42 protein-coding genes (1 of these 42 cut by a window edge) are annotated in these 43,407 nt (G+C 72.2%); 14 read left to right on the top strand and 28 right to left on the bottom strand.

The genetic code is table 11. The features are described 5' to 3' along the window. The first annotated feature begins 586 nt into the window (after positions 1-586). Complete coding sequence (trpS, locus tag ACZ6B1_RS20120) at positions 587-1,612, top strand: tryptophan--tRNA ligase (RefSeq protein ID WP_468780123.1); 1,026 nt, start codon at positions 587-589, stop codon at positions 1,610-1,612. Between the two features lie 97 nt (positions 1,613-1,709). Here trpS and proC read toward each other — a convergent pair whose 3' ends face one another. From proC to ACZ6B1_RS20090, 6 genes are all read right to left on the bottom strand, one after another. Continuing rightward, positions 1,710-2,522, bottom strand: coding sequence for a pyrroline-5-carboxylate reductase (proC, locus tag ACZ6B1_RS20115; protein ID WP_199211462.1), 813 nt, complete (start codon positions 2,520-2,522; stop codon positions 1,710-1,712). Positions 2,523-2,603: 81 nt separating this feature from the next. Continuing rightward, on the bottom strand, positions 2,604-3,383 hold the full coding sequence (locus ACZ6B1_RS20110; RefSeq protein WP_468780121.1) for an ABC transporter permease: 780 nt from the start codon (positions 3,381-3,383) through the stop codon (positions 2,604-2,606). Continuing rightward, complete coding sequence (locus ACZ6B1_RS20105; RefSeq protein ID WP_468780119.1) at positions 3,380-4,174, bottom strand: ABC transporter ATP-binding protein; 795 nt, start codon at positions 4,172-4,174, stop codon at positions 3,380-3,382. Before ACZ6B1_RS20105 ends, ACZ6B1_RS20110 begins: the two co-directional genes overlap by 4 nt. Before the next feature lie 122 nt (positions 4,175-4,296). Further along, a complete protein-coding gene (locus ACZ6B1_RS20100) occupies positions 4,297-5,079 on the bottom strand; it encodes a class I SAM-dependent methyltransferase (RefSeq protein WP_468780117.1) in 783 nt (260 codons plus the stop codon). Between the two features lie 80 nt (positions 5,080-5,159). Beyond that, positions 5,160-5,684, bottom strand: coding sequence for an EamA/RhaT family transporter (locus ACZ6B1_RS20095; RefSeq protein WP_468780115.1), 525 nt, complete (start codon positions 5,682-5,684; stop codon positions 5,160-5,162). Positions 5,685-5,726: 42 nt separating this feature from the next. Then, on the bottom strand, positions 5,727-6,044 hold the full coding sequence (locus tag ACZ6B1_RS20090) for an SH3 domain-containing protein (protein WP_468780113.1): 318 nt from the start codon (positions 6,042-6,044) through the stop codon (positions 5,727-5,729). Positions 6,045-6,226: 182 nt separating this feature from the next. Here ACZ6B1_RS20090 and ACZ6B1_RS20085 point away from each other — a divergent pair, with 182 nt between their 5' ends. Continuing rightward, positions 6,227-8,350, top strand: a complete 2,124-nt coding sequence (locus ACZ6B1_RS20085) for a serine/threonine-protein kinase (protein ID WP_468780111.1) — start codon at positions 6,227-6,229, stop codon at positions 8,348-8,350. Positions 8,351-8,405: 55 nt separating this feature from the next. Here the strand turns inward: ACZ6B1_RS20085 and ilvD are convergent, their stop codons facing one another. The 4 genes from ilvD to ACZ6B1_RS20065 all read right to left on the bottom strand — a co-directional run bounded on the left by ilvD (position 8,406) and on the right by ACZ6B1_RS20065 (position 12,901). Next, positions 8,406-10,259, bottom strand: a complete 1,854-nt coding sequence (ilvD, locus tag ACZ6B1_RS20080) for a dihydroxy-acid dehydratase (protein WP_468780109.1) — start codon at positions 10,257-10,259, stop codon at positions 8,406-8,408. A 143-nt stretch (positions 10,260-10,402) separates the two neighbouring features. Further along, entirely contained in the window at positions 10,403-11,008 is a 606-nt protein-coding gene (locus ACZ6B1_RS20075) for a TetR/AcrR family transcriptional regulator (RefSeq protein ID WP_468780107.1), read from the bottom strand. Next, entirely contained in the window at positions 11,005-11,817 is an 813-nt protein-coding gene (locus ACZ6B1_RS20070; RefSeq protein ID WP_468780105.1) for a sugar phosphate isomerase/epimerase family protein, read from the bottom strand. Before ACZ6B1_RS20070 ends, ACZ6B1_RS20075 begins: the two co-directional genes overlap by 4 nt. Before the next feature lie 151 nt (positions 11,818-11,968). After that, positions 11,969-12,901: a Ppx/GppA family phosphatase gene (locus ACZ6B1_RS20065; protein WP_468780103.1), complete on the bottom strand. Its 933-nt coding sequence runs from the start codon at positions 12,899-12,901 to the stop codon at positions 11,969-11,971. 71 nt (positions 12,902-12,972) lie between these two features. Here ACZ6B1_RS20065 and ACZ6B1_RS20060 point away from each other — a divergent pair, with 71 nt between their 5' ends. After that, on the top strand, positions 12,973-13,800 hold the full coding sequence (locus ACZ6B1_RS20060; protein WP_468780101.1) for a DUF3109 family protein: 828 nt from the start codon (positions 12,973-12,975) through the stop codon (positions 13,798-13,800). A gap of 18 nt (positions 13,801-13,818) precedes the next feature. Here the strand turns inward: ACZ6B1_RS20060 and ACZ6B1_RS20055 are convergent, their stop codons facing one another. Then, a complete protein-coding gene (locus ACZ6B1_RS20055) occupies positions 13,819-15,498 on the bottom strand; it encodes a BACON domain-containing protein (protein WP_468780099.1) in 1,680 nt (559 codons plus the stop codon). Positions 15,499-15,694: 196 nt separating this feature from the next. Here ACZ6B1_RS20055 and radA point away from each other — a divergent pair, with 196 nt between their 5' ends. Together radA and disA are read left to right on the top strand one after the other, a co-directional pair. Beyond that, positions 15,695-17,104, top strand: coding sequence for a DNA repair protein RadA (gene radA / locus ACZ6B1_RS20050; RefSeq protein ID WP_366910278.1), 1,410 nt, complete (start codon positions 15,695-15,697; stop codon positions 17,102-17,104). Between the two features lie 81 nt (positions 17,105-17,185). Continuing rightward, positions 17,186-18,310: a DNA integrity scanning diadenylate cyclase DisA gene (gene disA, locus ACZ6B1_RS20045; protein ID WP_351667234.1), complete on the top strand. Its 1,125-nt coding sequence runs from the start codon at positions 17,186-17,188 to the stop codon at positions 18,308-18,310. Positions 18,311-18,468: 158 nt separating this feature from the next. Here disA and ACZ6B1_RS20040 read toward each other — a convergent pair whose 3' ends face one another. Continuing rightward, entirely contained in the window at positions 18,469-19,293 is an 825-nt protein-coding gene (locus tag ACZ6B1_RS20040; protein ID WP_468780096.1) for a hypothetical protein, read from the bottom strand. A gap of 191 nt (positions 19,294-19,484) precedes the next feature. On the opposite strand from ACZ6B1_RS20040, the gene ACZ6B1_RS20035 reads away from it, so the two are divergent. The 5 genes from ACZ6B1_RS20035 to cseC all read left to right on the top strand — a co-directional run bounded on the left by ACZ6B1_RS20035 (position 19,485) and on the right by cseC (position 23,921). After that, positions 19,485-20,360 carry an HhH-GPD family protein gene (locus tag ACZ6B1_RS20035; protein ID WP_468780094.1) on the top strand — a complete coding sequence of 292 codons (876 nt, stop codon included), beginning with the start codon at positions 19,485-19,487 and terminating at the stop codon, positions 20,358-20,360. Positions 20,361-20,634: 274 nt separating this feature from the next. Beyond that, positions 20,635-21,174, top strand: coding sequence for a SigE family RNA polymerase sigma factor (locus ACZ6B1_RS20030; protein WP_199211452.1), 540 nt, complete (start codon positions 20,635-20,637; stop codon positions 21,172-21,174). 35 nt (positions 21,175-21,209) lie between these two features. Next, positions 21,210-21,818, top strand: a complete 609-nt coding sequence (locus ACZ6B1_RS20025) for a hypothetical protein (protein ID WP_468780092.1) — start codon at positions 21,210-21,212, stop codon at positions 21,816-21,818. Between the two features lie 33 nt (positions 21,819-21,851). Further along, on the top strand, positions 21,852-22,556 hold the full coding sequence (gene cseB, locus ACZ6B1_RS20020) for a two-component system response regulator CseB (protein ID WP_468780090.1): 705 nt from the start codon (positions 21,852-21,854) through the stop codon (positions 22,554-22,556). 12 nt (positions 22,557-22,568) lie between these two features. Beyond that, positions 22,569-23,921 carry a two-component system sensor histidine kinase CseC gene (gene cseC, locus ACZ6B1_RS20015; protein WP_468780088.1) on the top strand — a complete coding sequence of 451 codons (1,353 nt, stop codon included), beginning with the start codon at positions 22,569-22,571 and terminating at the stop codon, positions 23,919-23,921. Between the two features lie 117 nt (positions 23,922-24,038). On the opposite strand, the gene ACZ6B1_RS20010 is transcribed toward cseC, so the two are convergent. Beyond that, positions 24,039-25,613 (bottom strand): MDR family MFS transporter, encoded by a 1,575-nt coding sequence (locus ACZ6B1_RS20010; RefSeq protein ID WP_468780086.1) that lies wholly within the window; start codon positions 25,611-25,613, stop codon positions 24,039-24,041. A gap of 122 nt (positions 25,614-25,735) precedes the next feature. On the opposite strand from ACZ6B1_RS20010, the gene ACZ6B1_RS20005 reads away from it, so the two are divergent. After that, positions 25,736-26,335 carry a TetR/AcrR family transcriptional regulator gene (locus ACZ6B1_RS20005; protein ID WP_468780084.1) on the top strand — a complete coding sequence of 200 codons (600 nt, stop codon included), beginning with the start codon at positions 25,736-25,738 and terminating at the stop codon, positions 26,333-26,335. A gap of 1 nt (position 26,336) precedes the next feature. Here the strand turns inward: ACZ6B1_RS20005 and ACZ6B1_RS20000 are convergent, their stop codons facing one another. Beyond that, complete coding sequence (locus ACZ6B1_RS20000) at positions 26,337-26,888, bottom strand: M23 family metallopeptidase (protein WP_468780082.1); 552 nt, start codon at positions 26,886-26,888, stop codon at positions 26,337-26,339. A gap of 553 nt (positions 26,889-27,441) precedes the next feature. On the opposite strand from ACZ6B1_RS20000, the gene ACZ6B1_RS19995 reads away from it, so the two are divergent. Then, positions 27,442-28,047, top strand: a complete 606-nt coding sequence (locus ACZ6B1_RS19995) for an HAD family acid phosphatase (protein WP_468780080.1) — start codon at positions 27,442-27,444, stop codon at positions 28,045-28,047. Positions 28,048-28,120: 73 nt separating this feature from the next. On the opposite strand, the gene ACZ6B1_RS19990 is transcribed toward ACZ6B1_RS19995, so the two are convergent. Continuing rightward, complete coding sequence (locus ACZ6B1_RS19990) at positions 28,121-30,646, bottom strand: ATP-dependent Clp protease ATP-binding subunit (RefSeq protein WP_468780078.1); 2,526 nt, start codon at positions 30,644-30,646, stop codon at positions 28,121-28,123. 430 nt (positions 30,647-31,076) lie between these two features. On the opposite strand from ACZ6B1_RS19990, the gene ACZ6B1_RS19985 reads away from it, so the two are divergent. Continuing rightward, positions 31,077-31,769 carry an SCO3374 family protein gene (locus ACZ6B1_RS19985; RefSeq protein ID WP_468780076.1) on the top strand — a complete coding sequence of 231 codons (693 nt, stop codon included), beginning with the start codon at positions 31,077-31,079 and terminating at the stop codon, positions 31,767-31,769. Here ACZ6B1_RS19985 and ACZ6B1_RS19980 read toward each other — a convergent pair. From ACZ6B1_RS19980 to ACZ6B1_RS19935, 10 genes are all read right to left on the bottom strand, one after another. Further along, on the bottom strand, positions 31,748-32,083 hold the full coding sequence (locus ACZ6B1_RS19980) for a histone-like nucleoid-structuring protein Lsr2 (RefSeq protein ID WP_468780074.1): 336 nt from the start codon (positions 32,081-32,083) through the stop codon (positions 31,748-31,750). The two genes, ACZ6B1_RS19985 and ACZ6B1_RS19980, sit on opposite strands and share 22 nt — an antisense overlap. Before the next feature lie 204 nt (positions 32,084-32,287). Beyond that, positions 32,288-32,821 carry an amino-acid N-acetyltransferase gene (locus ACZ6B1_RS19975; RefSeq protein WP_199211445.1) on the bottom strand — a complete coding sequence of 178 codons (534 nt, stop codon included), beginning with the start codon at positions 32,819-32,821 and terminating at the stop codon, positions 32,288-32,290. Positions 32,822-32,830: 9 nt separating this feature from the next. After that, positions 32,831-33,274: a BlaI/MecI/CopY family transcriptional regulator gene (locus ACZ6B1_RS19970; protein WP_468780072.1), complete on the bottom strand. Its 444-nt coding sequence runs from the start codon at positions 33,272-33,274 to the stop codon at positions 32,831-32,833. A 183-nt stretch (positions 33,275-33,457) separates the two neighbouring features. After that, positions 33,458-33,637 (bottom strand): hypothetical protein, encoded by a 180-nt coding sequence (locus ACZ6B1_RS19965; RefSeq protein WP_468780070.1) that lies wholly within the window; start codon positions 33,635-33,637, stop codon positions 33,458-33,460. 56 nt (positions 33,638-33,693) lie between these two features. Next, positions 33,694-34,353, bottom strand: a complete 660-nt coding sequence (locus ACZ6B1_RS19960; protein WP_468780151.1) for a hypothetical protein — start codon at positions 34,351-34,353, stop codon at positions 33,694-33,696. A gap of 170 nt (positions 34,354-34,523) precedes the next feature. Further along, positions 34,524-35,321: a type III pantothenate kinase gene (locus tag ACZ6B1_RS19955; RefSeq protein ID WP_250402283.1), complete on the bottom strand. Its 798-nt coding sequence runs from the start codon at positions 35,319-35,321 to the stop codon at positions 34,524-34,526. Positions 35,322-35,326: 5 nt separating this feature from the next. Beyond that, positions 35,327-36,304 (bottom strand): carboxylating nicotinate-nucleotide diphosphorylase, encoded by a 978-nt coding sequence (nadC, locus tag ACZ6B1_RS19950; RefSeq protein ID WP_351667264.1) that lies wholly within the window; start codon positions 36,302-36,304, stop codon positions 35,327-35,329. Positions 36,305-36,309: 5 nt separating this feature from the next. Beyond that, on the bottom strand, positions 36,310-38,070 hold the full coding sequence (locus tag ACZ6B1_RS19945; protein WP_468780149.1) for an L-aspartate oxidase: 1,761 nt from the start codon (positions 38,068-38,070) through the stop codon (positions 36,310-36,312). A gap of 11 nt (positions 38,071-38,081) precedes the next feature. Further along, complete coding sequence (panC, locus tag ACZ6B1_RS19940; RefSeq protein WP_468780067.1) at positions 38,082-39,083, bottom strand: pantoate--beta-alanine ligase; 1,002 nt, start codon at positions 39,081-39,083, stop codon at positions 38,082-38,084. After that, complete coding sequence (locus ACZ6B1_RS19935; protein ID WP_468780065.1) at positions 39,083-40,033, bottom strand: Rossmann-like and DUF2520 domain-containing protein; 951 nt, start codon at positions 40,031-40,033, stop codon at positions 39,083-39,085. Before ACZ6B1_RS19935 ends, panC begins: the two co-directional genes overlap by 1 nt. Before the next feature lie 172 nt (positions 40,034-40,205). Here ACZ6B1_RS19935 and ACZ6B1_RS19930 point away from each other — a divergent pair, with 172 nt between their 5' ends. Then, positions 40,206-41,378, top strand: coding sequence for a threonine aldolase family protein (locus ACZ6B1_RS19930; RefSeq protein WP_468780063.1), 1,173 nt, complete (start codon positions 40,206-40,208; stop codon positions 41,376-41,378). A gap of 31 nt (positions 41,379-41,409) precedes the next feature. Here ACZ6B1_RS19930 and ACZ6B1_RS19925 read toward each other — a convergent pair whose 3' ends face one another. The 3 genes from ACZ6B1_RS19925 to ACZ6B1_RS19915 form a co-directional block, all read right to left on the bottom strand. Beyond that, positions 41,410-42,042: an AAA family ATPase gene (locus tag ACZ6B1_RS19925; RefSeq protein ID WP_468780061.1), complete on the bottom strand. Its 633-nt coding sequence runs from the start codon at positions 42,040-42,042 to the stop codon at positions 41,410-41,412. 58 nt (positions 42,043-42,100) lie between these two features. After that, positions 42,101-42,772 (bottom strand): response regulator, encoded by a 672-nt coding sequence (locus ACZ6B1_RS19920; RefSeq protein WP_468780059.1) that lies wholly within the window; start codon positions 42,770-42,772, stop codon positions 42,101-42,103. Between the two features lie 107 nt (positions 42,773-42,879). After that, positions 42,880-43,407: the final stretch of a sensor histidine kinase gene (locus ACZ6B1_RS19915; RefSeq protein ID WP_468780057.1), read on the bottom strand. It continues 678 nt past the right edge of the window; only the last 528 of its 1,206 coding nucleotides appear in the window; the start codon falls outside the window, past its right edge; it ends in the stop codon at positions 42,880-42,882.

The following is a 43,407-nucleotide window of genomic DNA, read 5'->3' as shown; positions in this document are numbered from 1 at the left end:
TGCGTTTCCGACTCTATCAGATCTTTTCTCGATCCGATTTCCTCGGTGCTTTCCAGGTTTCCGCTCTCGCGTTTCCCTTTCCGGCGGTTCCGACTCTATCAGATCCTTTCGGCGTCCGATTCCCTGTCGGCGGGTTTGTCTTCGCGGCTGTTGGGCCGTTCCGGCGAGTGAGACTTTAGCGGATTCCCGACTCCCGAGCTAATCGGGGGCTGCGCCCTTTCGAACGCGGATTCCTCATTTCGCGAATACGCACGCCAAAACAGTCGACGCTGAACGTCGATGAAGTGGGTTGTACTGCGGAATCGCTGTCCGGGGACCGACCGGGGTCGGCGCTCACGTCGGACAACTCGGAGAACAGTACGCACGGGGTCGGGGTGTGTCAACTCCCCCCGGGAGGCCGGACGGGAGGCGTACTCTGACGACATGACCACGCGTACGTGTACCCAGCTCTGGTGGGCCGCCTGACGGCGGCCGACGCACGTATGCACTCAACGGCCGCCGCTTCGGCGGCCGTTCTCGTATCTCCTCCAGGACTCCGGAGGCCGGCCGGCCGGAACGGCGGTCTCGATCAGGAGATGGAGCCGAGATGACACGGGTCTTCAGCGGGATCAAGCCGACCGGGCATCTGACCCTGGGGAACTACCTGGGAGCCATGCGGCGCTGGGTCGAGGTGGACCAGCACAGGTCGGACGCCCTGTTCTGCGTCGTCGACCTGCACGCGCTGACGGTGGACCACGATCCGGCACGGGTGCTCAGACTGAGCAGGCAGGCGGCGACGCTGCTGCTCGCGTCAGGGCTCGACCCGGAGCTGTGCACCGTGTTCCTGCAGAGCCACGTCGACGAGCACACGCGCCTGTCGTACCTGCTGGAGTGCGTGGCGACGGACGGCGAGATGCGCCGCATGATCCAGTACAAGGAGAAGGCGCGGCGCGAACAGGAGCGGGGCGGGAGCGTGCGGCTGTCGCTGCTGACGTACCCGGTGCTGATGGCCGCGGACATCCTGGCCTACGGGGCCGACGAGGTGCCGGTCGGAGAGGACCAGACGCAGCACGTCGAGCTGACGCGGGATCTGGCGGTGCGGTTCAACCAGCGGTACGGGCACACCTTCGTGGTGCCCAGAGCCACGCCTCCGGAGGTGGCCGCCCGGGTGATGAACCTCCAGGACCCGACGTCGAAGATGGGGAAGTCCGACGACTCCGGGCCGGGCATCGTCTATCTCCTCGACGAGCCGGACGTGGTGCGCAAGAAGGTCATGCGGGCCGTGACCGACAGCGGCCGGGACGTGGAGTACGACCGCACAGCGCGGCCGGGGGTGGCGAACCTGCTGGAGATCCTCGGCGCGTGCACGGGCGGGGACCCGGAGACGCTGGCCGGTGACTACGACTCCTACGGTGCCCTGAAGAAGGACACCGCGGAGGCCGTGGTGGAGGTGTTCGGGCCGGTGCAGGCGAGGCACCGGGAGCTGTGCGCGGATCCCTCGTATGTGGAAGGGGTGCTGCGCCGGGGCGCTGAGAAGGCCCGGGCGATGGCCCGGCCGACCGTCGACGCCGCCTATCGGGCGATCGGTCTGATGCCGGCCGCCTCCGAGCCCGCACCGGCACCGGTCCATTAGGACGAGGCGGGCTCCGGGGCGGTGGGGGGAGAGGACTTGGTGACCCGCCGCCCCGGGGGTGCCGCTCGATCCGGTGTTTCCCGTCGGTCGTTCTTTGTCAGTCCTTCTTGCCGGAGGCCAGCTCGCGGCTTCGGTCTCGGGCGGCCTCCAGGGCGGCGATGAGGGCGGCGCGGACGCCGTGGTTCTCCAGCTCGCGGATGGCGTTGATCGTCGTACCGGCCGGGGAGGTCACGTTCTCGCGCAGCTTGACCGGGTGCTCGCCGCTGTCGCGGAGCATCACCGCGGCGCCGATGGCGGACTGGACGATCAGGTCGTGGGCCTTGTCGCGGGGCAGGCCGAGCAGGATGCCGGCGTCGGTCATGGCCTCGACAAGGTAGAAGAAGTACGCCGGGCCGGAGCCGGACAGCGCGGTGCAGGCGTCCTGCTGGGTCTCGGGGACGCGCAGGGTCTTGCCGACGCCGCCGAAGATCTCCTCGGCGTGGGCGAGGTGCGCCTCCCCGGCGTGGCTGCCGGCTGAGATGACGGACATGGCCTCGTCGACCAGGGCGGGGGTGTTCGTCATGACGCGGACCACCGGGGTGCCGGCGGCGAGGCGCTCCTCGAAGAAGGAGGTCGGGATGCCGGCGGCGCCGCTGATGACCAGGCGGTCGGCGGGGAGGTGCGGGGCGAGTTCGTCCAGGAGAGCGCCCATGTCCTGCGGCTTCACCGTGAGGATCAGGGTGTCGGCGGTCTTGGCGGCCTCGGTGTTGGTGACCGGGGTGACTCCGTGGCGGGCGCGGAGTTCTTCGGCGCGTTCGGGGCGGCGGGCGGTGACCAGGAGGTCGGCGGGGGCCCACCCGGCCCGGATCATTCCGCTGAGCAGGGCTTCGCCGATCTTGCCGGTGCCGAGGACTGCGACTTTCTGGCTCATGCGGTTCAGTCTCGCACCGGGGCGGCCGGGTCCGGGCCGTTGTCCGGCTGGCGGAACGGGGGCCGCCTCCCCCGGCAGGCTCTAGGCGGTCCGCCGTCGCAGGGTCGCCGCGCCGAGGGCCAGGACCAGGACCGCGCAGCCGGCCACGATCAGTACGTCGCGTACGAACGTGGTGGTCATGTCGGTGTGGTGGAGGACCTCGTTCATGCCGTCGACGGCGTACGACATGGGCAGGACGTCGGAGATGGCCTCGAGGACGGGGTGCATGTCGGAGCGGGGCGTGAAGAGTCCGCAGAGCAGGAGCTGGGGGAAGATCACCGCGGGCATGAACTGGACCGCCTGGAACTCGGAGGCCGCGAAGGCCGAGACGAAGAGACCGAGGGCCGTGCCGAGCAGGGCGTCGAGGAGCGCGACGAGCAGGAGCAGCCAGGCCGAGCCGGTGACATCCAGGCCGAGGAGCCAGCGGGCGAGTCCGGTGGCGAGGGCGGACTGGACGATGGCGAGGGCGCCGAAGGCGAGCGCGTAGCCGGCGATGAGGTCCGCTTTGCCCAGGGGCATGGCGAGGAGGCGTTCGAGGGTGCCCGAGGTGCGTTCGCGCAGGGTGGCGATCGAGGTCACCAGGAACATCGTGATCAGCGGGAAGATGCCGAGCAGCGACGCGCCGATGTTGTCGAAGGTGCGGGGGCTGGCGTCGAAGACGAAGCGCAGCAGGACCAGCATCAGGCAGGGGACGAGGATCATCAGCGCGATGGTCCGCGGGTCGTGCCGGAGTTGGCGCAGGACACGGGCCGCGGTGGCGGTGGTGCGGGCGGCGCTGAACGCGCCGGTCGGGGCGGCGGCGGCCGGGGACGTCGTGCTCATCGGGTCGTCTCCTGGGTGCGGTCCGCGGCGGCGGCTTGGTCCACCAGTCGGAGGAAGGCGGCCTCGACGGTGTCGGTGCCGGTACGGGTGCGCAGGGCGTCGGGCGTGTCGTCGGCCAGAATGCGCCCGTCGCGCATAAGGAGCAGCCGGTGGCAGCGCTCGGCCTCGTCCATGACGTGGGAGGAGACGAGCAGGGTGACGCCCCGGTCGGCGGCGAGGGCGTGGAAGAGGTTCCACAGGTCGCGGCGCAGGACGGGGTCGAGGCCGACCGTCGGTTCGTCCAGGACGAGGAGTTCGGGGGCGCCGAGGAGGGCGACGGCGAGGGAGACGCGGCTGCGCTGGCCGCCGGAGAGGTTGCCGGCGAGGGCGTCGGCGTGGCTGGTGAGGTCGACGTCGGTGAGGACGCGGGCGACGTCGTCGCGGCGGTCGGGCTTGGCGCGGCCGGGGTCGAGGATCGAGGCGAAGTAGTCGAGGTTCTGGCGGACGGTCAGGTCGTCGTAGACGGAGGGGGCCTGGGTGACGTAGCCGATGCGGCTGCGCAGGGTGGGGTGTCCGGCGGGGCGGCCGAGGACGTCGAGGGTGCCCGAGACCTTGGCCTGGGTGGCGACGATGGAGCGCATGAGAGTGGATTTGCCGCACCCGGAGGGACCGAGCAGGCCGGTGACCTGGCCACGCGCGACGGTGAAGGCCAGGTGTCGCAGGACGGTGCGGGAGCCGCGGACGACGGTGAGGCCGTCGGCGCGGACGGCGTCCGGTGCCGCTGGACGGGGCGGGTCGGGCAAGTAATTCATCACGTGATGAATAATTGTCCCGGCGGGCCGGTGCCGTCAAGGGGCGTGTTCGTGCGCACCACGGACGGAAGCGGCGGCCGGTGTACACCGGCCGCCGCTTCCCCGCCATCGGTGATGAGGCGTCAGGACTTGGCGGCGACGAGCAGGAGCACGTCGTACGTCTCCTCGACGACGCCGTCCGGGAAGACCTTCAGCAGATGGCCGCGCTCCTCTTCGAGGAAGGCGTCCCTGCGCTCCGCCGGGGCGACCAGGAACGCCGAGTGGCTGCCGATGTTGGCGAGGTGGGTGTCCAGCGGGACGCGGCGGCTCCAGCGGATGTCACGGCGGGTGAAGCGGAGGCGCCCGCTGGGGTCGGCCTGCGCTCGGTCGCCGGCACCGCGCTTCTCGGCGGGGATGTCGACACCGAAGAAGCGGGCGGTCCGCTCCGCCGACTCGGCGATCCACTCGAGGTCGACGGCGTCGGTGTTCCACCACAGCGCCAGCGCCCCGCCCGGACGCAGCACGCGCAGCGCCTCCGGCACCGCCCGGGCGGGGTCGGTCCAGTGCCAGGCCTGGGCGTAGGTGAGGAGATCGGCGTGGGCGCCGGCGAGGGGGAGGGCGTTGCCGTTGCCCCGCACGAGAGGGACGTCCGGCAGGGCGCGGCGGAACTCGGCGGCCATGCCCTCCCCCGGTTCGACCGCGAGGACATCGGCCCCTCGGTCCCGCAGCAGGGCGGTGGCGATACCGGTGCCGGCGCCGACGTCCACGACCCGGGCGCCGGACAGGGGGCGGCCGGCCAGCTCCTCCACGGTGTCCAGGAGGGCGGCCGGGTAGGAGGGGCGGTTCGCGGCGTACTGGGCGGCCGCCGCGTTGAAGGAGCGGGCGCGCAGGCCGCGCGACGGCTCGGCGGTGTGGGACGTGGTCATACCGCCATGCTGTCCACGCCGGGGGCGGGGACACAGGCGGGTTCACGGGGGCGGCTGCGAGCCGCTCCGCCGGAGCCGTGTCAGCGGCGGCGCTTGCGCTTCGACGGGTCGCCCGTGCGCCGGGAGGACCGGCGCTCGTACTCCTCGCGGGCCTTGTCGTACTCCTCGCGGTGCAGCTTCTCGCCCGGGGCTTCGGTGAGGGCGCGGAAGAAGTAGGCCAGCAGGGAGCCGACGAAGCCGATGGCGAGCAGGCCGCGCAGCGAGGCCTGCCGCTGGGGGTCGTGGCGCCTGCCGAACCCCTCCCAGGTGTTGCGGAAGGCCAGCGCGCTGCAGATCGCGAACATGGCGATGATCAGCACGGTCACGAAGGCGCCGGTGCCGGCGATCTGGAGGCCGTCGTAGGCGAAGCGCAGCACCAGGCAGGAGACGACGGCCGCGGCGAGGGAGCCGGTCGCCACGCCGGCCCGGCGGGCCGCGTACCCGTGGTCGTGGTCCACCCAGGAGGTGCCGAAGAAGCGGAGGGGTTCGGGCCGGGGGCCGCCGGCGGTGGTCTCGCCGCGCGCGGAGCCCGCCTGGTCCTCCGGGGTGCCGGTTTCGTCGCTCACGGGACGATTATGGCTCCGGACGCCGGCGGGCTCCGGGCGGGGTCAGGAGCAGCGGGAGGCGACGTAGCCGTCGCTGCCGGTGTGTACGTAGGCGTCGGAGACGAACTCGCCGTTGTTGATGTTGTCCCAGATCTTCGAGGTGCCGTAGGGGCCCGTCACGGTGGTGCCGGGCGTCTGGCAGAAGATCGGGACGCTGGCGCCCTCGGCCAGCACCCGGACGATGCCGTAGCCGGTGCCGGGACCGCTGCGGACGTTCAGCCGGACGCCCGGGGCGACCGAGTACGTGCGTACGGCGGCCTCCGCCGTCAGCGAGTCGTTGTTCACGGCGCTCGCGGACGCGTCGGTGTGGTCGACGGACATGACAGTCCTCCCCCGTTGAGCCCCATGAATGCGATGGGGTCCCTTCATTGCCTCGCGCGCCGCGTCCCGGGACCCGGGTGCGCGACTCGCACGCGGAGGCTAGCAAGCCGCCTCGGTCTCGTACGAGTCATCGACTAGGCTCCGTGCGTCGCGCGCACGGACGAAGAGCACGGGGGTGGTCCATGGCGCCGCAGCGCAGCACCGGAGCCGGCGCGGAAGCGGAACTTCCCGAGTACGCCGGTCAGTACCGCCTGGAGTCGTGTCTGGGTTCCGGTGGCATGGGCGTGGTCCATCTGGCCCGCAGCGACTCCGGGCTGAAGCTCGCGGTGAAGGTCGTGCACGCAGAGTTCGCCAGGGACCGGGAATTCAGGGGGCGTTTCCGGCAGGAGGTGGCCGCGGCCCGCAGGGTGAGCGGGGCCTTCACGGCTCCGGTCGTGGACGCCGACACGAACGCCGAACGGCCCTGGATGGCAACCCTGTTCATCCCCGGCCCGACCCTGTCGGACCACGTCAAGCGGAACGGGCCCATGCCGCCGGCGCAGCTTCGGCGTCTGATGGCCGGACTGGCGGAGGCCCTGCGCGACATCCACCGGGTGGGCGTCGTGCACCGGGACCTCAAGCCGAGCAACGTCCTGCTCGCCGAGGACGGGCCGAAGGTCATCGACTTCGGCATCTCCCGGCCCAAGGACAGTGAACTGCGGACCGAGACCGGCAAGTTGATCGGGACACCGCCGTTCATGGCGCCCGAGCAGTTCCGGCGTCCCAGGGAGGTCGGCCCGGCGGCGGACATCTTCGCCCTCGGGTCGGTGCTGGTGCACGCGGCCACCGGGCGGGGGCCGTTCGACTCGGACAGCCCCTATGTCGTCGCGTACCAGGTGGTGCACGACGAGCCGGATCTGACCGGGGTGCCGGAGAGCCTGGCGCCGCTGCTGCTGCGCTGTCTGGCGAAGGAGCCGGAGGACCGGCCGACGCCGGACGAGCTGATGCGGGAACTGCGCTCGGTGGCCGCCTCGTACGACACCCAGGCGTTCATACCCGCGCAGCGCACCGGCGACGACACCCCGCCGCCCAGGTCCGCCGCGGCGGAGCCGGCGCCCGCGCCCGAGTCCGAGCCCGGGCCGCGGCCCCGGATCTGGTCCGGCAGGCGGGTGGCCCTGGCCGCCGGGGTGCTCGCCGTCGTGCTGGGCGGCGCGCTCACCGGGCTGCTGTGGCCGGGCGACGCCGGCGCTCCGGTCGCCCGGTCGACGGGTGTGCCGGCCGGTACCGCCACCGTCGCCTCGTGGCAGGCGAAGCCGGCGGGCAAGGGCTCCGGGATGCCGCAGTGCGTGTACGGGAGCGGGAAGTTGCTGTGTGTCCGGGCGGGCGTGGCGTTCGCGCTCGACCCGGCGAACGGTGCGCTGCTGTGGCGGCACCCGGTCGCCGGGAAATGGGCAGGCGGGGCGCCGGCCCTCGCGGACGGCCTGCTCCTGGTGCCGGTGGACGGTGGCCGCCGGATGGCGGCGCTCGACCCCGCCTCGGGTGAGCCGCGGTGGCAGCGGGACCTGCACGCGCACGGAGCGGCGCGGTTCGGCGGCGGCATGCTGCTGGTCACCGGCACCGACGGAACGGTCACGGGGTCGTCCGTGTCGTCGGGAGCCCCCAAGTGGCACCGCCGGGTCTCCGAACGGGACACCCCCGCGCTGACCCTCCCCGGCGGTGACCCCCTGGCCTACGCGGCCGGAACCTCGGCGGACGGCGCGGACACGCTGATCACCGCCCTCGACCCGGCCTCCGGCGCCGTCCGGTGGAACGCGCGGCTGAAGGGCTCGCTGCAGGTCGTCGGCAGTGAGGGCGGTGCGCTGTTCCTGCTGGCCGTCGATCCGGCCACGGGGGACGCGACCGGTGTCGTGCGCTATGCGCCCGCATCGCGTTCGGAGCGCCGGGTCGCGCTGCCGGTGCGGCGGGTGGCGCCCCAGGCCGACGTGCGCGGCGGTGTGGTGCACGTACTGGCGGCCGGTGGCTCGCTGGACGCCGTCGACCTGGGTACGGGCCGGCGGCTGTGGCACCTGGAGACGTCCGTGAGCCGTGGTTCGGCACCGGTCTCCTCCGCCGGGCACGTCTATTTCAACGCGCCCGACGGGCGGCTGATCGCCGTCGACGCGCGCGACGGGAGCCTGGTGGGGCAGACGCCGCCCCGGCTCGGCCGGAACTCGGGCACGGTCACCGCCGTGCTGCCGGCCCCGCTCCTCGTCGGCCCCCGCGTCCACGCCGGCGCCCCCGACGGCACCGTGTTCACGGTGCCCGAGAAGGATCCCTCGGCCTGGTGAGACAGCGCGCGGGGCCGCCTCCGGTGATGGAGGCGGCCCCGCACGGAACTCCGGGTCAGCCCAGCTTGCTCACATCACGCACCGCGCCCTTGTCGGCGCTGGTCGCCATGGCCGCGTAGGCGCGCAGCGCGGCGGAGACCTTGCGCTCGCGGTTCTTCGGGGCGTACGCCCCGGCCAGCGCCTGGCCGCGGCGGGCCAGCTCCGCCTCGTCGACCAGCAGCTCGATCGTGCGGTTCGGGATGTCGATGCGGATGCGGTCGCCGTCCTGGACCAGGGCGATGGTGCCGCCGGACGCCGCCTCCGGGGAGGCGTGGCCGATGGACAGGCCGGAGGTGCCGCCGGAGAAGCGGCCGTCGGTGATCAGGGCGCAGCTCTTGCCCAGGCCGCGGCCCTTCAGGTACGAGGTCGGGTAGAGCATCTCCTGCATGCCGGGGCCGCCCTTGGGGCCCTCGTAGCGGATGACGACGACGTCGCCGTCCTTGACCTCCTGGGTGAGGATCCGCTGGACGGCCTCCTCCTGCGACTCGCAGACCACCGCCGGGCCCTCGAAGGTCCAGATCGACTCGTCGACACCGGCGGTCTTCACCACGCAGCCGTCGACGGCCAGGTTGCCCCTGAGGACCGCGAGGCCGCCGTCCTTGGAGTAGGCGTGCTCGACGGAGTGGATGCAGCCGTTCTCGGCGTCGTCGTCCAGGGCCTCCCAGCGCTCGGACTGGGAGAAGGCCTCCGCGGAGCGGACGCAGCCGGGGGCCGCGTGCCACAGCTCGACGGCCTCCGGCGACGGGGAGCCGCCGCGGACGTCCCAGGTCTTCAGCCAGTCGGACAGGGAGGGGCTGTGGACGGCGTGGACGTCCTCGTTGAGCAGGCCCCCGCGGTGCAGTTCGCCGAGGAGGGCGGGGATGCCGCCGGCGCGGTGCACGTCCTCCATGTAGTACGTGCGGTTCTTCGCGACGTTGGGCGCGACCTTGGCGAGGCAGGGGACGCGGCGGGAGACGGCGTCGATCTGCTCCAGGCCGAAGGGGACGCCCGCCTCCTGGGCGGCGGCCAGCAGGTGCAGGATCGTGTTGGTGGAGCCGCCCATCGCGATGTCCAGGGCCATGGCGTTCTCGAAGGCCTGGAAGGTGGCGATGTTGAGCGGCAGGACGGTGTCGTCGTCCTGCTCGTAGTAGCGGCGGGTGAGGTCCATGACCGTGCGGGCCGCGTTCTCGTAGAGGGCGCGGCGGGCGGTGTGGGTGGCGAGGACCGAGCCGTTGCCGGGCAGGGAGAGGCCGATGGCCTCGGTCAGGCAGTTCATCGAGTTGGCGGTGAACATGCCGGAACAGCTGCCGCAGGTCGGGCAGGCGTTCTCCTCGATGCGGAGGATGTCCTCGTCGGAGATCTTGTCGTTGACGGCGTCGGAGATCGCGTCGACCAGGTCCAGGGTGCGCACCGTGCCGTCGACCAGCGTGGCGCGGCCGGACTCCATCGGGCCGCCGGAGACGAAGACCGTCGGGATGTTCAGGCGCAGGGCGGCCATCAGCATGCCCGGGGTGATCTTGTCGCAGTTGGAGATGCAGACCAGGGCGTCGGCGCAGTGGGCCTCGACCATGTACTCCACCGAGTCCGCGATCAGGTCGCGGGAGGGCAGGGAGTAGAGCATGCCGCCGTGACCCATGGCGATGCCGTCGTCCACGGCGATCGTGTTGAACTCGCGCGGGATGCCGCCCGCCTCCTTGATCGCCTCGCTGACGATCCGGCCGACCGGCTGGAGGTGGGTGTGACCCGGCACGAACTCGGTGAAGGAGTTGGCGACGGCGATGACCGGCTTCCGGCCGATGTCCGCACCGGGTACACCAGAGGCGCGCATAAGGGCGCGGGCGCCCGCCATGTTGCGGCCGTGGGTGACTGTGCGGGACCTCAGCTCGGGCATCGTCGCTCGCTCCTTCGAAGACCTTCTGCCAGAGAGTTCTGACTCCTCCGAGCGTACGCCGCCCCTCCAAGGGATGGACAAGCTTGTCCGGAATGCGGGACGAGCGTTTCACGGCCACGGGCGCCGGGGCAGGCCCACGGGCGTCAGGGCCGCGTCAGATGGCCCTGCACCACGGGCGCGACCCGCGCGATGATCTGCTCCAGGTCCGCCGACGCCAGCGGCTCCAGCTTGATCACGTAGCGCATCATCGCCGCGCCGACCAACTGCGCGGCGGCCAGCTCGGCGCGCAGCTCCGGGTCCGGCAGGTCCACCTGGGCGGCCACGCGGCGCAGGAGCTGGGTCGCGACCAGGCGGCGGAAGACGGCCGCCGCGGTCTCGTTGTTCACGGCGGAGCGGAGGATCGCGAGCAGGGGGGTACGGGTCGTGGGGTTCTCCCAGACCCCGAGGACGAAGCGGGTCAGCCGCTCGCCGATCTCGGCCAGCGGGACCTCGGCGATCGCGTCGGGCGCTTCGAGCGCGGGCGCGAAGGCGACCTCGATGGACGCCTCGAAGATCTGTTCCTTGGTGCCGAAGTAGTGGTGCACCAGCGCCGAGTCGACTCCGGCGGCCTTGGCGATGCCGCGCACGGACGTCTTCTCGTAGCCGCGCTCGGAGAACTCCTCGCGGGCGGCGGAGAGGATGCGGTCGCGGGTGCCGGCGGACTCGGTGCGCGGGGGCCGGCCCCTTCGGCGCGAGGTGGTGCCGGTCATCGCCGGGGCACCCGCACGGCGGAGGCGAGGTGCTGCCGGGTGAAGGCGAGGGCCTCGGCGAGGTCGGCCTCGCGCTCGGCGCTGGACATCGCCCGCCGGGTGTTGACCTCGATCACGACATGGCCGTCGAAGCCGGTGTGCGGGAGCCGCTCCAGCAGTTCGGCGCAGGGCTGGGTGCCGCGGCCGGGGACGAGGTGCTCGTCCTTGGCGGAGCCCCGGCCGTCGGCGAGATGGACGTGGCCGAGCCGGTCGCCCATGCGGTCGATCATGGCGAGCGCGTCGGTGCGGGCCGTCGAGGTGTGGCTGAGGTCGATCGTGAAGTGCCGGTAGTCGTCCTTGGTGACGTCCCAGTCGGGGGCGTAGGCCAGCATCTCGCGGTCGCGGTAGCGCCAGGGGTACATGTTCTCGACGGCGAACCGTACGTCCGTCTCGTTCGCCATCCGCCACACCCCGGTGACGAAGTCGCGGGCGTACTGCCGCTGCCAGCGGAAGGGCGGGTGGACGACGACGGTGTCGGCGCCCAGCCTCTCGGCGGCCGCGCGGGCCCGTTGGAGCTTGGCCCAGGGGTCGGTGGACCAGACGCGCTGGGTGATCAGCAGGCAGGGGGCGTGCACGGCGAGGATCGGGACGCCGTGGTGGTCGGACAGCCGGCGCAGCGCGTCGATGTCCTGGCTCACCGGGTCGGTCCACACCATGACCTCGACGCCGTCGTATCCGACGCGCGCGGCGATCTCGAAGGCCGTCGCCGTCGACTCCGGGTACACCGAGGCCGTCGACAGGGCGACCTTTACGTCCCTTGGTTCAGCCACGTCCGTCACCTTACGGGGTCGGGCGACCCGGACGCGGGGTGCCGGTTCGCCATTGTGAGCTTTGCCATCCGCGCAGTTGCACGGCATGCCGGGGCCGCTCGCACGCGGCGGCGGTGGCATGTGCGGATACGGTTCCGCGCCCCTTGGGCACTCAGTCCGAGCCCATGTGGTCGAGACGGCGGAGGATGACGCCCTCACGCAGCGCCCAGGGGCATATCTCCAGGCTCTCCACACCGAACAGGTCCATCGCGCCCTCGGCCACCAGGGCGCCGGCGAGGAGCTGGCCGGCCCTGCCCTCCGAGACACCGGGGAGTTCCCCGCGCTGCTCGGCGGTCATCCCGGACAGCCGGGGCACCCAGGCCTCCAGGGACTCCCGCTTGAGTTCGCGCTGGACGTAGAGGCCCTCCGCGCTGCGGGCGGCACCGGCGATACGGGCGAGCTGCTTGAAGGTCTTGGAGGTGGCGACCACGTGGTCGGGGGCGCCGAGGCGGCTGAACTCGCCGACGGTACGGGCGATCTCCGTGCGGACGTGGCGGCGCAGGGCGCGCACGTCGTCGGGGGCGGGCGGATCGCCGGGCAGCCAGCCGGCGGTGAGGCGGCCCGCGCCGAGCGGCAGGGAGACGGCGGCGTCCGGCTCCTCGTCCATGCCGTAGGCGATCTCCAGCGAGCCGCCGCCGATGTCCAGGACCAGCAGCCTGCCGGCGGACCAGCCGAACCAGCGGCGGACGGCGAGGAAGGTGAGCCGGGCCTCCTCCGCGCCGGTGAGCACCTGGAGTCGTACGCCGGTCTCGTCCTCCACGCGCGCGAGGACGTCGTCGGCGTTGGTGGCCTCCCGGACGGCGGAGGTCGCGAACGGCAGCAGGTCCTCGACGCCCTTGTCCTCGGCGGCCTGGAGCGCGTCCCGGACCACGTCGGCCAGCCGGTGGATGCCGTCGTCGCCGATGGCACCGCTGTCGTCGAGCAGTTGGGCGAGGCGCAGATCGGCCTTGTGCGAGTGCGCGGGCAACGGCCGTGCGCCGGGGTGGGCGTCCACCACCAGCAGATGCACCGTGTTCGAACCCACGTCCAGGACCCCGAGTCTCATGTACGGAACGCTACTGCCAGAACCGGCGTCCTCGGTCCCCGTCGCGGCCCCGGGCCACTTACCCTGGACGCGTGCCAAAGACGAAAAAGGCGAAGGACGACAAGCCGTCCAAGTCCGGCAAGACGCCCAGAAAGGCCCCGAACGTGAGTGACGAGAAGGGGCTCGACTTCGCGCGCGCGTGGGTGGAGTTTCCTGATCCGGCGGACGAGGAGCAGGTCTTCCGCTGCGATCTGACATGGCTGACCTCTCGCTGGAACTGCATCTTCGGCAGCGGCTGCCAGGGCATCCAGGCGGGCCGCGCGGACGACGGGTGCTGCTCGCTGGGCGCCCACTTCTCCGACGAGGACGACGAGAAGCGGGTCGCCGAGCACGTGGCGAGGCTCACGCCGGAGATCTGGCAGCACCACGACGAGGGCACCCGCAACGGCTGGACCTCCGAGGACGACGAGGGGTCCCGGCAGACCCGGCCCTTCCAGGGGTCGTGCATCTTCCAGAACCGTCCGGGCTTCGCCGGCGGTGCGGGCTGCTCGCTGCACATCCTCGCCCTGAAGGAGGGGCGGGAGCCGCTGGAGACCAAGCCGGACGTCTGCTGGCAGCTGCCGATCCGGCGGACGTACGACTGGGTCGAGCGGCCGGACGACACGCGCGTACTGCAGGTGTCGATCGGCGAGTACGACCGCCGGGGCTGGGGCCCGGGCGGCCACGACCTGCACTGGTGGTGCACCTCGGCGACATCGGCGCACGGCGCGGGCGAGCCGGTGTACGTCTCCTACCGGGCCGAGCTGACCGAGCTGATGGGCAAGGCCGGCTACGACCGGCTGGCCGAGCTGTGCGAGCAGCGGCTGGCCTCGCAGCTGCCACTGGTGGCACCGCATCCGGCGGATCCGGAGCGTTCCTAGGGACTGTCGCAACAGGCCCTAGCCGTCCGAAGGGCTCGGGTCGCCGTCGTCGGTGGGCGGCGCGGACGAGCTCGGCGGGTCGGACGGTGTCGGGTCGGCCGGGGTGGACGGCGGGTCCGAGGGCGAGGGGGGCGGGCTGGACGGCGGGTCGGTGTGGGCCGGGGTCGAGGGACTCGGGTCGGGGGCTGGCGTCGAGGGCGGGGCCGGGGGGCCGCTGGGGGCGGTGCCGTAGCCGTCGATCGTGACCACGGCGCCGGCCGGTGAGACCGCCAGCTGCGCGTGCCAGTGGCCGGACGGCTCACGCAGCCGGTCGACGTACACCTTGATCGTGAACGTCTCGCCGGGGCGGAGCGTTCCCGCCGACCGGCTGAAGTAGAGCCAGGACGCCGAGGTGGCCACGGACCAGCGGACCGGTCCCGAGCCGGACGCGGTGAGCGTGATCAGCGTGGTGTCGCCGTCGGTGCGCGCGCCGACCGCGAGCTCCCCGGCGCCCTTCCCGCCGGCTCCGCCGACGCTGACGACCTTCACGGAGACGTCCGCCGTGCCCTTCTCGGCCGGGGCGCCGGACGGCTTCACCCGGGCGTTTCCCGCGTTCTCGTAGCCGCCGCCGGTGTCACCGCCGAATGCGTCGGGGCCCTGTGCCTCGCGCGCGGGGCCCCCCGGGCGGCCGTCCTCACCGGGGGCCGGAGCACCTCTGTAGGCGGCCCACAGGGCGAGCACGGGGGCGGCGACCACGGTGGCGACGACGGTCGTGGTGACGGCACGCGCGCGGAGGCGGTCGCGGCGGGCCGCGCGGTCCTTGGGGTCCATCGGGAAGCCGCGTCGGTCGAAGCGTGGCACGGCCGTGCCACGCGCGCGGGGGTGGTGCGCGAGGGCGACGTGCAGGGCCGCGCGGGGCGCCTGCAGAACCGGCAGCTCGGCCGGGGTGACCGTGGCGCCGGGCCAGCGGCCGGGCACGGCGCGCTCGGCGGTGCGGCGGCAGCGGGGGCAGTCGTCTACGTGCCGGACCAGCTCGCGGCGCAGGGTGGCGCTGAGGACCAGCCGGCTGTCTCCGGTGAGGTGGGCCACGCTCGGGCAGCCGCCGGTCTCGACGACGGCGAGCGCGGCGCGGGTGCGCTCGACCTCGCAGGCCGCCGACGCCAGCAGCTCGCGCGCGGCGGCGGGCGCCATGCCGAGGACGGCGGCGACCTCGGGTGCGGCGAGGTGGTGGCGGACGGCGAGCTCCAGGGCCTCGCGCTGCTCGGGGGAGGTGCCCGCCGCCTCCGGCCAGGCGAGCAGGGCGAGTTCACCGCGCCGCTGCTCCAGTACCTCCGGGGCCACGGGCGGACCGGCCTCCCGCTTCGGGGCGGCCGGGCGGCCCGAAGCGTGGGTGGCCTGACGTTTCCGCCGGGCCTCGGCGAGCCCTCGCAGGCACGCCCAGCGGGCCAGTGCGTACAGCCAGGCCCGCTGGTCGACGGCCTCCGGAACGCGCTGTCCGCGCCGCTCGGCCAGCACCAGGACGTCGCCGAGGGCGGCGGTGGCCGCGTCGTGGTCGCACAGCACCGACAGGCAGTAGGTGAACAGACCGTCCAGGTACGGCTCGTAGCGCGCCGGCGGCCGCTGCGCGAGGGTGCGCGCGGCGGCTCGGTCACGCGCCTCCCGGTTTGTCCGGTGTGCGCCGGTGGTGCGGGTGGTCGTCTCCGGACTGCTGCTCATCACCCGTGCGACCGTAGGCGGCGGCGCAGCGCTCCTTCCGGCGCCTTGAGCTCTTTTAATTCGTACGGGTGAAACGATCCCTCATAAGGGGACAGGAACCTTTCGTTCCACGGCCCGGACCCGACGGGCCGTGACCGGTACCGGGCGGCCCGGGGCGGCCCGCGGGGGCGTTGTCAGTGCCGCGGGCTACGGTTTCCGCATGGCTGCCCGTACCAAGACCACCAAGGACCGACCGTCCTACCGCTGCACCGAGTGCGGCTGGCAGACCGCCAAATGGCTCGGCCGCTGCCCGGAGTGCCAGGCCTGGGGCACGGTCGAGGAGTACGGCGCGCCCGCGGTGCGTACGACGGCGCCGGGCCGCGTCACCAGCTCGGCGCTGCCCATCGGCCAGGTCGACGGCCGTCAGGCCACCGCCCGCCCGACCGGTGTGCCGGAGCTGGACCGGGTGCTCGGCGGCGGTCTGGTGCCCGGCGCGGTGGTCCTGCTCGCGGGCGAGCCCGGCGTCGGCAAGTCCACCCTGCTGCTGGACGTGGCCGCCAAGTCGGCCAGTGACGAGCACCGCACCCTCTATGTGACCGGCGAGGAGTCGGCGAGCCAGGTGCGGCTGCGCGCCGACCGCATCGGCGCCCTGGACGATCATCTGTACCTGGCGGCCGAGACCGATCTGGCGGCCGTCCTGGGCCACTTGGACGCGGTGAAGCCGTCCCTGCTGATCCTGGACTCGGTGCAGACGGTCGCCTCGCCCGAGATCGACGGCGCGCCCGGCGGCATGGCCCAGGTGCGGGAGGTGGCCGGCGCCCTGATCCGCGCCTCCAAGGAGCGCGGCATGTCCACGCTGCTGGTGGGCCACGTCACCAAGGACGGCGCGATCGCGGGTCCCCGGCTGCTGGAGCACCTGGTGGACGTCGTCCTGCACTTCGAGGGCGACCGGCACGCCCGGCTGCGCCTGGTCCGGGGCGTGAAGAACCGCTACGGCGCCACGGACGAGGTCGGCTGCTTCGAACTGCACGACGAGGGCATCACGGGCCTCGCCGACCCGAGCGGACTCTTCCTGACCCGTCGTGCCGAACCGGTCCCGGGCACCTGCCTGACGGTCACCCTCGAGGGCCGCCGCCCGCTGGTGGCGGAGGTGCAGGCGCTGACCGTGGACTCCCAGATCCCCTCTCCGCGCCGGACCACCTCGGGTCTGGAGACCTCCCGGGTGTCGATGATGCTCGCGGTGCTGGAGCAGCGCGGGAGGATCAGCGCGCTCGGCAAGCGGGACATCTACTCCGCGACGGTGGGCGGGGTGAAGCTCTCGGAGCCCGCCGCCGACCTGGCGATCGCCCTCGCGCTCGCCTCGGCCGCCAGCGACACCCCCCTGCCCAAGAACCTCGTCGCCATCGGCGAGGTGGGACTCGCGGGCGAGGTCAGACGGGTCACGGGCGTGCAGCGCAGGCTCGCCGAGGCGCACCGGCTGGGCTTCACGCACGCGCTCGTACCGGGCGATCCGGGCAAGGTCCCGGCCGGGATGAAGGTCCTGGAAGTCGCGGACATGGGGGACGCGCTCCGGGTGCTGCCGCGCTCCCGTCGCCGAGAGGCCCCACGGGAGGCGGAGGACCGCCGGTAGACTTTGCCCAGGTCTCGCCCGTCCGTACGAACCGAGTGCGCACGACGGCGGCGCCCCAGAACCTGCGACCGGAGGAGTGCAGTGGCAGCCAACGACCGGGCAGCAGCTCCCGGAAAGTCCGGTGGGAGCGCCGGCTCCGATCGCCTGATGCGCGCCTCGCTGAGTGCCGTGGCTCCCGGCACGCCCCTGCGTGACGGGCTGGAGCGGGTCCTGCGCGGCAACACCGGCGGGCTCATCGTCCTGGGCTCCGACAAGACCGTCGAGGCGATGTGCACGGGCGGCTTCGTCCTGGACGTGGAGTTCGCCGCGACGCGGCTGCGGGAGCTGTGCAAGCTGGACGGTGGCATCGTGCTCTCCTCGGACCTGTCGAAGATCCTGCGGGCCGGCGTGCAGCTCGTCCCGGACCCGACGATCCCGACGGAGGAGACCGGCACCCGGCACCGCACGGCGGACCGGGTCTCGAAGCAGGTCGGTTTCCCGGTGGTCTCCGTATCCCAGTCCATGCGGCTGATCGCGCTCTACGTCGACGGCCAGCGCCGCGTCCTGGAGGACTCCGCCGCGATCCTGTCGCGCGCCAACCAGGCCCTGGCCACCCTGGAGCGGTACAAGCTCCGCCTGGACGAGGTCGCGGGCACGCTGTCGGCGCTGGAGATCGAGGACCTGGTGACGGTCCGGGACGTGTCGGCGGTCGCCCAGCGTCTGGAGATGGTCCGGCGCATCGCCACCGAGATCGCCGAGTACGTGGTCGAACTCGGCACCGACGGCCGTCTTCTCGCGCTCCAGCTCGAGGAGTTGATCGCCGGGGTGGAGCCCGACCGCGAACTGGTCGTCCGGGACTACGTCCCCGAGCCCACGGCGAAGCGGTCCCGCACGGTGGACGAGGCGCTCGCCGAGCTGGACGCCCTGACCCACGCCGAACTCCTCGAGATGGGCACGGTGGCGCGGGCGCTGGGCTACACGGGCTCCCCCGAGACCCTCGACTCCGCGGTGTCCCCGCGCGGCTTCCGGCTCCTGGCGAAGGTGCCGAGGCTGCCGGGCGCGATCATCGACCGCCTGGTGGAGCACTTCGGCGGCCTCCAGAAGCTGCTCGCCGCGAGCGTGGACGACCTCCAGACGGTGGACGGCGTCGGCGAGGCCCGAGCGCGAAGCGTCCGCGAGGGCCTGTCCCGCCTGGCCGAGTCGTCGATCCTGGAACGGTACGTCTGACCGGAGCGGTCATGGCCGCGGGCACGCGCCCCGCGCAGCCGCGGGCCTGCCTGCCTCCCCCAGTACCTCGAGGGCCTGGGGGCACCGCAGGCGCGGGAGGGCGACACACGCCCTGCCCGGCCACGACGCGGGGCGCCTCACCAGCGGCAGCGCCCGTGCTAGTCGGCCGACAGCACGAACGAGGCCCGCGCCTTGGCGAACCCCGGCGCGTTGGCCTCCAGCAGATACGTCCCCGCCTTCGCCGCCCCCGCCGGAGGCGTAGCGCACTCCGGCGCACTCGGCTTCCGGTCCCACTTCACGGTGTACGTGATGCTCTGGCCCGCGCCCACCCGGAAGAGCAGGCTCGCCGCGCCCTTCGGGCAGTCGGCCGACGACCAGTACGCGTCGTCGCCCTCCGCCGGCGTGACGGTCAGCACCGCCTTCTTCGGCCCGAGATCGACCTTGCAGTCACCGGACGAGGAGTTCTTCGCGACCAGTTCGAACTCCGGCGTCTGGTCCGGCGAGTAGGAGTTGTGCACGCTGCGCAGGGTCAACGTCACCGCGCCGGACGTGCAGTTGGGCAGCGAGGAGGACGCGGGCAGCGCGTCGCCGGCACCGACCCCGCCGCCACCGGCGGCGGAGCCGCCGCCCGAGCCGCCGCCGGAGCCGCCGTCGGACCCTCCCGAGCCGGAGCCGCCCTTGCCGTCCGAGCCGGAGTCGCCCGAGCCGGTGCCGCTCCCGCCGGCGTCCCCGCCGCCCGACTCGTCACGCCCGCCCGGGTGTTGGCTGTAGGCAGGCCCGGACGAGGAGGGCCCCGGTGTGATGGTGGACGCGGGGTTCTTGCCGTTCGGCCCGTCGGCGCCGTTCTTGCCGCCCCCGCCGCCCGACGTCACGATCCAGGTGATCAGCAGCGCCAACAGGGCGAGAACGGACAGCATTAGGACCCTCCGTCGCCAGTAGATGGAGGAGGGAAGCGGCCCGACCGGATTGCGCAGAGATCCCACGGCGCAAACTGTACGAGAGATCACCGCTCCCGCTCGCGCCACCCGCCGCCCGGAGGACAACTTTTCCGGATCATCATCCTGGTAACTGCCGCGGACGAACGGCTTCTTCACTCACCGCCACGCGACGCGACGCTCCGCGACCGCGCCGCCACCGGCCACAACTCGCCGAGGCGTGGCAGGATCGGAAGGCCATGACTGAGAAGCTGCACGCCCCCGTGATCGCCTGGTTCGACTCCCACGCCCGCGACCTCCCCTGGCGCCGCCCGGATGCGGGCCCCTGGGGCGTGATGGTCAGCGAGTTCATGCTGCAGCAGACCCCGGTGAGCCGGGTGCTCCCCGTGTACGAGCAGTGGATCGAACGCTGGCCCCGCCCCGCCGACCTCGCCAAGGAGGCTCCCGGAGAGGCGGTGCGCGCCTGGGGCCGGCTCGGCTACCCGCGCCGCGCCCTGCGCCTGCACGGAGCGGCCGCGGCCATAACGGAACGGCACGGCGGTGACGTGCCGACGGATCACGCGCAGCTTCTGGCGCTCCCCGGCATCGGTGAGTACACCGCCGCCGCGGTCGCCTCCTTCGCGTACGGGCAGCGCCACCCGGTGCTGGACACGAACGTGCGCCGGGTCTTCGCCCGGGCGGTGACGGGTGTGCGGTACCCGCCGAACGCCACCACGGCCGCCGAGCGGCGGCTCGCCCGGGAGCTGCTGCCGGAGGAGGAGGGGACGGCCGCGCGCTGGGCCGCCGCCTCCATGGAGCTGGGCGCGCTGGTGTGCACCGCGAAGAACGAGGGCTGCCCGCGCTGCCCGATCGCCGCGCAGTGCGCGTGGCGGCTCGCGGGCAAGCCGGAGCACGAGGGGCCGCCGCGCCGCGGCCAGACGTACGCGGGCACGGACCGGCAGGTGCGCGGCAAGCTTCTCGCCGTGCTGCGGGAGGCGCACGCGCCGGTGCCGCAGGCGGCGCTGGACCGGGTCTGGCACGAGCCGGTGCAGCGGGCCCGCGCGCTCGACGGACTCGTCGCGGACGGCCTGGTGGAGCCGCTGCCGGGCGGCCTGTACCGGCTGCCGCTGAGCTGACGCACGGCCAAGTCACAGCCGGCCGATGTTCGTTACGACGCGACCCGACCGGCGAAACCGCGAATAGCGGGACATAAGCGCCACGTTCCTTACCCCGTACCTACTTCCGTTACACAACCGACGGACAGCCGATTGCCGGCCGCAGGCTGCTCCGCACAGCCTCGTGACAACCGCTCCGTAGCTTTCTTCCCGTGCCCGGCCGACCAACGGGCAGGCAGCACGGCGGGACTTCCGGCACGGGGCCGGAGTACACGGGGAACGGAGGCGGTCGATCATGGCGCAGGGTGAGGTGCTCGAGTTCGAGGAGTACGTCCGCACCCGGCAGGAGGCGCTGCTGCGCAGCGCCCGCCGGCTGGTCCCGGACCCGGTCGACGCCCAGGACCTGCTGCAGACCGCCCTGGTGCGGACGTACGGACGCTGGGACGGCATCGCCGACAAGCGGCTCGCGGACGCCTATCTGCGCCGGGTGATGATCAACACCCGTACCGAGTGGTGGCGGGCGCGCAAGCTGGAGGAGGTCCCCACCGAGCAGCTCCCCGAGTCCTCCGTGGAGGACGCCACCGAGCAGCACGCGGACCGGGCCCTGCTGATGGACATCATGAAGGTGCTCGCACCGAAGCAGCGCAGTGTCGTGGTGCTGCGACACTGGGAGCAGATGTCCACGGAGGAGACCGCCGCCGCCCTCGGCATGTCGGCGGGGACGGTCAAGAGCACGCTGCACCGGGCGCTCGCCCGGCTCCGCGAGGAGCTGGAGGCCCGCGATCTGGACGCACGCGCGCTGGAGCGTGAGGAGCGGGAGCGTTGCGCGGCCTGACCGGGGCCGGGCCCGAGCGGGCCCCAGGCAGTTCAATGGCGGTGATCGCGGCGGCGGCCTCGGTCACCGCCCTCGGCCTTTTCGCCGCAGCCTGCGGCACCGGGGGGACCGGCGCGCGGGACGAGGGACCGGCGCACGCCTCCGCGGTGGCGGGCGCCGTCGCCTCCCCGCCGCCCAGTCCGTCCGACTCCTACCGGCGGGTGGACGCGGTGGCGCTGCTGCGGCACGACCCCGCCGTGTCGGCCTCGGTCAAGCGCGACCTGAAGCCGTGCAACGGCGACGACTACCCGGTCGACGTGTCCTACGGCGACCTGACCGGCGGCGCCGGGAACGACGTCGTCGTCAACGTGCTGACCTGTGCGGACGCGGTGGGTGTCGGCTCGTACGTGTACCGGGACGAGAACGGCGCGTACAAGAATGTCTTCCGGTCGGAGGAGTCCCCGGTCTACGCGGAGATCGTCCAGGGCGTCCTGACCGTGACCAGGCAGGTCTACCGCAGGGGCGACCCGATCTCGCGCCCGTCCGGCGAGGACGTCATCCCCTACGAGTGGAGGGCGGGGCGCTTCGCCCAGGGGAAGGCCGTCCACAACGACTACAGCAAGTCCGTCGGCGGGGACTCGACGCCGCCGGCGCCGGACAACTGACCGACCACAAGCACAAGGACTGAGAGCACCGGGATGGCAGACCAGACCCACGTCCTGTTCGTCGAGGACGACGACGTCATCCGCGAGGCCACCCAGCTCGCCCTGGAGCGGGACGGCTTCGCGGTGACCGCCATGCCCGACGGGCTCTCCGGGCTGGAGTCGTTCCGGGCGAACCGGCCCGACATCGCGCTGCTCGACGTCATGGTCCCGGGCCTGGACGGCGTCAGCCTGTGCCGTCGCATCCGGGACGAGTCGACGGTGCCGGTGATCATGCTCTCGGCGCGCGCCGACTCCATCGACGTCGTCCTCGGCCTGGAGGCGGGCGCCGACGACTACGTGACCAAGCCGTTCGACGGCGCCGTGCTGGTCGCCCGGATCCGCGCGGTGCTGCGCCGCTTCGGGCACGCCGGCGGAACCACGCCCGGCTCCGGGGCCGCGGCGGACCCGAACGGCGGGCCGCTGGTCTTCGGCGAGCTGGAGATCGACACCGAGGGCATGGAGGTGCGCCGGGCCGGACGCCCGGTGGCACTCACCCCGACCGAGATGCGGCTGCTGCTGGAGTTCTCCGGGGCGCCCGGCACCGTGCTCTCCCGCGACAAGCTGCTGGAGCGGGTCTGGGAGTACGGCTGGGGCGGGGACACCCGGGTCGTCGACGTCCATGTGCAGCGGCTGCGCCAGAAGATCGGCCAGGACCGGATCGAGACGGTCCGCGGGTTCGGCTACAAGTTGAGGGCCTGAGCGGAGCGGGACATGCGGGGGATCATTCGGCGCCCGATGCGGCGCGTGGAACGCGCGGGGCTGCGGACCGGGCTGAGATGGAAGCTGAGCGCGGCGATCGCGCTGGTCGCCGGCCTGGTGGCGATCGCGCTCAGCCTCGTCGTGCACAACGCGGCCCGTGTCTCCATGCTGGACAACGCCCGTGACCTGGCCAACGCGCGGGTCCAGATCGCGCAGCGCAACTACGAGCTGGGCGGGCGGCCGAACTTCCCGAGCATCAAGATCGACGACCCGGAGCTGCCGCCCCCGCTGCGCGACAAGGTGATGGAGGGGCGCCGGGCCAGCTACGTCAGCGACCGCGGCGCCGGGCCGGACATCTGGGCGGCCGTGCCGGTCAAGGACGGGCATGTGCTCTCCCTGCACAGCAACTTCCCGGACCGCTCCACGGACGTGATGAAGGACCTCGACCAGGCGCTGGTCATCGGCTCCATCGCGGTCGTGCTCGGCGGCAGCGCGCTCGGCGTGCTGATCGGCGGGCAGCTCTCGCGGCGGCTGCGCAAGGCGGCGGCAGCGGCGGGGCAGGTCGCCAAGGGGGAGACGGACGTACGGGTGCGGGAGGCCATCGGCGGGGTCGTACGGGACGAGACCGACGACCTCGCGCGCGCGGTGGACGCCATGGCGGACGCGCTGCGGCAGCGCCTGGAGGCCGAGCGGCGGGTGACCGCCGACATCGCGCACGAGCTGCGCACCCCGGTGACGGGACTGCTGACGGCCGCCGAGCTGCTGCCGCCGGGACGCCCCACGGAGCTGGTCCTGGACCGGGCGAAGGCGATGCGCACCCTGGTCGAGGACGTGCTGGAGGTGGCCCGGCTGGACGGGGCCTCCGAGCGGGCCGAGCTGCAGGACCTCATGCTGGGCGAGTTCGTCGCCCGGCGGGTCGCGGCCAGGGATCCGGACATCACCGTACGGGTGGTGCACGAGTCGGAGGTCACGACCGACCCGCGCCGTCTGGAGCGGGTGCTGTTCAACCTCCTGGCCAACGCCGCCCGGCACGGCAGGCCGCCGGTGGAGGTCACCGTCGAGGGCCGGGTCATCCGGGTCCGCGACCACGGTCCCGGCTTCCCCGAGGGCCTGCTCGCCGAGGGGCCGAGCCGCTTCCGCACCGGCAGCAGGGACCGCGCGGGCCAGGGCCACGGCCTGGGCCTGACCATCGCGGCCGGCCAGGCCCGGGTGCTGGGCGCCCGGCTGACGTTCCGAAACGTACGCCCGGCCGGGGCGCCCGGACACATCCCCGCGGAGGGCGCGGTGGCCGTCCTGTGGCTCCCGGAGCACGCCCCCACCAACACGGGCAGCCATCCCATGCTGCCGCTGTCCGGCGGGCGTTAGGGCAGGCGCCGCCCACCGCCGCGGGCCCGGGCCGGCGGGCCCGGTCACCGGCGCCCGCCCGGCACGGCGAAGGCCCCCGGGGCGGACACCGCCGGGGGCCTTCGGACCGGGAGGGGCTCAGAGGGCCTCGGTCACCTCGGGCTTCTGGGGACCGCCCTTGAGCGGCACCTCCTTCACGAACAGCGCCGCGATCACCACGACGACCGCGATCACCGCGCCCAGCAGGAACGCCGAGTGCGTGCCGGCGGACACCGCGTGCTGGTACGCCTCCCGCGCCTGCACCGGAAGCTTCGCCAGGCTCGCCGCGTCGAGCTGCGCCGACTTCTGGGTGACCTTGGAGCCCAGGGCGCCGGCCTTCTCCGACATGACGTCCTGCACCCTGTGGTTGAACAGCGCGCCCATGACGGCCACTCCGAAGGAGGAGCCGAGCGTACGGAACAGGGTGGTGGAGGAGGACGCCACACCCATGTCCTGCATCTGCACGCTGTTCTGCGCCACCAGCATGGTGATCTGCATCAGGCAGCCCATGCCCGCGCCGAGTACGGCCATGTAGATGCCGGAGGTCAGCCGCGTGGTGTCGGTGTCCATCAGCGACAGCAGGTACAGCCCGACGATCATGAGCACGCCGCCGGCGATCGGGAAGATCTTGTAGCGGCCGCTGTTGGTGGTGACCCGTCCGGCCACCATCGAGGTCACCAGCATCGCGCCGAGCATCGGCAGGAGCAGCAGACCGGAGTTGGTCGCGGAGGCGCCCTGGACCGCCTGCTGGTACAGCGGCAGGAAGAGGGTGGCGCCGAACATCACGAAGCCGGTGATGAAGCCGATGACCGACATCAGGGTGAAGTTGCCGCTGCGGAAGATGTGCAGCGGCAGCACCGGCTCGGCGGCCCTGGTCTGCCAGAACACGAACCCGACCAGCGCGGCCACGCCGATGCCGATCAGCTCCATGATCCGCGCCGAGGTCCAGGCGTACTCGGTGCCGCCCCAGGTGGTGACGAGCACGATGGAGGTGATGCCGACGGTCAGCAGGACGACGCCGAGGTAGTCGATGCCCGCCTTGGACCGCTTCTTCGGCAGGTGGAGCACGGCGCTGACGAGCGCGAGCGCGACGGCGCCGAGCGGCAGGTTGATGTAGAAGGACCAGCGCCAGCCCCAGTTGTCGGTGATGGTGCCGCCGACCAGCGGGCCGCCGATCATCGCCAGCGCCATGACGCCGGCCATCATGCCCTGGTACTTGCCGCGCTCCCGCGGCGGGATCAGGTCGCCGATGATCGCCATGACGCCGACCATCAGACCGCCGGCGCCGAGGCCCTGCACCGCGCGGAAGCCGATCAGCTGACCCATGTCCTGGGCCATGCCGCTGAGCGCGGAGCCGATCAGGAAGATCACGATCGAGCTGAGGAAGGTGGCCTTGCGGCCGAACATGTCACCGAGCTTGCCCCAGATCGGGGTCGCCGCCGCGGTCGCCAGGGTGTAGCCGGTCACGACCCAGGAGAGGTGTTCGAGGCCGCCGAGCTCACCGACGATCGTCGGCATCGCGGTGCCCACGATCATGTTGTCCAGCATCGCGAGCATCATCGCGATCATGAGCGCGAGCAGCACCACCCGCACGCTCCTGGGCTGCTTCTCCTGCGGCTCCTCCGGTTGCCCGGGCTGTTTCCGGTCCGTCGTGACCGCTTGTGTGTCCGCCATCTCTCCCACTCCCCCCGACGGCCCCTTACTTGCCGCCCGGCTAGTTCACTACAGTGGGGGAAGGTAGACCCGCCACTAGCCGGTCGTCAAGTAAGTTTTGTGGGAGCGCGAGGAGTACGAGGATGGGCGTCACCATGGACGGCACCAAGCAGCAGCGCCGCGGCAACACCCGCCAGCGCATCCAGGACGTGGCGCTCGAACTCTTCGCCGAGCAGGGCTACGAGAAGACCTCCCTGCGCGAGATCGCCGAGCGTCTCGACGTCACGAAGGCGGCCCTGTACTACCACTTCAAGACGAAGGAAGAGATCATCGTCAGCCTCTTCGAGGATCTGACGCAGCCGATCGAGGACCTGATCGAGTGGGGTCGCAGCCGGCCGCACACGCTGGAGACCAAGCAGGAGATCGTGCGGCGCTACAGCCAGGCGCTGGCCGGCGCGGAACCGCTCTTCCGGTTCATGCAGGAGAACCAGGCGACGGTGCGGGAGTTGCGCATCGGCGAGTCCTTCAAGGACCGGATGCGCGGCCTCAGGGACATCATCATCGACCCCGAGGCCCAACTCGTCGACCAGGTCCGCTGCGTGAGCGCGCTGTTCACGCTGCACGCGGGGATGTTCGTGATGCAGGACCTGGAAGGCGACTTCGAGAAGAAGCGCGCGGCCGTCCTCGAAGTCGCCGTGGATCTCGTCACGCAGGCGCATCAAGGCGCCCACGGGGAGCGGTAGATCAGACCTTCAGGCCGTGGGCCTTCAGGAAGACAACCGGGTTGACCGCGGAACCGTAGTTCGGGGTGGTCCGGATCTCGAAGTGCAGGTGCGGGCCGGTGGAGTTGCCGGTGCTGCCCGAGAGGGCTATGTGCTGACCGGTCTTGACGACCTGGCCGACCTTGACGTCGATCCGGGACAGGTGCGCGTACTGCGAGTACGTGCCGTCGCCGTGCTTGATGACGACGGCGTTGCCGTAGGCGGGGCCGTCACCGGCGCCGTTGGGGCCGGCCTTGACGACGGTGCCGCCGTGCGCGGCGAGAACCTCGGTGCCGGTCGGGACGGCGAAGTCCTGACCGCTGTGCTTGTGCGCCCAGTGGCTGCCGTCCTGCATGAAGCTGGCGGACAGCGTGTACTTCTTCACCGGGTCGACCCAGGAGGCGGCCGACGGGGTGGCCGCGCTCGCGACGCCGGTTCCCACCACGGCCGTGGCGCCGATGCCGGCAGCCAGGACGGCGACGCGGGTGCGGAGCGAGGACGTACGCGAAGAACGGGACGTGAAGCGCTGGAACATCGAAACCTCGTGGGCTAGGGAACGGAGGAACCGTGCGACGTACTGGCGTTCGCCGCGCTGGCCATTCATTGGTAACCCACCACCTCAGTCCGCCACAAAGCCCTGCTTCTACGGCGGTACGTAGTAGAGAACACCAAAAGCGCATAGCCCTTGACAGACCCTGACTCTTCGGACATCACCACCGCTGACCTGCGGTTTCCTCGCCGCAGCGTCGAGGAAATGCCCTATTTTGCCCCGGTAGGGAATGTCACTAAGCCGGGTAGTAACGGGCATTTCCCCTGTGCGGCTTGTCACCGCGCAGGGGGGCTTGAGAGCGCCCGAGTGTGACGCGCGCTACTCGCTTGGCCGGTACGGAAGTTGGCGATCCGGGGCGGATCCGGGACCTGGCGCTCCGTCAGCCGGCCCCGGGCGCCCCGCGAAATGTGACGCAGACCCCTGTACGACTACCGTTCGGTAACCCTACGGTTCCTCTCGCGCCACCCTCAGCACTGATCATGCCCCTGACAGTCCACCGTTCTGGCCGTTCAGTACGGACGTGAGAGGACCCCCACCGATGACCAGACGCCCCTGGGCGCGCCGCACCACCGTCACCGCCGTCTCCGTGGCCGCGCTCGCCGCGCTGGCCGCACCGGCCGAGGCCGCGACCACCAGCGGTTCCTCCGCGAAGGTCGACTACACCACCTGGCAGAAGGACTGCCAGGCCGTGATGGGGCAGGCCCTGCCCTACCTGAAGGACCGGATCGCCGCCGCCAAGCCGGGCGAGAAGCAGGCGATCGTCTTCGACATCGACAACACCACCCTGGAGACCGACTTCGGCTTCAGCTACCCGCAGCCGGCCAACAAGCCGGTCCTGAACGTCGCCCAGTACGCCCAGGAGCACGGCGTCAAGCTCTTCTTCGTCACCGCCCGCCCGGGCATCATCTACTGGCCGACCGAGTACAACCTCGACCACGACGGCTACGACGTCTCCGGCCTGTACGTACGTGGCCTGATCGACCTCTTCAAGGACGTCGCCGCCTACAAGACCGCCCAGCGCGTGGACATCGAGAACCAGGGCTACACGATCATCGCGAACATCGGCAACAGCGCCACGGACCTCTCGGGCGGCCACGCGGAGAAGACGTACAAGCTGCCGGACTACGACGGCCAGCTCTCCTGACGACGGGAAAAGGGGCTGCCCCGGGACCGAAGTCCCGGGGCAGCCCCTTTTCGTCCGTCGCGACCCCGGAGGGTTACGCGTCCTTGCTCAGGTTCGGCCCGCCACCGCCGGCCGCCTGCTCGATCGGCGGGACGTCGGGCAGAGCCGACTTCTCCTCGCCGCGGAAGGTGAAGGTCTGGGACTCGCCCTCGCCCTCGGTGTCCACGACCACGATGTGGCCGGGGCGCAGCTCGCCGAAGAGGATCTTCTCCGAGAGCGTGTCCTCGATCTCGCGCTGGATCGTGCGGCGCAGCGGCCGGGCGCCCAGCACCGGGTCGTAACCCTTCTTGGACAGCAGCTCCTTGGCGGTCTGGGACAGCTCGATGCCCATGTCCCGGTCCTTGAGGCGCTCGTCCACCTTGCCGATCATCAGGTCGACGATCCGCAGGATGTCCTCCTGCGTCAGCTGCGGGAAGACGACCACGTCGTCGACGCGGTTGAGGAACTCGGGGCGGAAGTGCTGCTTGAGCTCGTCCGACACCTTGTTCTTCATGCGCTCGTAGTTGGACTTCGTGTCGCCCTGGGCCGCGAAGCCCAGGTTGAAGCCCTTGGAGATGTCCCGGGTGCCGAGGTTGGTCGTCATGATGATGACCGTGTTCTTGAAGTCCACGACCCGGCCCTGGGAGTCGGTCAGGCGACCGTCCTCCAGGATCTGCAGCAGCGAGTTGAAGATGTCCGGGTGGGCCTTCTCGACCTCGTCGAACAGGACGACGGAGAACGGCTTGCGGCGGACCTTCTCGGTGAGCTGGCCGCCCTCTTCGTAGCCCACGTAGCCGGGGGGCGAACCGAACAGCCGCGACACCGTGTGCTTCTCGCTGAACTCCGACATGTCGAGGGAGATCAGCGCGTCCTCGTCGCCGAAGAGGAACTCGGCGAGGGCCTTGGACAGTTCGGTCTTACCGACACCGGACGGGCCGGCGAAGATGAACGAACCACCGGGGCGCTTCGGGTCCTTCAGACCGGCACGCGTACGGCGGATCGCCTTCGACAGCGCCTTGACGGCGTCGACCTGGCCGATGACCCGCTTGTGGAGCTCGTCCTCCATGCGGAGCAGACGCGAGGACTCCTCCTCGGTCAGCTTGAAGACCGGGATGCCGGTGGCGGTCGCGAGGACCTCGGCGATCAGCTCGCCGTCGACCTCGGCGACGACGTCCATGTCGCCGGCCTTCCACTCCTTCTCCCGCTTGGCCTTGGCGGCCAGGAGCTGCTTCTCCTTGTCGCGCAGGGAGGCGGCCTTCTCGAAGTCCTGCGAGTCGATCGCGGACTCCTTGTCCCGGCGGACGCCGGCGATCTTCTCGTCGAACTCGCGCAGGTCCGGCGGAGCGGTCATCCGGCGGATGCGCATCCGGGAGCCGGCCTCGTCGATCAGGTCGATCGCCTTGTCCGGGAGGAAGCGGTCCGAGATGTAGCGGTCGGCCAGGGTGGCCGCCTGCACCAGCGCCTCGTCCGTGATGGAGACCCGGTGGTGGGCCTCGTACCGGTCACGCAGACCCTTGAGGATCTCGATCGTGTGCGGCAGGGACGGCTCGGCGACCTGGATGGGCTGGAAGCGGCGCTCGAGGGCCGCGTCCTTCTCCAGGTGCTTGCGGTACTCGTCCAGGGTGGTGGCACCGATGGTCTGCAGCTCACCGCGGGCCAGCATCGGCTTCAGGATGGAGGCCGCGTCGATGGCGCCCTCGGCGGCACCCGCACCGACCAGCGTGTGCAGCTCGTCGATGAACAGGATGATGTCGCCGCGGGTGCGGATCTCCTTGAGCACCTTCTTCAGGCGCTCCTCGAAGTCACCGCGGTAGCGGGAGCCGGCGACCAGCGCGCCGAGGTCCAGGGTGTAGAGGTGCTTGTCCTTGAGGGTCTCGGGCACCTCGCCCTTGACGATGGCCTGGGCGAGGCCCTCGACGACGGCGGTCTTGCCGACGCCGGGCTCACCGATCAGCACCGGGTTGTTCTTGGTACGGCGGGACAGCACCTGCATGACCCGCTCGATCTCCTTCTCGCGCCCGATGACCGGGTCGAGCTTGGACTCACGAGCGGCCTGGGTGAGGTTCCGGCCGAACTGGTCGAGGACCAGGGACGTCGAGGGGGTGCCCTCGGCAGGGCCGCCGGCGGTGGCGGTCTCCTTGCCCTGGTAGCCGGAGAGCAGCTGGATCACCTGCTGCCGCACCCGGTTGAGGTCTGCGCCCAGCTTGACCAGGACCTGGGCGGCGACGCCCTCGCCCTCACGGATCAGGCCGAGCAGGATGTGCTCCGTGCCGATGTAGTTGTGGCCCAGCTGAAGGGCCTCGCGGAGCGAGAGCTCCAGGACCTTCTTGGCACGGGGAGTGAAGGGGATGTGGCCGGACGGGGCCTGCTGGCCCTGGCCGATGATCTCCTCCACCTGCTGGCGGACCGCCTCAAGCGAAATGCCGAGGCTCTCCAGGGCCTTAGCGGCGACACCTTCGCCCTCGTGGATGAGACCCAGGAGGATGTGCTCGGTGCCGATGTAGTTGTGGTTGAGCATCCGGGCTTCTTCCTGAGCCAGGACGACAACCCGCCGCGCGCGGTCGGTGAACCTCTCGAACATCGTTAATCGCTCCTCAGAGCGGTCAGGCAGTGGGGGGAACTTCCCCTCCCTGTCCTTCCGCAGCTTAGTCCCGCAAGCGGGGACCGCTCATTCCAACTGCCGACACCGTCGATGGCCTCCTGACCCCGAACGCCGACATCTGTCCCAACCCGATGGTGCGAGACGATGTTCCCGCAGGCCAGGCAGTTACCCCAGTCGCCAGTACGCCGATGGCGAACGTGAGACCGCCCGTCCTGCGTGTCGCCCCCTCCCACTAGGCATGTCTTACCCGCTGGGACTGACACTCCATGCCGCGTCCACCGGTTCCCTCCGCTACGGGCGAACAGCCTTGCGGCTGCCCGTGGCCCCGCGCACCCCTCTTTCCCGCACCCTGCGCGACGGGCGGAGCGCCCAGCGTAACCAGGGGCTCGTTTCGGGGGTTGCACCCGGTATGGCTGGCTCGGTCCCCGTGACCTCATCGGTCCCCCTTCCCCGTCGTCCGTTCGATCCGGTGCCGCCCGGCCCGTGGGCGGGCGGCGCGCCGGACGGCCCGGAGACCGGGGCCCGGCACTGGTACGAGAACGAGCTGGGCTGGCCGACCGTGCCCGGACGGCCGCCGATGCTGGTCACGGGGGTCCGATTCGACGTCCTGGACGTGCCGGCCGAGGCCGGCGCCCGTGCGCTCCGCCACCTCGGGCCGGGTTCCCCGGTGGCCCTGTGGGGCGAACGGATGCGGCTGCTGGTGGCCGCGGGCAGCGCGGAGGAGCTGCCGGGGGTGCTGGAGTGGCTGGAGTGGCGCGGGATCGCGCTCGATCTGCGGGCACTGGGTACGGGCGGCCTCACGGAGGCGCCTGCGCGGCCCGGAGAGGCCCGCTCAGGGGTGCTGCCGCCGGAGCGGGGCTTCGCCTGCGGGCACGGCCCGGTTTCCGTGCAGGGGGCCGCGGTCTGGCTGCGGCCCCCCGAGCCGGGGGGTGAGGCCGAGGCCTCGCTGCCGGCACTGCCGGCCGTGGGGGGCCCGACAGGCGCCCCCGATCTCGTACGACTGGTGGACACGCTGGCGACGCACTGCCACCGCGTCCGGCTGCGGCGCGCGAACGCCCGGCCGCCCGCCTGCCGGGGAAATCAGCCGTTGGCCTTCTCGTAAGCCTCGCGAATGGACGCGGGAACACGGCCGCGGTCGTTGACCTCGTAGCCGTTCTCCTTCGCCCAGGCGCGGATCGCCGCCGTGTCCTGGTTGCCACCGGAAGCGGCGCGTGCCTTTCCACGTGCGCCCGCGGCACGGCCTCCGGTACGACGACCGCCCTTCACATAGGGGTCGAGAAGGCCACGCAGCTTGTCCGCATTGGTGGTCGTGAGATCGATCTCGTACGTCTTGCCGTCCAGTGCGAACGTGACCGTCTCGTCCGCCTCGCCGCCGTCGAGGTCGTCGACAAGAAGGACCTGAACCTTCTGTGCCACCGGATTTCCTTTCATCGATAACGTTGAGGGCCAGGGTCTGTGCGGCGCCCGCCGTTTCGCCGCCCCTGTTATATGCAGTACTGCAGTACGTCGGAAAGCAAACCGCTTTTGCCGGAAAAACACAAACCCCTGGGAGAGACCCGGGGGCCCGCCACGGTCCGGAAACATGCGCGTTTCGGACATAGGGCACCGCGGCAATGACGATCACAGATGCAGAAGCATCCGGCTGTTGCCCAAGGTGTTCGGTTTCACTCGTTCGAGACCGAGGAACTCCGCGACGCCCTCGTCATAGGAACGCAACAGCTCCGCGTACACATCGGTGTCCACCGGCGTCTCACCGATCTCCACGAAGCCGTGCTTCTGGAAGAAGTCGACTTCGAAGGTCAGACAGAAAACACGGCGAACGCCGAGCCAGCGCGCGGTCTGCAGCAACTTCTCCAGCAACTGATGCCCGACACCGGCGCCCTTGAGACCCGGCTTCACCGCGAGAGTGCGGACTTCGGCCAGGTCTTCCCACATGACGTGCAGCGCGCCGCAGCCGACCACCTCGGCGTTGTCGTCGCGTTCCGCGACCCAGAACTCCTGGATGTCCTCGTAAAGGGTGACCATGGCTTTGTCGAGCAGGATGCGGTCGCGGACGTAGGCGTCGAGGAGGTGACGCACGACCGGGACATCGCTGGTCCGGGCCCGCCGGACGGTGATGGCTTTCGCGGGGACTTCGGGACGTTCTGCGGACATGAGCGGACGCTATCGCCCGGAGGTGTCCCCCGCCGCGCCGGGGTTCTGCTCTTCCCGCCGCTCTTCCCGCGCTTCGCGGGGTTCCGCGGCTTCCCGCGCCTGTACGGGTTCCGGTGCTTGTGCGGTTTCCGGTCCCTGGACGATGCGTACGGCGTCGCTGAGGGCCTGGCGCTGTTCCTCGCTCATCATCCCGAAGAAGGCGACGAGAGCGGCGGCCGGGTTGTCGCTCTGCGACCAGGCGTCGTTCATCAGCGCGGCGGCGTAGGCGGCGCGGGTGGAGACGGCCTCATATCGATAGGCCCGTCCTTCCGCCTCGCGGCGCACCCAGCCCTTCTGATGGAGATTGTCCAAAACGGTCATCACCGTGGTGTACGCGATGGACCGTTCCTGCTGGAGGTCTTCCAGGACTTCTCGAACGGTCACCGGGCGGTTCCACTTCCACACCCGCGTCATGACCGCGTCTTCGAGTTCTCCCAATGGGCGAGGCACAGCTCAGAACAATAGTGGGAGATTCCTCCGAAGGCCCGCCGGACGTGCACTTAGGCCGCCAAAGTGAACAAAAAGGGCGTACGACTCGGAAAGCACCAGGGTGCGCAGGAGTCGTACGCCCTGACGGCGTCCGGTGGGTGGGGCGGCTCAGGCGTCGCCGGCGGCGGGGGCCTCGCGACCGCCCTCCACGCGCGCGAGGGCGGCGTCGACGGCCGCGTCCTCCTTGGTCTTGGCGGCCCCGCCCTGGGTCTTCACGATCACCCTGACCACACCGATGAAGAACGCGGCCATGACGACCGGGGGCACGAGCGCGGAGACGTAGTCCATGACACCAGGGTAGCCACGCGGGCCGGGACGAAAGGGGCGGGGTGGGCGCAGCGGCCTCAGCCGGCGGCCAACTGCCGCGACTGCGCCGGGTCGGCGGGCGGCGTGGGCGGCTTGCGCCGCGGGAAGACCTCGCCCGGGGTCGGGACGGGGCGCTTCGGCGCGGGTTCTCCCGCCGGGCGCTCGGCGGGCCGGCCCGGCGGGGCTTGGCCGGGCTTCGGAGCGGGCTTCTGAGCGGGTTTCTCCTCCCCCTCGGCCGCCCGGGCCACGCTCTCCCCCGCGCCGCCCGTGAGGGCCAGCAGACGCGTCCTGGAGGGCGGCACGGCGGGCGCCGGGACCTTGCGCGCGCCCTGCGCGAAGCGGGCCCGTACGTCCTGCTCGGCGAGCGACCCGCAGCGCTCCAGCAGGGCGGCGGCCTTCGGGTTCCCGCGCAGCGCCCGCAGGGCGGCCAGATCGTCCGGCATCGGCCGGTACCCGGCGCCCAGCACCTCCTCCAGCAGGGCGAGGTAGCCGGCCGCGGTACCCGGCAGGGCGGCGCGGTACCGGTCGAGGTCGGCCACCAGGAAGGCGCGCAGCCGGGCCGCCTCGCGCATCGCCTCGTCCAGGGACGCGGCGAGACGGAAGCAGTCCTTGACGTCCTCGGCGGACGCTCGGCCGGGGTGAAGGGCGAGGGCGAGGGCACGGCGGAGCACACGCAGCTCCTGCGCACCGAACGCCATGCCGCCGCGGGATCCGTATGGCGTGGGCATGCGGCGACGCTACCGCTAATCGGACAAAAGTGACGGATCGGTGCGCTGTGTCGCCGCGTGTCTCCGCCCGGTTTCCCCCGACCGGTGTCACCCGGGCGTGTGAAGGGCTAGGACCGGCGCCCCATCGGGCGCCGGTCGCCTCACAGCCGCGACACGTTCCGCTCGTAGACCAGGCGCAGGCCGATCAGGGTCAGCCAGGGCTGGTGCTCGTCGATCACCGAGGACTCGCCCAGCACCACCGGCGCGAGACCGCCGGTGGCGATCACCGTGACCTCGTCGGGGTCGTCGGCCAGCTCCCGGGCCATCCGGCTCACCACGCCGTCGACCTGTCCGGCGAAGCCGTACACGACGCCCGACTGCATGGCCTCGACGGTGTTCTTGCCGATCACGTTCCGGGGCCGGGCCACCTCGATCTTCCTCAGCTGCGCGGCCCTGATCCCGAGGGCCTCCACCGAGATCTCGATGCCGGGCGCGATGACCCCGCCGACGTACTCCCCGCGCGCGGAGACCGCGTCGAAGGTGGTCGCCGTACCGAAGTCGACGACGATCGCCGGGCCGCCGTACAGCTCGTTCGCCGCGACCGCGTTGATGATCCGGTCGGCGCCGACCTCCTTGGGGTTGTCGAACTGGATCGGCACGCCGGTCTTCACGCCCGGCTCGACCAGCACCGCCGGCACGTCGCCGTAGTAGCGGCGGGTGACCTCGCGCAGCTCGTGCAGCACGGACGGCACCGTCGCGCAGATGGCGATGCCGTCGATGCCGTCGCCCAGGCCGTCGCCCAGCAGCGGGTGCATGCCCATCAGGCCCTGCAGCAGGACCGCCAGCTCGTCCGCGGTACGGCGCGCGTCCGTGGAGATGCGCCAGTGCTCGACGATGTCCTCGCCGTCGAACAGACCGAGCACCGTGTGCGTGTTTCCGACGTCGATCGTGAGCAGCATGGGCGTTACTCCGCCTCGCGCAGGTCCAGGCCGATGTCCAGGATCGGCGAGGAGTGGGTGAGGGCGCCGACGGCCAGGAAGTCCACGCCGGTCTCGGCGTACGCGCGCGCGGTGTCGAGGGTGAGCCGGCCCGAGGCCTCCAGCAGCGCCCGCCCGCCGGCGATCCCGACGGCCTCCGCGCACTCGCCCGGCGTGAAGTTGTCCAGCAGGACCAGGTCGGCGCCCGCCTCGACGACCTCGCGCAGCTGGTGCAGGGTGTCCACCTCGACCTCGATCGGCACCTCCGGGAAAGCCTCCCGCACGGCCTTGAAGGCCGGCGCCACACCTCCGGCGGCGACCACGTGGTTGTCCTTCACCAGGGCCGCGTCCGAGAGGGACATGCGGTGGTTCACTCCGCCGCCGCAGCGCACGGCGAACTTCTCCAGCGAGCGCAGCCCCGGAGTGGTCTTGCGGGTGTCGCGCACGCGGGCCTTGGTGCCCTCCAGGACGTCCGCCCACGCGCGCGTGGCGGTCGCGATGCCGGACAGCCGGCACAGCAGGTTCAGGGCGCTGCGCTCGGCGGTGAGCAGGTCGCGCGTGCGTGTGGTGACCGACAGCAGCCGCTGCCCGGCCTCGACGCGGTCGCCGTCCTCGACGTGCCGCTCGACCTCGAACTCGTCGGTGCAGACCACCGAGAGCACGGCCTCGGCGACCCGCAGGCCCGCCACCACTCCGGCCTCGCGCGCGGTGAAGTCGCCGGTGGCGACGGCGTCCTCGGGAATGGTCGAGTCGGTCGTCACGTCCACCCCACCGTCCAGGTCCTCCTGGATGGCGACGTTGGCGATGTCCTCGACCTCCACGGGGTCGAGTCCGGCGGCGGCCAGCAGTTCGGCGAGCGCGGGGTCGAGCCCGCACTCCAGGTACTCCTCGTCGCCCTCGGCGCCGCAGGCGCAGCCGTCGCCGCAGCCGCCGGTCGGGGCGAGGGGAAGGTCGTCGGTGCTCACTTGTGTCACTGCTCCTGGGAACGCTGGTCGGGCCGGGTAGGGGGGAAGTCTGCGGTGTCCGTGGTGTGTACGGCCAGTGACCGGTCCGGACCGAGCCGTACGACGATGTGGCGCCGCCAGTGGGCGTCGTCGCGCTCGGCGCGGTCCTCGCGCCAGTGGCAGCCGCGGGTCTCCTCGCGCCGCAGGGCGGCGGCGACCAGCACCCGGGCCACGCACAGGAGGTTGGTGGCCTCCCAGGTGTCGACACCGGGCTCGGCGGTCTTGCCGTTCTCCCGCAGGGCGTCGCGGGCCTCGCCGTGCAGCCGCTGGAGCTGGTCCGCGGCCCGCTGGAGCGACCGCTCCGAGCGGAGCACGCCGGCGCCCTCGGTCATGATCCGCTGAATGGCGAACCGGGACTCCGGGGCCAGCAGCGGGTGGGCAGGCGTCTCGGGGTGCGAGAGCCGCGCGGGCTCGCGCGCGGGGAGGCCGCCTCCCGCCCGGACTCCGGCGATGTCGGCGGCGATGCGCTCGGCGTAGACGAGGCCTTCGAGCAGGGAGTTGGAGGCGAGGCGGTTGGCGCCGTGCACGCCGGTGCAGGCGACCTCGCCGCACGCGTACAGGCCGGGCACGGTCGTACGGCCCCGGGCGTCGGTGCGGACGCCGCCGGAGGCGTAGTGGGCGGCCGGGGCGACCGGGACGGGCTCCGTCACCGGGTCGATGCCGTTGGCACGGCAGGCGGCCAGGATGGTCGGGAAGCGGTGCTCCCACATCTCGGCGCCGAAGTGCCGGGCGTCGAGGAACATGTGCTCGGCGTCCTGCTCCTGCATGCGGCGCGTGATGCCCTTGGCGACGATGTCCCGGGGCGCCAGCTCGGCCAGCTCGTGCTGCCCCACCATGAAGCGCACGCCGTCCCCGTCGACCAGGTGGGCGCCCTCGCCGCGCACCGCCTCGGAGACCAGCGGCTGCTGGCCCTCGGCGTCCGCGCCGAGGAACAGCACGGTCGGGTGGAACTGCACGAACTCCAGATCGCTGACCTCCGCGCCCGCGCGCAGCGCCAGCGCCACACCGTCGCCGGTCGACACCGAGGGGTTGGTGGTCGCGGAGAACACCTGGCCCATGCCGCCGGTCGCCAGGACCACCGCGGGGGCGTGCACCGCGCCCACGCCGTCGTGCTGGCCCTCGCCCATCACGTGCAGGGTGACCCCCGCCGTGCGGCCCTCGGCGTCGGTCAGCAGGTCGAGCACGAGCGCGTTCTCGACGGTGCGCAGGCCACGCGCGCGTACCGCCTCCACCAGGGCCCGGGAGATCTCCGCGCCGGTGGCGTCGCCGCCCGCGTGCGCGATACGGCGCCGGTGGTGGCCGCCCTCGCGGGTGAGCTCGATGCCGCCCTCGTCGTCGGTGTCGAAGTGGGCGCCGGTGGAGATCAGCCGCCGCACGGCGTCGGGGCCCTCGGTGACGAGGATGCGCACGGCCTCCTCGTCGCACAGGCCCGCGCCCGCCACCAGGGTGTCCCCGAGGTGCTGCTCGGGGGTGTCGCCCTCGCCGAGGGCGGCGGCGATGCCGCCCTGCGCCCAGCGCGTGGAGCCGTCGTCGAGGCGGGCCTTGGTGACGACGACGGTCGTCAGGCCCGCGGCCTCGCAGCGCAGCGCCGCGGTCAGCCCGGCCACTCCGGAGCCGACGACGACCACGTCCGCGGAGATGCTCCACCCGGGTGCGGGCGCGTACAAGCGGGGGCGAGCGCGAAGCGCTCCCGCTTGAGGGTGGTGGCGGGCGACGGGCGGGCGTATGCCTGTGCTGGTCACGAGGCGGCTCCGAGGGATCCGAAGGTGAGGGGCAGGTTGTCGATCAGCCGGGTGGCGCCGACGCGGGCGGCCACGGCGAGGACGGCGTCACCGGTGAAGCCGTCGCCGATCTCGGTGAAGTCGGACGGGTCGACCAGGGCGAGGTAGTCCAGCTTCAGGGGCGGGTCGAGGCGCGCGGCCTCATCCAGGACCTGGTGCACGGCGGCGCGCACGGCCGCCGGGCCGCCGGGCGCGGCGGTGGCGACCGCGTGCGCGTCGGCCGCCGCGCGGGACTCGCCTATGGCGCTCAGCGCCTCCGCACGCGCGTGCGTGGAGGGCACTTCGCGGGCCCGCGCGCGCAGCGCCTCCTGTGCGGCGTGCCGGTCGCGGCCGGCGAACAGGGCGCGGGACAGCGCGAGGGCGGTGCGGCGTTCGGCGGGCGAGAGGTAGCGGTTGCGGCTGGACAGGGCGAGCCCGTCCTCCTCGCGCACGGTCGGTACGCCGACGATCTCCACGCCGAAGTTCAGGTCGCGCACCATGCGCCGGATCAGGGCCAGTTGCTGGGCGTCCTTCTGGCCGTACAGGGCGACGTCGGGGCGGGTGAGGTGCAGCAGCTTGGCGACGACGGTGAGCATCCCGTCGAAGTGCCCGGGCCGCGAGGCACCCTCCAGACGCTCGCCCATGGGGCCCGCGGCGACGCGCACCTGGGGTTCGCCGCCCGGGTAGACCTCGTCCACGGCGGGCGCGAAGACGGCGTCGGCGCCCGCCTGTTCGGCGAGCTTCAGGTCGGCGTCCAGGGTGCGCGGGTAGCGGTCGAGGTCCTCGCCGGCGCCGAACTGCAGCGGGTTGACGAAGACGGTGACGACGACCTCGCCCTCCGGCCCGGCGATCTCGCGCGCGGTACGGATCAGCGTGGCGTGGCCCTCGTGCAGCGCTCCCATGGTCATCACGACGGCACGGCGGCCGCGACGCACGCGCGCGTGCAGCTCTTCGGCGGTGCTCAGCAGGGCGGTGGTCATCAGGCGTTCCCCTCGGTGCCGTTGGTCCCGTTCGTGCCGTCGGTGCCGCCGCCGTCGGCCAGCACCCCGAGCAGGTCCTCGGCGAGCTCCGGCTTCAGCAGGCCGTGGGCGAGGGCCCGGTCGGCGGTCGCGCGGGCCATCGCCAGATAGCCGGCGACGGCCTGCGGGGAGTGCTTGCGCAGCTCGGCGACGTGCGCCGCGACCGTTCCGGCGTCCCCGCGCGCCACGGGGCCGGTGAGCGCGGCGTCACCGGAGCGCAGCGCGTTGTCCAGGGCGGCGCCGAGCAGCGGGCCGAGCATCCGGTCGGGGGCGGAGACACCGGCCGTGCGCAGCAGCTCCATGGACTGGGCGACCAGGGTCACCAGGTGGTTGGCGCCCAGGGCGAGGGCCGCGTGGTACAGCGGGCGGTTCTCCTCGCTGATCCACTCGGGCTCGCCGCCCATCTCGATGACCAGGGCCTCGGCGGCCAGCCGCAGCTCCTCGGGCGCGGTGACCCCGAAGGAGCAGCCCGCCAGGCGCTGGACGTCGACGGGAGTGCCGGTGAAGGTCATGGCCGGGTGCAGCGCCAGCGGCAGCGCACCCGCGCGCAGGGCGGGGTCGAGGACCTTGGCGCCGTACCGGCCGGAGGTGTGCACGAGCAGTTGCCCGGGCCGTACGGCGCCGGTCTCGGCGAGGCCGGCGACGAGGCCTGGCAGGGCGTCGTCGGGGACGGTGAGCAGCACCAGGTCCGCGCGCCGGAGGACCTCGGCGGGCGCCACCAGGGGCACGTCCGGGAGCATCGTCTCGGCGCGTCTGCGGGAGGCGTCGGAGACTCCGGACACCGCCACCGGGCGGTGCCCGGCGAGCTGGAGGGACGCGGCCAGGGCGGGGCCCACGCGTCCGGCGCCGACCACGCCTACGGTGAGCCGCGCGGGGCGGTCCTTGAGGTCTGGCTGGTGGACTGTACTCACGCGACGGTGGCCTTCCCGTTCCAGTCCGCTCTGGGTACCGGACGATTTCTCGTCATGTTAACGCTATCCGGTGAAGCGCTGCCGGTTGTCCACAGGCTGTGGGCTTCGCCACGGCCCGGGCGCCGGGAAATCCGGCTGCCGCGCCGGGGCCGAGCAGGGCATGATCCCCGGCATGAGCGATACGGCTGAGCAGGGCGGGGAGCGGTCGGCGGCACAGCGGCTGCGCGAGCGGCGCGGGGTCGCCCAGCGGCAGGCGCGGCGGGTGCTGTCGCGCGCGGGCTGGCGGGGCACGATCCGCGAGCGGCTGGCGCTGCTGCAGGAGGCCGCCCCGGGGGTGTACGACCTGGACGAACAGGCGGACATCTACGGCGACGGGGTCGTGGCCGCCCTGGAGGAGCGGGTCGCCGCGCTGCTCGGTACGGAGGCCGCCGCGTTCTTCCCGACCGGCACGATGGCCCAGCAGGTCGCCCTGCGCTGCTGGGCGGCCCGCACCGGCGACACCACCGTCGCCCTGCACGGCCTGGCCCACCCCGAGGTGCACGAACGGCACGCGCTCAGCCAGGTCGCCGGTCTGCGTCCGGTCCGGGTGACCAGCGAGCCCCGGCTGCCCACCGCCGGGGAGATACGCGACTTCCCCGAGCCCTTCGGGGCGCTGATGCTGGAGCTGCCCCTCAGGGACGCCGGTTTCCTGCTGCCCTCGTGGGAGGAGCTGACCGAGGTCGTGGCGGCGGCCCGGGAACGTGACGCGGTGGTGCACTTCGACGGCGCGCGCCTGTGGGAGTCGACCGTCCACTTCGGCCGGCCCCTGGACGAGATAGCCGGCCTGGCGGACAGCGTGTACGTGTCGTTCTACAAGTCCCTCGACGGCTTCGGCGGCGCCGCGCTGGCCGGTCCGAGGGCCCTGGTCGAACAGGCGAGGACCTGGCGGCACCGGTACGGCGGGATGGTCTTCCAGCAGTTCCCGACCGCGTTGTCGGCGCTCGTAGGGCTGGACCGGGAACTGCCCCGGCTGCCGGAGTACGTGCGTCACGCGCGCGTGGTCGCGGCGGCGCTGCGCGAGGGGTTCGCCGCGGCCGGCCTGCCGTGGGCGCGCGTCCACCCCGAGGTGCCGCACACCCATGAGTTCCAGGTCTGGCTGCCGTACCGGCCCGAGGTGGTGGCCGAGGCGGCGGTGCGGCAGGGCGAGGAGACCTCGGTGCTGCTCTTCGCGAACGGCTGGGAGGAGGCCGGGCCCGGCGTCGCGCGCACCGAGGTCACCCTCCGCTCGGCGGGCCTGGAGTGGACGGCGGACGACGTGCGGGCGGCGGTCGCGGACTTCGCGGCCCGGCTGCCGACGGCTCCGTAGCGGCGGGGCCGGGGGGTGGCGGGCAGCGGTCTCAGTCGAACCGGATGTGCCGCAGGCTCACGCCGGCCTGCCGGAGCCGGGTCCGTACCGGGCCCCCGTGATGGGGGCGGAGGGTGAGGCCGGCCAGGACGGCGATGCGGTCCGCCGTCTTCGGCACGGTGGTGTGGTCCGTCCACAGGTGCTCGGCGAACTCCGGCTCGCGCAACCGCCGCAGGCAGTGGTCGAGCCGGCCCACCGCCCAGGTCTCCCCGCCCGCTCCGCCGCCCTTCCCGCCGGCGAGGCGCAGCAGGCGCCCGAAGCGGCGCTCCCGCAACCTCCTGAGCACCGTCTCGCGTTCGGCGAGCAGTGTGAAGTGCCGTACGTCGTGGCCGAGTCCGCGCAGCCGGCCGACCGTCTCGGCGAAGTGGCCGGGATCGGTCACCGTCATGGGGGCGATGACCACGCCCGCCTGCCCGGCGAGGGCCAGGTCGAGGACCTCGACGACGCCCTGCCGCCAGGACGCCAGATCCTGGAAGTCGCCGCGCAGTGCGGACGGGAGCATGCGGTGGAGGCCGAATCCGACGTGCTCGGGGTCGCAGACGACGCTGCCGGGCAGGCGGCGCTGGATCTCGTACGCGGTCTGTGTCTTGCCGCCCCCGAAGGGGCCGTTGATCCACAGGAGCATGACGGCGACCCTACCGACGCCGGCCCGCCCGCCGGGGCCGGTCGGCCGTGGCCGCCCGTCAGCCGTGGCCGCCGGCCCGCACCAGTCCGGTCTCGTACGCCAGCACCACCACCTGCACCCGGTCGCGCAGGCCGAGCTTGGTCAGGATGCGGCCCACATGGGTCTTCACGGTCGCCTCGGACAGCACCAGCCGGGCCGCGATCTCCCCATTGGACAGGCCCTGCGCGACCAGCACCATGACCTCGCGCTCGCGGTCGGTGAGCCGCTCCAGCTCCTTGTGCCGGGGCTCCCCGACGCCGGACGGCAGCATCGGCGCGAACCGGTCCAGCAGGCGCCGGGTGGTGGAGGGCGCCACCACCGCGTCCCCGCTGTGCACGGCGCGGATGGCCGTCAGCAGCTCGCCGGGCGGCACGTCCTTGAGCATGAAGCCGGAGGCGCCCGCCTTCAGCCCGGAGAAGGCGTACTCGTCCAGGTCGAACGTGGTGAGGATCAGCACCTTCGGCGGGCTGGGCTCGGCGCAGATCCGCCGGGTGGCCTCCACCCCGTCCAGCTTCGGCATGCGGACGTCCATCAGGACCACGTCGACGTCGGTGGAGCGGACCGTCTGGAGGGCCTCGACGCCGTCGCCCGCCTCGGCGACGACCTCCATGTCCGGCTGGGCGGCGAGCACCATCCGGAACCCGGTGCGCAGCAGCACCTGGTCGTCCACGAGCATCACGCGGATCGTCATCGGGGTCCTCTTCCGTTCGTCATCGGGGGTCGTGCGGGGGTCGTGCGGGGCAGTCAGGGAGTCGCGCCGGGGGCGTGACAGGTGAAAACAGGGGGCGTGCGGTGGCGTCAGTGCGCCGGTTTGAGCGGCAGTAGCACGCTGATGCGGAAGCCTCCACCAGGACGCGGGCCGGCGTCCAGGGTGCCGCCGACCATCCCGACCCGCTCCCGCATGCCGATCAGGCCGTGCCCCTGCCCGTCGGCGCCGCCCTCCTCGTACAGCTCGTGCGGGGCGCCCTTGCCGTCGTCCTCGACGAGCAGGCCGAGCCCGTCGTCGAAGTAGACGAGGCGCACGCTCGCGCCCGCGTTGGGCCCGCCGTGCTTGCGGGTGTTGGTGAGCGCCTCCTGCACGATGCGGTACGCGGTCAGCTCCACGCCGCTGGGCAGCGGGCGCGGGGTGCCCTCGACCTTGAAGTCCACGGGCAGGCCCGAGGTGCGGCACTGCTCGACGAGGTCGTCGATCTGGTCGACGTCCGGCTGCGGGACGTACTCCCCCGTCTCCTGGTGCTCGCCGGTGCGCAGCACGCCCAGCAGGCGGCGCATCTCGGCGAGGGCCTGCCGGCCGGTGGAGGAGATGGTCTCCAGGGCCTTCTTCGC

This window comes from Streptomyces sp. NPDC041129 (assembly GCF_055592265.1).
This window is presented reverse-complemented; position numbering and strand designations above follow the sequence as displayed.

Excerpts from the sequence above, each read along its gene's own strand:
- trpS (WP_468780123.1), top strand. The coding sequence starts at position 587 with ATGACACGGGTCTTCAGCGGGATCAAGCCGACCGGGCATCTGACCCTG.
- proC (WP_199211462.1), bottom strand. The coding sequence starts at position 2,522 with ATGAGCCAGAAAGTCGCAGTCCTCGGCACCGGCAAGATCGGCGAAGCC.
- ACZ6B1_RS20110 (WP_468780121.1), bottom strand. The coding sequence starts at position 3,383 with ATGAGCACGACGTCCCCGGCCGCCGCCGCCCCGACCGGCGCGTTCAGC.
- ACZ6B1_RS20105 (WP_468780119.1), bottom strand. The coding sequence starts at position 4,174 with ATGAATTACTTGCCCGACCCGCCCCGTCCAGCGGCACCGGACGCCGTC.
- ACZ6B1_RS20100 (WP_468780117.1), bottom strand. The coding sequence starts at position 5,079 with ATGACCACGTCCCACACCGCCGAGCCGTCGCGCGGCCTGCGCGCCCGC.
- ACZ6B1_RS20090 (WP_468780113.1), bottom strand. The coding sequence starts at position 6,044 with ATGTCCGTCGACCACACCGACGCGTCCGCGAGCGCCGTGAACAACGAC.
- ACZ6B1_RS20085 (WP_468780111.1), top strand. The coding sequence starts at position 6,227 with ATGGCGCCGCAGCGCAGCACCGGAGCCGGCGCGGAAGCGGAACTTCCC.
- ilvD (WP_468780109.1), bottom strand. The coding sequence starts at position 10,259 with ATGCCCGAGCTGAGGTCCCGCACAGTCACCCACGGCCGCAACATGGCG.
- ACZ6B1_RS20075 (WP_468780107.1), bottom strand. The coding sequence starts at position 11,008 with ATGACCGGCACCACCTCGCGCCGAAGGGGCCGGCCCCCGCGCACCGAG.
- ACZ6B1_RS20065 (WP_468780103.1), bottom strand. The coding sequence starts at position 12,901 with ATGAGACTCGGGGTCCTGGACGTGGGTTCGAACACGGTGCATCTGCTG.
- radA (WP_366910278.1), top strand. The coding sequence starts at position 15,695 with ATGGCTGCCCGTACCAAGACCACCAAGGACCGACCGTCCTACCGCTGC.
- ACZ6B1_RS20035 (WP_468780094.1), top strand. The coding sequence starts at position 19,485 with ATGACTGAGAAGCTGCACGCCCCCGTGATCGCCTGGTTCGACTCCCAC.
- ACZ6B1_RS20030 (WP_199211452.1), top strand. The coding sequence starts at position 20,635 with ATGGCGCAGGGTGAGGTGCTCGAGTTCGAGGAGTACGTCCGCACCCGG.
- ACZ6B1_RS20025 (WP_468780092.1), top strand. The coding sequence starts at position 21,210 with ATGGCGGTGATCGCGGCGGCGGCCTCGGTCACCGCCCTCGGCCTTTTC.
- cseB (WP_468780090.1), top strand. The coding sequence starts at position 21,852 with ATGGCAGACCAGACCCACGTCCTGTTCGTCGAGGACGACGACGTCATC.
- cseC (WP_468780088.1), top strand. The coding sequence starts at position 22,569 with ATGCGGGGGATCATTCGGCGCCCGATGCGGCGCGTGGAACGCGCGGGG.
- ACZ6B1_RS20010 (WP_468780086.1), bottom strand. The coding sequence starts at position 25,613 with ATGGCGGACACACAAGCGGTCACGACGGACCGGAAACAGCCCGGGCAA.
- ACZ6B1_RS20005 (WP_468780084.1), top strand. The coding sequence starts at position 25,736 with ATGGGCGTCACCATGGACGGCACCAAGCAGCAGCGCCGCGGCAACACC.
- ACZ6B1_RS20000 (WP_468780082.1), bottom strand. The coding sequence starts at position 26,888 with ATGTTCCAGCGCTTCACGTCCCGTTCTTCGCGTACGTCCTCGCTCCGC.
- ACZ6B1_RS19995 (WP_468780080.1), top strand. The coding sequence starts at position 27,442 with ATGACCAGACGCCCCTGGGCGCGCCGCACCACCGTCACCGCCGTCTCC.
- ACZ6B1_RS19990 (WP_468780078.1), bottom strand. The coding sequence starts at position 30,646 with ATGTTCGAGAGGTTCACCGACCGCGCGCGGCGGGTTGTCGTCCTGGCT.
- ACZ6B1_RS19985 (WP_468780076.1), top strand. The coding sequence starts at position 31,077 with ATGGCTGGCTCGGTCCCCGTGACCTCATCGGTCCCCCTTCCCCGTCGT.
- ACZ6B1_RS19975 (WP_199211445.1), bottom strand. The coding sequence starts at position 32,821 with ATGTCCGCAGAACGTCCCGAAGTCCCCGCGAAAGCCATCACCGTCCGG.
- ACZ6B1_RS19970 (WP_468780072.1), bottom strand. The coding sequence starts at position 33,274 with ATGACGCGGGTGTGGAAGTGGAACCGCCCGGTGACCGTTCGAGAAGTC.
- ACZ6B1_RS19965 (WP_468780070.1), bottom strand. The coding sequence starts at position 33,637 with ATGGACTACGTCTCCGCGCTCGTGCCCCCGGTCGTCATGGCCGCGTTC.
- ACZ6B1_RS19960 (WP_468780151.1), bottom strand. The coding sequence starts at position 34,353 with ATGGCGTTCGGTGCGCAGGAGCTGCGTGTGCTCCGCCGTGCCCTCGCC.
- ACZ6B1_RS19955 (WP_250402283.1), bottom strand. The coding sequence starts at position 35,321 with ATGCTGCTCACGATCGACGTCGGAAACACGCACACGGTGCTCGGTCTG.
- panC (WP_468780067.1), bottom strand. The coding sequence starts at position 39,083 with ATGACCACCGCCCTGCTGAGCACCGCCGAAGAGCTGCACGCGCGCGTG.
- ACZ6B1_RS19930 (WP_468780063.1), top strand. The coding sequence starts at position 40,206 with ATGAGCGATACGGCTGAGCAGGGCGGGGAGCGGTCGGCGGCACAGCGG.
- ACZ6B1_RS19925 (WP_468780061.1), bottom strand. The coding sequence starts at position 42,042 with ATGCTCCTGTGGATCAACGGCCCCTTCGGGGGCGGCAAGACACAGACC.
- ACZ6B1_RS19920 (WP_468780059.1), bottom strand. The coding sequence starts at position 42,772 with ATGACGATCCGCGTGATGCTCGTGGACGACCAGGTGCTGCTGCGCACC.